Origin of the sequence: Nocardia flavorosea, from assembly GCF_015477805.1 — a bacterium.
Lineage (GTDB): Bacteria > Actinomycetota > Actinomycetes > Mycobacteriales > Mycobacteriaceae > Nocardia > Nocardia flavorosea_A.
Window position 1 is genome coordinate 1,666,470 of the sequence record NZ_JADLQL010000001.1, and the last position, 57,671, is coordinate 1,724,140.

Consider the following 57,671-nt stretch of genomic DNA (forward strand, 5'->3'; position numbering starts at 1 on the left):
TGACCGGTCGTGGGGTATCCGGCCCGTCGGCGAGGCCGAACCCCCGGGTCGCGCCGCAACCGAAGGCACCGGCGGTTTCTGGTGGCTCTACGTACCGCTGCGTTTCGACGATTTCGCGGTGGTGGTGATCCTGCAGGAGAACCCGGACGGCTACCGCACCCTCAACGATGCGGTGCGGGTGTTCCCGGACGGTTCGGTCGAACAACTGGGCTGGCCGCACCTCACCATCGACTACCGGTCCGGCACCCGCCACCCGGAGGCCGCGACCCTGGAACTGCGGACCTCCGACGGGAAGCCGCTGACCATCGATATCCGCACCGTCACCGGGATCCCCCTGCACATCGGATGCGGTTACGGCGGTGATCCGGACTGGCAGCACGGCCAGTGGAAGGGTCGCGACTGGTCGTGGGCGAACCGCTACGACCTGACCGACCCCGCGGTCGCCGGCCGGATCCCGTGGGGCGTCACCGACCACATCGCCCACGCTCGCTGTGGCGACGCCGAGGGCTGGGGTCTGTTCGAACACGCCAGCGTCGGCCGCCACGACCCCACCGGTTTCACGGACCTGCTGTCGGTCGCGCCCTGAGACAGGCCGCCGAGCGCAACGCATCCGAACCGGCATCGCCGGGTCCTCGGCCGGCTCGTCGGCGATTACTATGCGACGGGGAACCCTGATGCCCGACGCACATCTCGCAGCTCTGGCAATCCAGCACGGTGTGGCGGGCTGTTCCTTCGACACCGACTTCGCACGGTTTCCCGAGGTCGGGTGGATCAACCCGGTGCATCGGCTATCTCCTCCGCGCCGCGGGTGGCGGCCGCCGCGATCACCACACCCGAGACCACTCGCCGCGGCACGAGGAGCGGACCGGCGGCGGACAACATCGCCGCGGCTTCGGCGACACCCGGAATGCCGAATACCCGCACCACCCGCTCGGACGGGTTCGGCACCGGGACATTCGCGAGCTGCGCGGGAGTGAACCCGTGCAGCGGCACACCCAATATCTCGGCGGCCCGGCGCAGTCCCGGTTCGCCGGCGCGCCGGTCGAGGGTCGCCAGGCAGGTGATCCGCGCACCGGGCAATGCCGTGTCCAACGCCGCCAGGATGTGATCGGCGCAGCGGCCGGGGCGCAGTCCCAGCCCGACCGCGAGGCCGGGTGCCGACGCGACGGTATCCGGGAAGGTCACCGGCCGGTCGCGGTGGCACCCGCACACCGGTGAGTACGTGCGGCGGAAACAAACCGGTGCACGGCGACCGGGTTCCCTGCCGGATGGGTGTGCAGATAGGAGGCGTGCACCTGGTACACGAGGGCCCCTTCCCTGATCTGTTCTCTGCCCGCGCGCCAGGCCCAGGCGGACACCCGGCTACCGGTGGTGACGAGGCGAGTGCGATGGAATTCGTGGCCCAGTACCCGCTCGCCCGCCCGCCACAGCGGTGAATCGGCCAGGGCGACGGCCTCCCGGTACCCCAGGGTCAGACGCGGACCGAATTCGGCGACCGCATCGAGGACACCCGCCATCGGGTGGCCGTCCAACGATGCGGCGAGATAGAGCAGACCCGCGCATTCGGCATGTACGGGCAGCCCGGCCCGCGCCTGTTCGGCCACCGCGGCCCGTAACTCGGCATTGCCGGCGAGCGCTTCCGCGTGTTCCTCCGGAAACCCGCCCGGTAGCACCAGACCGGCGGCATCGGCGGGCAGCGGATCGTGCAGCGGATCGAACACCACGACCTCCCCTCCGGCGGCGGTGAGCAGTTCCCGATGCTCGGCGTAACCGAACGTGAACGCGGGACCACCCGCGACGGCGATCACCGGCTTCGGTTCTCCCGCAACCGAAACCGCACCGGCTCCGCCCGGCCGGTCATCCCTCTCCGGCACCCCGATCCCGCCGCCGCGCGCCGCAGCCGGCCCGGACGGACCGGGTACGGCGGCCGTTCCGGCCGGCACTCCGGCCACACCGGCGCCGGGCCCCCGCTCCGCGGCTGCCCCGGGTACGGCAGCCACGCCGAGGCCGGCTGTATCTCCTGTCGCGCCCGAACCCGGCGACCCGTCCTCGGTGGCTCCCTGAACAGGGTTCGCGATGGTGTCGGCCGCCTGCACCGGATCCCATACTGTGCCCGACCTCGGAACGACAGCGAGAGCCGCGACAGCGGACAGTTCGATATGGCGGGCGGCCAAGTCCGTCATCGCATCCACCGCCCGCAGCGCGGCGCGACCGTGTTCCACCGCGGGGATCAAGCCGAGATGCCGGGACGGCACCTCCAGTTCGGCCAGCCGGGGCAGTGCGCCGAGCACGGGTAATCCGACCCGATCGCAGGCGGCCCGCAGCACCTGCTCGTGCCGTTCGCTGCCGACCCGGTTCAGGATCACCCCGCCCAGCCGGACCCCGGAGTCGAAGGTCGCGAACCCGTGCAGCAGGGCTGCCAGGCTCTGACTGTGCCCGCGCGCGTCCACGACGAGAATCACCGGCAGGCCGAGCAGACCGGCGACCTGTGCGGTGGATCCTTCCGCGACGGGGTCGGCGGACCGGTCGTCGATCCGGCCGTCGAACAATCCCATAACCCCCTCGACCACCGCGAGATCGCAGTCGCGGGATCCGTGGCGGTACAGCGGCGCGATCCGGTCCCGGCCGACCAGCACCGGATCGAGGTTGCGACCGGGCCGGCCGGCGGCCAGACCGTGGTAGCCGGGGTCGATGTAGTCCGGCCCCACCTTGAACGGCGCGACCCGATGACCGGCTCGGCGTAACGCGCCGATAAGGCCGGTGGCGACCGTGGTCTTACCGCTGCCGGACGCAGGCGCGGCGAGGACGATCCCGGCGGCGCCGGTGCTCATCACGGTAGACCCGCGCGCGACAGTGACCACCGGTGGCCGGTATGGCTCACCACTCGATTCCTCGCTGGCCCTTACGTCCGGCGTCCATCGGATGGCGCACCTTCGTCATCTCGGTGACCAGATCCGCGGTTTCGATCAGTGCCGCGGGGGCATCTCGGCCGGTCACGACCACATGCTGGTTGCCGGGCCGCTGCCGCAAGGTTTCGACGACCTCGTCCACGTCGACCCATCCCCATTTCAGCGGATAGGTGAATTCGTCCAGCACATAGAAGCGATGTTCCTCGGCCTGCAGCCTGCGCGCGATCTCACGCCAGCCGGCCAGTGCGGCAGCGGCGTGATCGGTTTCGGATCCCGCCTTACGACTCCACGACCAGCCCTCGCCCATCTTGTGCCACTGCACCGGTGCACCCGCGCCGGTTTCCTCGTGCAGCCGGCCCAGTTCGCGGAAGACGGCCTCCTCCCCGACCTTCCATTTGGCGCTCTTCACGAACTGGAAGACCGCCAGATCGAAACCCTGGTTCCAGGCCCGCAACGCCATCCCGAACGCCGCGGTGGATTTACCCTTGCCCGGCCCGGTGTGGACGGCGAGCACCGGCTGATTACGCCGCTGGCGTGTCGTCAGCCCGTCGTCGGGCACATTCTCCGGTACCCCTTTGGGCATACCCTCTCCTCGGTCTCATCGTATTTCGCAGCAGATAGGCGGGATCGGTCACGCGGCCCGGGCAGCGGACCCGGACGCACCGGCGCGGACGGTATCGGCTACCGCCGAACCGGTCAGCTCGGTCAGCCGGACAACGGTGCCGCGCAGCGCCGACGCGAGTTCGGCCGCCAGGCCGAGCCGCACCATGCCGCGTTCGCAATCGATGACGATCGAGGCGATACCGTCGCGGGCCAGCCGGGCCGCGCTCGCCCGGGCCCGCGGCACCGGGTCGGTTCCGCCGGTGGCCCGGCCGTCGGTGAGCAGCACCAGCATCGGCCGGCGGCGCGGATCGCGGACCCGCTCCCGGCGCACCACCTCGTGCGCTTTCCGCAGGCCCGCGGCAAGCGGTGTCTTTCCACCGGTACGCAGACCGGCGAGGCGGCGCACCGCGATATCGGTCGACGAGGTGGGCGGCAAGACCAGTTCGGCTTCGCTGCCGCGCACCGCGATCACCGCGACCTTGTCGCGCCGCTGGTAGGCGTCGCGCAGCAGGGTGACGACCGCTCCGGTCACCGCCGAGAGCCGGTCCCGGGCAGCCATGGAACCGGAGGTGTCCACCACGAACACCACCAGATTGCCTTCGCGCCCTTCCCGGTAGGCGCCGCGCAGATCGGGCGCGGCCAGCCGCAGTGGTCCGGTCCGGCGACCGCGGGCCCACTGCTGCGGCGCCGCTGCCTGCAGTGTGCCGAGCAGATGCAGGCCGCCGGTGAGATCGGACGTCGCGTTGACGACGCGGCCCTGGCGGGTCCGGGCGCGGGAGCGACGCCCGGGGGCGCCCTCGCCCAGCCCGGGAACTTCCCAGCGTGGTGGGCGCACCGGCGCCGCGACCGGGGTCGAGGACTGCCCGGTACCCGCCGGACCACTCGATTTCCCCGAGCCTTCGCCGGTTTCGGTAGTCGGCTGCCCACCGCCGGGGCCGTCGGGATCGTCCTCGGGCTCCTTCGCACCGCCGCCGGGACCGTCCGGGTCGTCGTCGGGCCGGTCCGCTCCGCCGCGGCTGTCGTCACGCAACTCGGTATCCGGTTCACCGCCGTGCGGGTCCTCCGCAGCGGGCCGATCGGCCTGGTCCGCGGCCTCCTGCATCGCTTCGTCGAGTTGCTCGCGCGTGATGCCCGGTTCGTCGAACGGATCCCGGCGGCGCCGATGCGGTAGCGCCAGTTCGGCCGCGATCCGCACATCCTCCGCGGTCACGGCGGCACGACCGCACCAGGCGGCGTACGCGGTGGCGGTGCGCGCGACCACCAGATCCGCCCGCATCCCGTCCACGTCGAAAGAGGCACAGACGGCCGCGATCCGGCGCAGCTCCACATCGTCGAGCGCAGTGCCGGGCAACCGACCGCGGGCGGTGCGGATCCGGTCGGCGATCTCGGCGTCCGCGGGGGCGTAGGCGGCCGCGAAACCCGCCGGGTCGGCCTCGTAGTCCAGGCGCCGCCGCACCACGGCCATCCGGACGTCGACGTCCCGGGAAGCGGTCACATCCACAGTGAGGCCGAAACGATCGAGCAGCTGCGGACGCAGCTCGCCCTCTTCCGGGTTCATAGTGCCGACCAGCACGAACCGGGCCGGATGGGAATGGGAGATTCCGTCGCGTTCGATATGCACCCGGCCCATCGCCGCCGCGTCCAGCAGCACATCGACCAAATGGTCGTGCAGCAGGTTGACCTCGTCCACGTACAGCACGCCGTGATGGGCCGCGGCCAGCAGACCCGGCCGGAACGCCTGTTCACCGTCGCGCAGCACCCGTTCCAGGTCGAGCGATCCGACCACCCGGTCCTCGGTGGCGCCCACCGGCAGCTCCACCAGCCGCGCCGGCCGCCCACCCGATTCGTCCACGACCGGCGGCAGCAGCCGCGCCAGCGCGCGCACCACCGTCGATTTGGCGGTCCCCTTCTCGCCGCGCACCAGCACACCGCCGATTCCCGGGTGCACCGCGCACAGGATCAGCGCGAGCTGCAACCGCTCCTGACCGATCACCGCCGAGAACGGGAAACCGGCCTCACTCTGCCCACCGGCAGCTGTGAAGGGGTGGGATGCGGGCCGGGCGATTTCGGTAGAGGACACGGCCCCACTCTAAATCGTGCCGAACAACGCTCCCGGCCTCCCCTACTCGGGCTCTCCGAGCCCGACCGCCGGCACCATCCCGATCCGGACGCCCACCGGGCACCGCGGACGTGCCCTGGCCTCGAAGGCGGTGGGCACGGCATCGTCCGGGATCACCCGCGGCGCATCGGTACGTGCGCTACACCGTCCTCGATGAACTCCGCACCCGCGACCTCGAAGCCGTGTTTCGTGTACAGGTCGATCAGGTAGGTCTGCGCGTTCAACCGGACCGTATGCGAGCCGGTCTCGGCGAGCGCGGCCTGCAGCAGCCGGGTGGTGTACCCGTGCCCGCGCGCCTCGACGGCCGTGCACAGACGTCCGATCCGGAACGATTTCACTCCGTCGTCGTGCTCCTCGAGCAGCCGCAGGGTCGCGATGACCTCGCCCTCGTCGTCCAGCCACAGGTGCCGCGTCTCCGGCAGCAGATCCTGGCCGTCCAGTTCCGGATAGGCACATTTCTGCTCGACGACGAACACTTCGACACGCAGCTTCAGCAGCTCGTACAGGGTGGCGGTATCGAGATCCTGGGCCCAAGACCGTCGGAGTGCAACCGTAGACATCATCGCGCCTTGCTATCACACCTCGCCGCGAGATGCACGCGAATGCCCACGGCCGGACGGATACCGGGCTACGGAAGACCGCGAACGCCCACGGGATCGAGTCCCGTGGGCGTGGCGAACATTCGTACGGACCGGTCGGGCTCCCGCAGGCACAGCCGCGTCAGGCTCCCGCGGGCACAGCCGCGTCAGGCTCCCGCGGGCACAGCCGCGTGGGCGCCGCTTCCGGTGAGCTGCAACGCTTTTCCGGTCCAGTCCCAGACCTCGCCGAACAGCGCCTGATTCTCCGAGAGCTTGACACCGAGCGAGGGGACCATTTCCTTCAACTTCGGCGTCCAGGACGCGTACTCCGCCGGGAAACACCGTTCGAGCACGTCCAGCATCGCGGTCACACAGGTGGAGGCACCCGGCGAGGCGCCCAGCAGACCCGCGATGGACCCGTCCTGCGCGGCGATCACAGCGGTCCCGAGTTCGAGTACACCACCGGCGCCCTTACGCCGGATCATCTGAACCCGCTGCCCGGCGGTGATGAGTTCCCAATCGCGGCCTTCGGCGCGCGGAATGAATTCCTCCATCGTGTACACGCGGCCGGCCTGCGATTTCATCAGTTCGGTGACCAGGTACTTCACCAGGCCGAGCTCGGTGACACCGACACCCAGCATGGGAACGAGGTTGCCCGGTTTGATCGATTTGAACAGGTCGGCGTTGCTACCGTCCTTGAGGAATTTCGGGGTCCAGCCGGCGTAGGGACCGAACAGCAGCCCGGGCTTGCCGTTGATGACGCGGGTGTCCAGGTGCGGAACCGACATCGGCGGTGCGCCGACGGCGGCCTTGCCGTACACCTTGGCTTCGTGTTGGCCGACCAGTTCGGGGTTCGTACAGCGCAGGAACTGACCCGATACGGGGAACCCGGCGAACCCGCCGATCTCCTTGATTCCCGATTTCTGCAGCAGCGGCAACGCACCGCCACCGGCACCGACGAATACGAACTTGGAGACCACGGTGCGGCGGCGACCGGTGCGGGTGTTGCGCACCGTCACCTTCCAGCTGCCGTCGCGCTGTTTGCTCAGGTTGCGGACCTCGTTACCGAAGGCGATCTCGCCGCCGGTGGCGCCGATATGGGCCAGTAGTTCCTTGGTCAGCGAACCGAAGTCGATATCGGTGCCGCCGTCGGTCCAGTTGAGGGCGATCGGATCGGAGAAATCGCGGCCGCGGGCCATCAACGGCAGCCGGCGGGCGAACTCGTCGGGGCTGTCGATGTACTCCATCCCGGCGAACAGTGGATGCCGGGCCAGGGCCTCGTAGCGCTTGCGTAAGTATTCGACGTCGGCGGCGCCGTGGACGAAGCTCACGTGCGGGATGGGGTTGATGAACCGGGAGGGATCGCTGAGGATCCCGTTCTCGACGGCGTAGGCCCAGAACTGCCGCGATACCTGGAACCGCTCGTTGATGTCGACGGCCTTGCCGATATCGACCGAGCCGTCCGGTTTCTGCGGACTGTAGTTGAGTTCGCACAGCGCGGAGTGCCCGGTGCCGGCGTTGTTCCAGGGGTCGCTGCTCTCGGCCGCGGCGGCATCGAGGCGTTCGAACACCGTGATCGACCAGTCCGGCTGCAGCTGGCGCAGCAGCGCGCCGAGGGTGGCGCTCATGATGCCGGCACCGATGAGGACTACATCGGTCTTTTCAGTCTGGGCAGCGTTCGGCACGGGTGTTCGACTTCCTTGTCCTGGTGCGCGGGGCACACATTCCGATGGGATGTGGTCCGCTGGGGCACGGGCGCATATGCAGTTGTTCACGGACGGCGACGAGTCTCTTCGGGCGCGGCCGAATGTAGGTTACCCGCCGTTCACTACTGCTAATTGTGCACCTCGACACGCGCGGAATCCGCAGCCAGGGCGGCGATTGTGACCTAGATTCCTCTGCCCCGACGCTCCGAGCGGCACCGTCACCGAGAGCCAGTGGCGCAATTAACACGGTTGCACGCAGCTGTCCGCGAACCCGCACGGCCAGGAACGAACGCGGAGGTACGCCGGCCGGTGGCCGAGGCCGTCGCCGGATCCGACACTGCCGTCTCGACGCGCACGGCCGGAGCGAAACCGCGGTCGGACCACCGCGGCGAACCGGACAGCACCGGCACCGACGCACCCAGCCGTGCGGGGCGAGCACGGCGACCCGCCGGAAGCCGCCGGTATTCGAATGCCGAGGCCCGTGCGGCGCTGCGAGCGAACGCGACACTCAGACGCATTCCGCCCGGCGAGGCACCGCGTCCAGGCAAGGCGCGACCGTGGACGGCACCGGCATACCGGCACCCACGCCGGAGGTCGCTGGGGTCCGGAGCGCGCCGCTGCGGACGGAATACGGCCGTATCGACGCGGGACGAGCAGAGGGGCGGCGGTGATGCGCCTAGATTGGACACGTGACGAACGAATACCCGGCCGGCAGCAGCGTGCTGGGAGCGGCCGAGATCTGGCAGCCGGATGTACTCGGTGACGGGTACGAATACCGCACCCTGAACCTCGGGAGCGACCCCGATGGCGAAGGCGAGATCGTCGCCACCCTGGTACGCCATCTGCCCGATTCCGGGGCCACCGGCCGAGTCGATCCCGGCACCTCGCGCAGCGCCGGCCCCGGCACAGCCGGTTCCGGCGCCACCGGCACGGCCGCGGCCGTCCTGTACCTGCACGGGTTCACCGACTACTTCTTCCAACGGCATGTTGCAGCGCATCTGGCCGCCCGCGGTCACCGGTTCTACGCACTGGACCTGCGCAAATGCGGCCGTTCGCTGCGTCCGGGCCAGACCCCGCACTTCATCGGCGATCTGGCGCTCTACGACCGGGAGCTGAACGAAGCGCTACGTCTGATCGCCGACGAAACGCAGGGCAACGTTCTGGTCATGGGTCATTCGACCGGTGGCCTGGTGGCCGCGCTGTGGCTGGATCGGCTGCAGCGCGCGGGCGGCACGGCGGCGGCCGGGATCAGCGGGCTGGTCCTGAACAGTCCCTGGTTCGATCTGCAGGGGCCGGCGTATGTGCGCACGGTCGGCACGCAACTGATCAACACGGTGGGCCGGTTCCGGGCCAAGTCGGCGCTGCCGCTGAGCAAATCCAGTGCCTACGGCGACAGTCTGCACCACAGTGTGGCCGGTGAATGGGACTACGACCTGGACTGGAAGCCCCGGCAGGGCTTCCCGGTGCGGGCCGGCTGGCTGCGCGCTGTCCGCATGGGGCAGGCGCGGTTGCACCGGGGTCTGGATATCGGTGTGCCGGCCCTGCTGTTGCGGTCGAAGCTCACGCGGTTCGCTCGCGAGTACGGGCCCGCCGTCGATGTGGCCGACGCCGTCCTGGATGTCGCCCAGATCCAGCGCTGGGCCGGTTGCCTGGGCGATCGCACCACCATCGTCCCGATCGACGGGGCGCGCCACGATGTCTTCCTCTCCGCCGAGGAACCGCGGACGGAGGCTTTCCGAGAACTGGACAGCTGGCTGGACTGGCTCGCGGTCTACCGCCCGGGCGCGCCCGTTTAGCGGCCGTACGCCCCGGCAACGAACCCCGTGCGGGCCCGTCCCGGCAGCTCGGCGAACCGGTTCACCACATGCTGGTGCGCAGCACGATCTCGGTGGCGAATTCCTGATCCGCTTCGGCGGCCACATTGTCGACGTCGAGGTCCACCACCCGGAACTCGCCGTAGACATGCCGTCCGGAGTTGTCGGCAACCGACCGCGGCAGCCCTTTGGTCACCAGGACGGTGGTCGGCAGTTCGACGGCCGGGCACCCGGCCTCCAGTACCGCGCCGGCCCCGTCCGGCACTGCGGGATGCCCGCGATCGGCCACTATCAGGCTGACGAACCGCCCGAACCCTTTTGCGCAGACCTGCCACGCCACACTGGCGCCCGCTCCGCGGCCGGCGACATTCGCCCAGGGCACCCCGAGATCGTCCAGCACTGCGTAGACACCGGTGAGGTCCAGACCGGTGGCGGTTTCGAACACGATGGTGCGCAGGTCGGAACTGTGCAGCCGCGCGCATACCCGGTCGTAGACCTCCGGTGGATCGCCGGAATCGGGGAACAGCAGCACGCTGTGCTGGGTCACCGGACCGTCCACCCGCACCGTCCATTCCCGGTCACCGACCGCGATGCGCCGAGATTCCATGACGCTTGACGCTACACCGCCGCACCGCGCCGTTGGAGTACTCCCCGCAAACAGCGCGAGGATCGTGACGCGTGATCTCGCGGCGATCTCGGGCCCGCGCCCCGGCCGGGATCAGCCGATTCGGGAAAGCGCGCCCACCGTGGATTCGACGACCGGCAGGCCGGACGGCACCCCTTCGGCCAGGAGCCGCTCGAGCCGGGATACCTCGAGGTTCTCGGCGACGAGGTCGGCGAGGAGGTCGAGCTGGGCGGCGCGCACCGCGGCGACCCGTGTCCCGGGTGCGACGGTGAAACCCGTTCGTCCGGCCGCCCGGGCGACCTGGGCCAGCCAGACCCGGCGGAATTCGTCCGATTCGAGGAGACCGTGCAGATGCGTACCCCAGACGGCACCGCGCACGGCGCCCTCGGCCGCCGGCTCGGCGGCGGCCGCACCGGCGAGTTCACCGTCAGCGGCGCCGGTGCGGTCGTCGGGGGCGGACCGGCGGGTGACGCGCAGCCACGGACTCTCGGCGGTGCGCCGGACACGGCCGTGATGGATCTCATAACCGGTCGCGACGATCCCCGCCGTATCCGCCGGTTCTGTTCCCGGCAGCGGCGAGGCGCCCACGGCGGCGGTGCGGCACAGCACCTTCTCGGGTGCGAACTCCACCTCCATATCCAGGAGCCCGAGCCCGGCCACCGCACCGGCCCCGGATTCCACCGGATCGACGATGCGGTGCCCGAGCATCTGGTAACCGCCGCAGATTCCCAGTACCGGCCGGCCGGCGGCCGCCCGCCGGCGTAGTTCGTCGCCGATACCGGTACGGCGCAGCCAATCGAGATCTTCGACGGTGGCTTTGCTCCCGGGCACGACCACCAGGTCGGCGGCCACGAGCTGGGATACCTCGGTCACCCAGCGGACCGCGACGCCCGGTTCGCAGGCCAGCGCTTCCACATCGGTCGAGTTGGAGATCCGGGGCAGCCGGATCGCGGCCACACTGAGCCATTCGCTGCCGACAGCCGGTCCGGGGCGGCCGATCCGATCCCCGGATACGGTGCCCAGCGAATCCTCGGCGTCGAGCCAGAGATCGTCCCGGTACGGCAGCACGCCGAGCGTGGGCCGGCCGGTCAGCACCGCCAGTTGGTCCAGACCGGGCCGCAGCAGGTCCACGTCGCCGCGGAACTTGTTGATCACGAATCCGGCGATCAGCCGCTGATCCTCGGGTTCGAGAACGGCCAGGGTGCCGAACAGATGCGCCAGCACCCCGCCGCGGTCGATATCGCCGATCACCAGCACCGGCAGTTCGGCCGCCCGCGCCAGCCCCATATTCGCCAGATCGGTGGCCCGTAGATTGATCTCCGCCGGCGATCCCGCCCCTTCACAGATCACCACGTCGAACTCCGCCCGCAAAGCGGCGAGTTCGGCAGCCACCACCGCACGCAGCCGGGTGCGGTGGGTGATGTAGTCGGCGGCGCTGACGGTATCGGTGACCCGGCCGCGAACCACCAGCTGCGACCGCCGGTCGCTGCCGGGTTTCAGCAGGATCGGGTTGAACCGCACACTCGGTTCGAGTCCGCAGGCCTGCGCCTGTAGCGCCTGGGCCCGGCCGATCTCCCCACCGTCCAGGGTGACGACGGAATTGTTCGACATGTTCTGCGCCTTGAACGGCGCCACCCGTACCCCCCGGCGCCGCAGCAGCCGGCAGATCCCGGCGACCAGCACGCTCTTACCGGCGTCGGAGGTGGTCCCGGCGATCAGCAGCGCCCCGCCGGGGGCGCTCACGGCAGCGTCAGGATTTCGGTTCCGGTGTCGGTGACCACCAGTGTGTGCTCGAACTGCGCGGTCCACTTACGGTCCTTGGTGACGACGGTCCAGCCGTCGTCCCAGATGTCGTAGTCGATACCGCCCAGGTTGATCATCGGTTCGATGGTGAAGGTCATTCCGGGTTCGATCACGGAGTCGACGGCGGGCTGGTCGTAGTGCAGGATCACCAGGCCACTGTGAAAAGTGGGCCCGACCCCGTGCCCGGTGAAATCGCGGACCACGCCGTAGCCGAAGCGGTTGGCGTAGGACTCGATTACCCGGCCGATCACATTGAGCGCCCGGCCCGGACGCACCGCCTTGATCGCCCGCATGGTGGCCTCTTCGGTGCGCTCCACCAGGAGTTTCACCTCCTCGTCCACGTCCCCGGCGAGGAAGGTCGCATTGGTATCACCGTGCACTCCGTGGATATAGGCGGTGACATCGATGTTGACGATATCGCCGTCCTCGATCACGGTGCTGTCGGGGATTCCGTGGCAGATCACCTCGTTGAGCGAGGTGCAGCACGATTTGGGGAATCCCTTGTACCCGAGGGTGGACGGGTATGCACCGTGATCGCACATGTACTCGTGTGCGATCCGGTCCAGCTCATCGGTGGTGACCCCCGGCGCGACCGCCTTACCGGCCTCGGCCAGGGCCCGGGCCGCGATCTTGCCGGCGATACGCATCTTCTCGATGGTCTCGGGGGTCTGCACCCACGGTTCGGAGCCTTCGCGGGCGGTTTCCTTCCACACGTACTCCGGGCGTTCTATGGTGCGGGGAACCTCGCGTATCGGGGTGGGGGTTCCGGGGAGCAGCGGCTGACGGGTACGCACGGGCATGGTTCAAGAGTAATAGGCGCTGGCCGGCGGGTCGCCGGGAACGTTCCCGGCCATGGCCCGCCACCGCCGGAGCGCCCGCTCAGCGGCGCCGGCCGTCCGTACGGACCTCGAAGGCGACCCGGTCACCGCGGTAGAGCGCTGCCACCCGTTCGATCGGCCGGCCCTGGGTGTCGATACCGCGCCGTACCACCCGGAACAGCGGCACCGCCGGCCGGCACCGGAGCAGCGCGGCCTCCCGGGGGGCGGCGAGAACGGTTTCGATCCGCTCGGTGGTGCCCGCGTACTCGACACCCGAATCGCCGATGGTCGTCGCGAGCGAACTCAGCGGGTCGAATGCGGCACGCAACCAGCCGAAGCGGTCCAGCGACAGGTCGATACGTTCCAGTGCGATGGGGTCGCCGTCGGCGAAGAGCAGCCGTTCGAGGGTCATGATGGGCGTCTGTGGCGCCAGGTCGAGATCACGCGCGACCTCGGCATCTGCGACGCCGTCCTCCCAGGACAGCAACCGGCGCACCACTCCGGCGGCTTCTTCGCCGGCGGATTCGGGCGCCAGCGGCCGGACGACCTTCGGCCGGGCCAGCACCGTGCCGCGACCTTGGCGGCGGATACGGCCTTCGACGGCGAGATCGCGCAACGCGTGCCGGACGGTTTCGCGGGCGACGCCGAACCGGCCGGCGAGTTCGCGTTCGGCGGGCACCCGATCGCCGGGGCGTAGCTCATCGAGCATCGTGTCGATTTCGGCACGTACCCGATAGACCTTCGACAGTGCCACACCGCCCGGCGTCCGCACCTCGGTACGGAGGTCTTCTCGCGCCGATACGGTTGCGACGCCATCCGTGTGAATCATGGCAGAACCTACCTCCAATTGACCTGCACCGCCCGATTAACCGAGCGTTCGCCACGGCTCATCGTCGGGTCTAGGCCATTCGACATTTCGCGGCGGTTTCCCGGACCCGCCGCAAGGGATTTCGCGTTCATCGGACTGAACAGCCGATCGGTCCGCGGCGCCCTGTCACTGCACCGGCAGCCGACGTCGGCCACCGACCACCTCGGCGACCAAATCCGTGTAACCGTCCACCAGTTCGGCCAGGTGATACCAGTGCCGATGGGTACGATCACTGCGCACACCGTCGGCTTCGATGGCCTGATTCGCCGCGACCCAGCTGTGCGCCATTCGGTCGATCACCGCCCCCAGGCTTTCGGTGTGCAGCGAGGCCCCGCGGCGATGCTGCGGCATCTCGCGGACAATCCAATCATTGATGTCGTTCACGAGTTCGCTTCGGCGACCGTCTATTTCGGCGATCTCGGCCAGATCCCGGACATACACCCGGCGCTTGTGCAGTTCGACGAGCGCATGCGCGAAACGTAGCAGCACCCGATCCTGGGCCCGCCGTCCTTGAAAGGCGCACAGCAACTGTGGCGCTGTCGGCAGGGTCCCCAGTGTGGGCGCGCTCATCTGCACCCCTCGGACTCACCCGGCACCATCACACTCTGTACCAACATGATCGACTCTCGATTCGGTAATCCCGGACATCGGATCGTTGTTCACAACAAGGCTAGCTGGATCATGCTCTTACAGATGCAAGAACACAAGACTTCGGTACGCAATGTTGCGAACAGCGTTGTGCGCAAGCCTAACGATCCTCTTCACGGAAGCTCACCGGGGACCCACCGAAAACGCTTACCCGCCAAGCCAGTTCCCGTCGGCGGCCCGAAACCCCGCCGCGCCGAACGATACCCGCCGCCCCCGCGTTACCAGGCGGGACAACGCGTTACGCGACCACATCGCAACCGTGCCGATACATATCCGCGCCGGCCTCCCGGCACCATTCGCACTCCTGTGGTGGCCACACGCAGGCACCCGGCCGCCGCGACCACCGGCGAGGGACCCACGAACCCCCAGCGCTCCGATACCGTTTCACGCATACACAGTCCGGCGTTACGGGGTCACGCGCGCACACCTTCGCACCGACATGTGAAAGATTGCCATATATTTGCCATCTTTACCGGAAGTTGTCCGTTCTCGAAGGATTCCGGCATCAGGCGCCAACTGGGCGCACTATCGTCACCAATCGGCCCGCCGCCGAACCGAGCCGGTTCCGGCCGGTGCGGACCATAGTCCGGGGCCGCCGGCAACGAGGCCGGCCCGAACGGAACGCCACCGAGCCCGGACCGGACCGCGTATCGTCGACGGCCGCAGCGCTACGCGGTAACCGCCACCGACGGCAGCCGACCCGTCCACAGGCCGGCTCCGCACCGGACGACGCGACAACACGTGCGACACCGGCCGCCCGGGGTCCGACGGCCCGCCCGCCGCTCGGTACTGCCGATCACACCGGTACTCGCCGCTCGTTATGGTGGGCACCACAGGGCGTGCGGCCGCCGCGAACGGGGGGCACCGCCCATCGCAGATAGCGCTGGTCGAAAGGGATGACATGGCAGGCAAACGCACCGTCCTCACGGCGGGGTTGCGCCGGCTCTCGGTGCTGTTGCTGGAGATGCGCGAAGATGCCGGGCTGAGCAAAGAGGAGGTCAGCGCCCGCACCGGGATCAACGTGACCACCCTGTACCGGATCGAAACCGCCCAGGCCCGTCCGCAACGCCGCACGCTGATGACGATGCTGGACCTCTACGGTATCGACGCGGCGCGCCGCCAGGAAGCCCTGGAACTGCTCTCCGACGCGCAGAAACCGGGAATGTCGCGGCCCTACGAGGCCAGCCTGTCCGAGGTCTACGCCGCGTACATCAATTTCGAATCGGTGGCGCTGTCGGCCCGGCACTATCAGACCTCCTTCATCCCCGGCCTGCTACAGACCGAGCAGTACGCGATGGCCGTGATCGACACCTGTATGCCGAAACTGGAAGCCTCCGACCTGGAGCGCCGGGCCCGGGCCCGGATGGACCGCGCGGCGGTGCTCGCCAAGGACGAGCCCCTCGAACTGTGGGTTGTGCTGGACGAGGCCGCCATCCGCCGCATCGTCGGCGGTCCGGAGGTCATGAGCGGTCAGCTGCAGCGGCTGGGCGAGGCGACCAAACGCAAGAACGTGATCCTGCAGATCCTGCCGTTCGACGCGGGCGCACACCCCGGCATGGCCGGATCGTTCACCATTCTCGATTTCCCGGACCCGACCGATCCCGAATTGGTCTATGTCGAAGGCATTTCCGGCGACGCGCTGATCGAGGGCCATTCCGAGATCCGCCGCTTCGGTGTCATGTTCGACCAGCTGCGCGCGATGGCACTGAGCCCGCGGGATTCCGCGGCGCTGATCGCCGAGGCCGCCGAATCCATGATCTGACCGCATATTTCGCGCGTATCGGCGCGGTACGGGCATTGCGGGCCCGGCGAACGGGTATACAAGGCGCACCTGTCCGATCACCGGTGCACACCGGTTACCGCGGGAGCGAGGCGACCTTGGCAGACGTCACCGCCCGGACCGATCCGGAACAGCAGCCCGAGCTGAAGCGCGTCATCGGCCCGTGGCTGCTGTTGCTGTTCATCGTGGGCGATATTCTCGGCACCGGCATCTACGCCCTGACCGGCCGGGTGGCGGGCGAGGTCGGCGGCGCGGTGTGGGTGCCGTTCCTGGTCGCCTTCGGCGTCGCCATGATCACCGGGTTGAGCTATCTGGAACTGGTCACCAAGTACCCGCAGGCCGCAGGCGCCGCGCTGTATACACACAAGGCGTTCGGTATCCACTTCCTGACCTTCATGGTCACGTTCACCGTGATGAGTTCCGGTATCACCTCGGCCGCCACCGCGGCCACGGCGTTCGCGGCGAATTTCGCCGAGGCCTTCGAATTCGGCAGCGCGAACGGTCTGGTCCTCACTCTCATCGCGCTCGCCTTCATGGCCGTGGTCGCGGCGATCAACCTGCGCGGAGTCGGCGAGAGCGTGAAGGCGAACGTGCTGCTCACCTGTGTGGAACTCTCGGGTCTGCTGATCGTGATCTGTATCGGGCTGTGGGCGCTGGGTTTCGGCAACGGTGACTTCGGCCGGATCGTCGAATTCGACACCGGCGACCGATCCGCGTTCGGTGGCGTGATCGCCGCGACGACCCTGGCCTTCTACGCCATGGTCGGGTTCGAGGATTCGGTGAACATGGCCGAGGAGACGAAAGAACCCAGCCGGATCTTCCCGAAAATCCTGCTCACCGGCCTGCTGATCACCGGCGCCATCTACGTTCTGGTCTCGATCACCGCGGTTGCCCTGGTACCGCCGGACAAGCTGTCCGAAGGCGATACGCCCCTGCTGCAGGTAGTGGAGATCGGCGCTCCCGGATTCCCCACGCAGATCTTCGCCTTCATCACCATGTTCGCCGTCGCGAACTCGGCACTGATCAACATGCTGATGGCGAGCCGCCTGCTCTACGGTATGGCCAGGCACAAGGTTGTGCCCCGCGCGCTGGGCCGCGTCCATCCGACCCGGCGCACACCACATATCGCGATCGTCTTCACCACCGTGGTCGCACTCGGGCTCCTGCTGTTCGTCGGCGAAGTACCCGAACTGGGCGGTACCACCGCACTGCTGCTGCTCGTCGTCTTCACCATCGTCAACATCGCGGTCCTGGTACTGCGCCGTGACCGGGTCGAGCACGAGCACTTCCGCACTCCGACACCGCTACCGGTACTGGGCGCGGTGTGCTGTGCCTACCTGGTCACACCGTTCACCGATCGCAATCCCCAGCAATATCTGATCGCCGGGGTCCTGCTGGCGGTGGGTGTGGTGCTGTGGGCACTGACGGCAGCGTGGAACAAACCGCACAACGTGAAACCCGTGGGGCCCGAGGTCGATATCCGGTAACCTCGCCCGACGGACAGAACGGCCGCGACCGGAAATCGCTGAAGTGACGAGCGCGCGCGCGATCGGTAACGTATTCGCCGATGACAAGCATGGACGCCAGATTCGGCGATGCGGCTGGGTCGGTGCCCCTACCCAGCCCGTGGGATCTCAACACCTACCTGGCCGAAGTGGCCGCGTACCGCAAGCGGCCGATCTCATTGCAGCCGGCGCATCGCTCGGCACTGACCGAACTCGGGTGCAACGGCAACGGACTGTGGATCGCGCGGAAACACGACGACATCATCGTCTACGACGCATCGGCGTCCGGCCGCAATGCCGACCATATCGTGCTGCACGCCATCGGCCATATGCTGCTCGGCCACGGCGGCCCGGGCTCCGAGGACGCCGATATCACCCGGATCTCGATCGGCGCCCTCAACCCGGCGCTGCTGGACGCGCTGGCGACCATCGCCCCGGGCTCGATCACCCAGATCCTGGGGCGCGACGATTTCGGCGACGACCGGGAACGGGAGGCAGGTGTCTTCGCCGAGATGACCATGGTCTACGCGGCGTTGCCGAGGCGGCGCACCCGTTCGTTCTGGCCGTTCGGCCGCCGCAAGAACAAGTAACGTCCCACCGGAGCCGGGCGGCGCGCGGAGGAATCGATCGGATGTATCCGATCGATCGGCAAGGGTCTATTCTTGTGGGCCGTGGCCGAACCGCATACACCCGCCGCCCCGCATCCCGCTATCGCGCCGCTGGCCGGCCTCCTCGGGACCTGGCGCGGCTCCGGGCAGGGTGACTATCCGACCATCGAGCCGTTCGGCTATCTGGAGGAAATCACCTTCGGTCATCTCGGCCGCCCCTTCCTCACCTACCGGCAACGCACCCGCCACGCCGACGACAACCGTCCCCTGCATGTGGAGACCGGCTACCTGCGCTGCCCCGGTCCCGACCGGGTGGAACTGATCCTGTCCCATCCCACCGGCATCACCGAGATCTGCGAGGGCAAACTCACCCTCGCCGACGCGGAGATCCGCCTGGAACTCGAGTCCACCGCGATCGGCCTGAGCAGCACCGCCAAATCGGTGACCGCACTCAGCCGGACCATTCATATGCACGGTGGTGTTATCGACTACACGTTGCAGATGGGCGCTGTCGGCCTGCCCCTACAGGATCATCTCGCCGCGAGTTTGCAGAAGATCTGAACTGGGCATAACGAACACGTCACGGATTTCCGGGCGCGGGTCACGATTTGCCTATCGCCGATTTTCCGCAGCTTTCCATCTTGTCTCGATGCGGGATTCCGGCTTAGGTTGACCTGAGCAGCAAATTTTCAGAAAACTCTTACGCAGGGCCCGGCCGCAGGTGCCGCCCGGGCTCGCCCGCTGTCGAACCTCTGAATCGGAGGGAGCCGGATATGAAGCGTTCCACCGTTGCTCTCATCACCGCCGGACTTATTCTCGGCGGCACCGGGGTGGTCGAAATCCTCGGCACCGATACCGCCGCGTCGGCCCCGGTCTCGGATCGCGCCGTTTCGGTCGTCGCGCCCGCACAGGTAAGCGATCCGGTGGACACCGATACCGGTCACCGATACGCAACAACGACCGACGCCGGCGCCGACACCACCGGGCCCTGATCCGGTCACGGTCCCACATGATCAGTAGCCGTCGGGGAGAGCGGCCAGCATATCGCGGGTCACCGCGACGGCGTTATCGGAACTACCACCCTTGACCAGCAACGTTGCGAACGCGAGATCACCACGGTAGCCGACGAACCAGGAATGTGAGCCGCCGGCCACCTCCGCTTCACCGGTTTTGCCGAACACCGCCCCCTGGTCCGCGATCCGGTTGGCGGTTCCGCTCGAGACCACCTCCCGCATCATCGCCCGCAGACCGCGCACGGCCACCGGGTCCGGTGCCGGCCGCGGCCCGTCGACGACGGTATCGCGACCGGCGATCAGATACGGGGTCGGCGCACTGCCGTGAGCGATCGTCGCGGCCAGCAGCGCCATACCGAAAGGACTGACCACCACCCGGCCCTGCCCGATTCCGTCCTCGGTCCGCTGCGTCCGATCCTCGGAAACGGGTACGGAACCGGAAAAGGTCGGCAAACCCGGAATCACGTAATCCGGGCCGATTCCGAAGGCCGCCGCCGTATCCGAAAGTGCGGCAGGTGGCAATTCGCTGGCCAATTTCGCGAACGATGTATTGCAGGAACGCGCATAGGCGGTCGACAACGGGACTTCTCCGACCGTGAAACCGTTGTAGTTCGGAATCAGGCGCTCACCGATGGTGATCGCGCTCGGACACGCCACCACGGTGTCCGGGGTGACCAGACCGCCCGAGATCGCGGCAGCGGCGGTCACCGTTTTGAACACCGAACCCGGCGGATACTGGCCGATGGTGGCCACCGGGCCGTCGCGGTCGGCGGCTGCGTTCTGCGCGACAGCGAGGATGCCACCGGTGGACGGTTCGATCACCACCATCATGGTCTGTTCCCGGCGCCCGTCGACCGCCCGCTGGGCGGCATTCTGTACCCGGCGGTCCACGCTCAACGTGAACGACGGCACCGGCTGCGCCGCCACTTCGTGCAACACACCGGTTTCCGCGCCACCCTCGTTCCGGGCGACCACGCGCCAGCCCGCCCGGCCGTGCACATCGTCGATCACAGCCTGCCGAACCTGTGTCATGAGGTCGGGAGCGAAATTCCGATCGGCCGGGGTCAGATCCCATTCCTGGGTGACCCGAACCCCCGGCAGGCCGATGAGCTGTGGGCCGGCCCGGACGAACTCGGTCTCGTTCAGCACGATCACCGTGTAGAGACCGTCTGCGGCGCGGGCGGAATCCAGGATGCGCTGCGGTGTCAGCCGGTCGTCGATACCGATCAGCGCCCGCGAGACCGCCCCGGCCACCTCGCGTGGCTCCGTGCTCGCCGTGGCGTCGAAGGTCACCCGGGAGACTGTGCCCGGTATCAGCACATCGCTGCCCGACTGCTCGTTCACCCGGGCGCCCGGCGCGGGGCGCACCGATAACGCCATGGTCTGGGTGTCGCCGAGCCGGGGATGTACCGCGGAGCCGCTCCACCGGACGATCCAGCCGCCACCACTGCGCACCAGCGGCAGCTGTCCCGTATAGGACCAGCTGCGCCCACCGGTCAGCCGCCATTCGTAGGTGTAGTCGACAGTGGCGGTATCACCGGAGATCCGGGCCGCGCCCGAGTCGGCGCGTAGTTCCTCGGCACCCAGCTCTTCCCATGCGGATACGAGCGCGGGCCGGGCTTTCTCGGGACGGGTCGTGCGCGCGGCGGCTTCGTCGAGGTCGCGGGCGGCGAATGCCTCGAGGAAACCGTCCGCCGCGGTGATCGGCCCCGAGGAACCCCCGAGGCAGGCGGTCGTGGCGAAAGCGAGCACCACGACCGCGAATACGAGTACCGGACGGATCGTCATCGAGCCCGATCGTAGCGACCCGGGGCGGGTGTTCACTTGCGGCGCACCGGATCCTGCCGGCCTCGGATACGGCGGAAAACGTTCGCCGCACCGGCAGCTCCAGCGACCACCCATTGCCGCCGCCACCGCGCCCGAGTTCCGAGGCGGCGCGCGGCAGCCGGGCTTCCACGCGCTGCCGCAGAGCTCGCGGCTGTTCGAGCAGTTTCTCGAGGCGGACGGATATCGGATGTCTCGATCGAATCCCCGCGCCCGACGCCGCGCCCCTGCTCGCACTGCCCCGTTCCGGCTCGGCCGGACACCCTCCGAACCAACTCGGTGCACGCAGAACGGCCCGGCTCGGTCGAACACTCTCGACCCGGCTCAGTCCAGCAGTACCGTGGCGAAGGTCGCGATCTGCCGGAACCCGACCGCACGATAGGCCCGGCGAGCGATCTCGTTGTAGTCGTTGACGTACAAGCTCGCCGTCCGCCCGGTGGCGACCACCGCGTTGGCCACCGCCGCCGTCCCCGCGGTGCCCAGCCCCTGCCCACGGTGCTCCGGATGGACCCATACGCCCTGGATCTGGCCGGTGCGCCGGGACATCGCCCCCACTTCGGCCTTGTAGGCGACCTCGCCGTCGACGAACCTGGCCCAGGCCCGGCCGGCTTCGATCAAGCCGGCGACTCGCCGCCGGTAGCCGCGGCCACCGTCGCCGGCCCGCGGATCCACCCCGACCTCTTCGATGAACATGGCGATAGCGGCCGCCAGATAGCGGTCCAGTTCGTGGGGGCGCACCTGACGGACTTCCGGGTCGGCGCCCGCGAGCGCGGAACCGCTGAGTGCAAGCAGCGGTTGGTCCGCGCGCAGTTCGCGTTCCGGGCCCCAATGGCCGGCGAGCATCTCCCACAGGGGCAGGGCGAGTTCCCGGCGACCGACGACCGAAGAACACATCCGCGGCCAACGCAGGGCACGGTCGGCGAAAGCCCGGAGGGCATCGCGGTCACCGCGTAACGGGATGAGGTTGACGCCGGAGAAACACAGGGATTCGGCCGGTCCGCCGTGGCTCCACAATTCGCCCTGACCGTACCGGCTGTCCAGACCGTATTCCTGTAGCCGGGCGGCGACCATACAGGCCGCCACCGGGTCCTCGTCGAGCACCCTGAGCACCTGGCCCAGGTCCCGCTTGGCGAGCTGGCGCGCGGGAACGTATTTCGCGCGCCGGGTCGGCTCCAGCAGACTCCGCACCTAGTACAGCCTGCCATGAAGTGCGGCCACGCGATATGGATATCCGGAAAGCGCCCGCCGCGGCGCCACCGCGAAGGCAGCGCGGTCCGGCTCGCGACAGCCGCGAGCCGACACCACGGCGCGTTCAGCCCACGCTGACGACCGGTTCACCGGTCCCGGCATCCGCACCCATATCCTCGGCGATCCGCATGGCTTCCTCGATGAGTGTTTCCACGATCTGCGCCTCGGGCACTGTTTTGATGACCTCGCCCTTGACGAAGATCTGCCCTTTGCCGTTGCCGGAGGCAACACCCAGATCGGCTTCCCGGGCCTCACCCGGTCCGTTGACGACACAACCCATCACCGCAACCCGCAGCGGTACCTCCAGGCCGTCGAGACCGGCGGTGACCTCGTTCGCGAGGGTGTACACATCGACCTGCGCCCGCCCACACGACGGACAGGACACGATCTCCAGTTTGCGGGGACGCAGGTTCAGCGACTGCAGGATCTGCCCGCCGACCTTGACCTCCTCGGCCGGCGGCGCGGACAGCGAAACCCGGATGGTGTCGCCGATCCCCTCGCTCAGCAGCGCACCGAACGCGACGGCGGATTTCACGGTGCCCTGGAAGGCCGGCCCCGCCTCGGTGACGCCGAGATGCAGCGGATAGTCGCTCTGGGCGGCCAGCTGCCGGTAGGCCTCGACCATCACCACGGGATCGTTGTGCTTGACCGAGATCTTGATATCGCCGAACCCGTACTCCTCGAACAGGCCCGCCTCCCACAGCGCCGATTCCACCAGCGCCTCCGGGGTGGCCTTGCCGTACTTGGCCATCATCCGCTTGTCGAGAGATCCGGCGTTCACACCGATCCGGATCGGGATACCCGCGTCCCCGGCCGCCTTCGCGACCTCCTTGACGCGCCCGTCGAATTCCTTGATGTTGCCCGGGTTCACCCGCACCGCCGCGCACCCCGCATCGATCGCGGCGAAGATATAGCGCGGCTGGAAATGGATATCGGCGATCACCGGGATCTGGGATTTCTTCGCGATGATCGGCAGCGCGTCGGCATCTTCCTGCCGCGGGCATGCCACCCGCACGATATCGCAGCCCGACGCCGTGAGTTCGGCGATCTGCTGCAGGGTTGCGTTCACATCGTGCGTTCTGGTCGTCGTCATCGACTGCACGGAGATCGGGTGGTCACTGCCCACACCGACACCACCCACCATCAGCTGACGGGTTTTGCGCCGCGGCGCTAGCACCGCTGCCGGTGCGGTCGGCATCCCCAATCCGACTGTGCTGGTCACTTTCGGCTGCCTACTTTCGTCCTGGTCCGGCCGGTCGGTGCCGAGTCTAGTCCGGCCGCGGTGGGGCGCAGCCGAGACATGGACTACATCGGCAACCGGCACCGAGACGTCACCTGCAGGTAACCCCGGCGACGCCCGGCACGCTCGGCGCTATAGGCGAACCCGCAGTTCAGCGCGGTTTGCGGCGGTAGATCACGTCGTAGATCAGGATTCCGGCGAGCGCGGCCGCGAACCCGATCAGGTACAGGTTCTCGACCTGACCCGAATGATTGCCGATCAGCATGCCGAGCAGCGCGATGATCACGACCACCGCGGCCACCCGGAAGGTTGTGCGTGATTCACCGCTCCAACCAAATGCCGCCGACGGAACCTCAGCAGGGTCCACCGTGGTGACGTGCTGGTCAGTGACAAGTTCGACGTCCGTGGCGGGCACGATCGCTCCTCCTCGAGAGAACGGATACTGCCAGTTATCGTGGCATACGACCGCCCGTCGTAGCCAACCGGGCGGGGCCGGTGACAATGGTCACGTGCCGGCGATCCGCGGAATCTGCCGGTTGCGGGTATCGGCCGCGTGACGTTCCGATACCCGCAACGGCTGGACCTACCTACGCCATCGCCAGCTGCTGACACTTGTCGATCACGTCTTCGGAGACACCGAGACCGAGCAAGCACGCGGCCCCCTGGGCCGGAGAGATCAGCGTCCCGCTATAGCACTTCTGCAATGCCCATTTGGCGATCGCGCCGCGGTTTCCCTCCGCTTCCAGGCAGCTCGTGAACGGATCGCCGGCGATCGGCCGGGCGCCACTGTCCGGGCGCAGCACACCGTCCTGCCATACCGCAACGGCGCGTGTGCCGTCGTACTGACGAGTGACCAGTTTCTCGGCATAGTCGACGATCTGGGCCCTGTCGTCGACCACGAACTGCACAACCCCGCCGGAGTGTTCGACCGGCACCTCCACCAGCCGCAGATCGCCCCTACTCGAGTCTTGTACCGCGATCTGCTCCATGGCAAGGCTACTCACGTCCGTCTTCAGCGGCAGTGATTGCGTGGTGATCGCCTCCGTTACGGCACTCTTCGACGCCGCGGCTATATCGACCGGCATCGTTGCGGCGGCGGCAGCACCGATACCAGCCGAGCTCAGACACCCCCACACCACGACGGCCCAGGACACGGACGACAGCATTCTACGAAATTTCACAGAGACCCCTTCGTTACCTAACGACGGCAACGACGCCTCCGACAACAGTATGTGATCGAACGTCACGAGACCTCGGAGAACAACCTCCCCCCACCGGCACAATCGCGACCGGACAATAGGGATCAGGCCAACTCCCCAGGCCCTGCGCCGCTACCGAGATCAACTCTAGATACCCGGACGGGAATTGACAAGCATCAGTCCGCGATCGCGGTTGCGCCGCAACAGAACACAGTCGCCGACACCTGCGGAGGGATCGCCGTCCGCGAATGGCCTCAGATCAGAACAGCTTGATCGGATTCACGATGTCGGCAGCCAGTGTCAGCAGCATGTAGGCGCCACCGAGGACCACTGCCACATAAGTGATGGGCAACAGCTTGAGGTAGTCCACCGGGCCATGCGGCGGCAGCCCACGGAAGCCACGGATGGTATTACGCAGCTTCTCGTAGATCACGACGGCAATATGCCCGCCGTCGAGAGGCAGCAGCGGAAGCAGATTGAAAACACCCAGGAAGAAGTTCAAGCTGGCCAGCAGGAGGATGAACCACCCCCACATCCCGGCGGCGAAGCTCTCCCCCCCGAGCCGACTGGCCCCGTAAACACTCACGGGAGTGTCCGCGTCCCGTTCACCACCGCTGACAGCCTCCCAGAGCGCTCCCACCTTCTGCGGTAGCTGCACGAGCGATTGGGCTGTACGCACAGCCAGATCGGCGGTGAACACCGCCGAAGCAGGAATCGCGGCAATCGGCCCGTAGGTGACAGGCCCCTGGCTTTCGAGCGTCACCCCGACCGCGGAGATCTCCCGGACTGTGCCGTCCTCACGGTAACGTTCGACCCGTTCGGGCACGACCTCGACAATCAGTTCGCTGCCGTCACGATCGACCGTGTAAGTGAGAACCCCAGCCTTCTCCTGAGTCGCGGTCTGGAATTCCGACCATGTGCCGACCGGCACACCGTCCACCGCCGTCACCGTGTCGCCGGGTTGCAGACCGGCTCGTTGCGCGGGACCGGTACCCGAGCATTCGCCGTAGCCGAGATCCGCGTTCTGCGTGGGTACACAACCCAGCGCGCCGATGGTCGGGCTCGGTTCGGTCAATCTCGGCAGGCCCGCAGTCATCGCCAGCGCCGTAATCAGCAGAAAGGCAAGCAGAAAGTTCATGAAGATACCGGCGAACATCACGATCAGCCGCTTCCAGGTGGCCTGCCGGTACATGGCCCGGTCCACCTCTTCGGGCTCCAACTCGTCCAACGCTGTCATTCCGGCGATATCGCAGAAACCTCCCAGTGGGAGCGCTTTGACACCGTACTCGGTTTCACCGCGCCGAAACGAGAAGATCTTGGGACCGAAGCCCACGAAATACCGGCGCACCTTCATTCCCGTGGCCTGAGCTGCCCACATATGCCCGCACTCGTGCAACGCGACCGAAGCGGTGATGCCGAGGGCGAACAGGACGAACCCCAGAACGAAAAGCATGTGGTCTACAGCCCTCCTGCGATGTGCAGATCATGACGCCGGCCCGCAAGGAAGACCGGCACGGCCGCGAGCACGGGGTCCACTGTAGCGGCAGACTTCGAGCTTCTCGACCGGCCCGGCCCACCGTCACCCACGAACAACGGATTCCGCACGGTCCCGCGCCCAAATGTCGGCCGCCAGTACTTCGGCGACCCCCGCGGGCTCGGCACGCCACTGATCGGCTGCCTCGACCACTCGTTCGACCGTACACACGATCTCCGGAAAACGAATACGCCCGTCGAGGAATGCCGCTACCGCGGTCTCGTTCGCGGCATTGAACACCGCGGTCACCGATCCGCCCTGCCGACCGGCGTGCCGAGCCAGCTCCACCGCTGGGAAAACGGTGTTGTCCACCGGTTCGAACGTCCAGGTGCTCGCGGTGCCGAAGTCACACGCTGCCGCAGCATGTGGGACTCGATCCGGCCAGCCCAGCGCCAGCGCGATCGGCAATCTCATATCGGGCGGGCTCGCCTGTGCGAGGGTCGACCCATCGGTGAAAGTCACCATCGAATGCACGATCGACTGTGGATGAACGGTCACCTCGATCTGGTCGTACGGGATACCGAACAGCAGATGTGCCTCGATGAGTTCGAGCCCCTTGTTGACCAGCGACGCGGAGTTGAGAGTATTCATCGGCCCCATCGACCATGTGGGGTGCGACTTCGCCTGGGCCGGTTCCACCGCAGCCAGCATGTCCGTGGACCACCCACGAAAGGGGCCGCCGGAGGCCGTGAGTACGAGCTTGGCGACCTCGGTCTCTCGGCCGCCGCGCAGACATTGCGCCAGTGCCGAGTGCTCCGAATCGACCGGCACGATCTGCCCCGGTTCCGCTGCGCGCGTGACAAGCGAGCCGCCGGCCACCAGGGACTCCTTGTTGGCGAGAGCGAGCGTGGCCCCCGATTCGAGCGCGGCAAGGGTGGGTTCCAATCCGAGCGAACCCACCAGTGCGTTGAGCACGACATCGGCTTCGGTACTACGGACCAACTCGGTTACCGCGTGCGCGCCACCGAGAGAAACGCCGAGCGCGCTCGCCGCCGCCGGATCCGCCACCGCAACGTTGTCGGTACCGGTCGCAGCCATCTGTTCGGCCAGCAGTTCGGTGCGTCCACCCCCGGCCGCCAAACCAACGATACGAAACCGGTCCGGGTTGGCGGCGATCACTTCGAGCGCCTGGGTACCGATAGAACCTGTGCTGCCGAGGAGGAGGACTCTGCGGGTATCTGACACGCACCCATTCTCTCCGACTGCGCGTGTCCCGGCGTCGACGGGCAGTCGTATGTCCGATATCGGGCATACGACTCGATGCTGAGCAGCGAGCAGACCTGACGAACAGCTCGAGGACACGATTCGCGGACACGGCTACCGAACACAGGCGCGCCGGCGCTGCGGTGTGGGAACTACCGATCACGCGCAGGCGATTCGCAACCCGTCAATCAGCCGCATCGGCTTTGTCCTCGAAAACATCGGCGACATACTCGGCAATCGCGAGCGATGAAGTCGCCGCCGGTGACGGCGCGTTGCGGACAGCCGTGATCCGGCCGAGACGGTCGATCCGGAAATCGTCGACCAGGGTGCCGTCGGCATCGAGCGCCTGTGCGCGGACACCCGCTGCCCCACGCACCACATCCGCGGCCCCGATCGCGGGAATGTAGCGCTGCGCCTTACGCATATAGGCACCGGCCGATACCGAGCCGTACATTTCGTCGAACCCGGTGCGCCAATGCTGCCGCGCCATCCGGCGGAAACCCGGCCAAGCCAAGGTCATCGCCATATCCCGGGGAACGAACCGGGTGCGCCGATATCCTTCCCGGGCGAAGGCCAGGACCGCATTCGGTCCGACCTCGACGGTGCCCGATACGCGCCGCGTGAAATGCACCCCTAGGAAGGGATACCGCGGATCCGGAACCGGATAGACCAGCCCGCGCACCAGATCACTCTTCGCCGGCACCACATTCATGTACTCACCGCGGAATGGGACGATTCGCGGGCCGGGGTCGCCACCGGCCAGGCGGGCCACCGTATCCGCCTGCAACCCGGCGCAGAGCACGGCCCGGTCCGCGTGCAGGACCTGCTCCCCCACACCGATTTCGATACCGGAAGCCGTCCGGGTCATCCGGTTCACCGCGCACGAGGTCCTGATCTCGCCGCCGGCCGCCACCACATCTGCCGCGAAAGCTTCGGCCACCCGGCGGAAATCGGTGATCGCGGTATGCGGCGAATACAACGCCGCGACCCCCTCCGCGAACGGTTCGATATCGCGAATACCGGCGGAATCGACTCGGCGCAGTCCGGGCACCACATTCTCGACCGCCCGTGCTTCCAAGGCGTCCAGGCGAGCCGTTTCCTCGTCGTCCACCGCGATGACGAGCTTGCCGCATTCCTTATACGGCAAACTCCGCTCGGCACAGTACTCGCGCAGCATCTCCCGGCCCCGGGCGCACAGTACTGCCTTCAAACTCCCCGGTCGGTAATAGATCCCAGCGTGCACGACTCCCGAGTTGTGACCGGTCTGATGCACTGCCACCCGGTCTTCCTTCTCCAGCACCACCACTCGGTCCCCCGGCCGCCGGCGACCGATCTCCCTGGCCACCGCGAGGCCTACGATTCCCGCACCGACCACGACGACCACTCGGTCGGCCATACCTGTCGCTCCTGTTTCTCGTGTACTCGGCAGCTCGATGAACTCGGGGCCGTTCCAGCGCTTCGGACTGGACCGTCGCCGCTACCACTTCGTCCGCGAACAGGCCGCTGCCGGGCGCAGTTCTACGTGCCGGTTCCGGCCGCTCATACCGGGCATCCTTCCATTGCGGGGTCCGGGCCGGTCACCGGATCGGTGCTGACTATCGGCCACGCAATGCTGCGTCGAGGCGGTTCTGGGACTCCTCAGCCTTCGGCGGCGAGCTGACCGCACGCGGCGGCAATTTCCTGGCCGCGGGTATCGCGGACCGTGCACGGGACACCCTGCGCCTCGACCCGGCGCACGAACTCGCGTTCAACCGGTTTCGGACTGGCGTCCCATTTGCTGCCCGGTGTCGGGTTGAGCGGGATGACGTTCACGTGCACGCGCGACCCGAGCGCCTTGTGCAACTTGGCGCCGAGCATATCCCCCCGCCACGGCTGATCGTTGATATCGCGGATCAGCGCGTATTCCACCGAGATGCGGCGACCCGTCTTATCGGCGTAGTAGCGGGCGGCATCGAGGACCTCCGCCACCGGCCACCGGTTGTTCACCGGGACGAGGGTGTCGCGCAGTTCGTCGTCGGGAGTGTGCAGGGAGACGGCGAGCGTCACCGACAGGCCCTCGTCGGCGAGTTTGCGGATCGCCGGGGCCAGGCCCACGGTGGAGACAACCACGTTGCGCTGTGAGATTCCGAGGCCGTCCGGCGCGGGCGAGGTGATGCGGCGGACGGCGTTCACCACCCGCTTGTAGTTCGCCAGCGGCTCCCCCATACCCATGAACACGATATTGGACAGCCGCCCGGCCCCACCCGGTACCGCGCCGTCGCGCAGGTCGGCGGCGGCGGCACGGACCTGGTCGACGATTTCGGCGGTGGACAGGTTGCGGGTCAGCCCGCCCTGCCCGGTAGCGCAGAACGGGCAGGCCATACCGCAACCGGCCTGGCTGGAAATACACAGGGTGGCGCGGTCCGGGTAGCGCATGAGCACGCTCTCCAGCAACGTGCCGTCACCGGCCCGCCACAGCGTTTTCCGGGTCTCCCCCGCATCGCAGGCGATATGCCGGACCGGGGTCAGCAGCGGCGGGAAGAGCGCCCCGGCGATCGTGTCCCGCACGGCGGCGGGCAGATCGGTCATCGCGGTGGGGTCGGCTTGGAGCCGGCCGTAGTACTGACGTGCGATCTGGTCGGCCCGGAACTTCGGCAGACCCAGTTCCGTCATGGCGGCGCGACGCCCGTCGGCGTCGAGATCGGCGAGGTGGCGGGGTGGCATCCCGCGGCGGGGTGCGTCGAAAACCAAGGGCAAGGGGGCGGTCATAGTCCTACCAGTGTGGCATCTCGCTCGATGTGACCAGCGACAAGCCGTCTAACCGGGCAGCTGAGCAGGTGGGCAGCCGGGCGGCGCGATCGACCGGCGGACCGGAAATCCGTGCGTCGACGATAGCTGTCGGCAATCATCGACATATGGCGACCTCTGATGACCGAACTCCCGAAGCCGGCGCCGTGCCCGGTGCGCCGCCTCTGGGAGGCCCGCCGAGCGAACCCGTCCCCGGGAAGCCCGCACCCGCTCCCACCGGCCGGAAGACGACCCGGCCACGCAAGGACACGGGCAGTTCCCGAGTGGGGAATGCCTGGATAGCGTTGATCATCGCAGCAATCCTCGGCATCATCCTGCTCATCTTCATCATCCAGAATTCGGAGAGCGCGGACGTCGAAATGCTCTTCTGGAACTTCTCGCTGCCGCTGGGCGTCACGATCCTGCTCTCGGTGATCGCGGGCGCCCTGGTGATGGCCCTGGTGGGCGGTGTCCGCATCATGCAGCTGCGGCGCGCGGTACACAAGAAGTGACCGGCCGGCGCGGCCTCAGAGCAGGGTGCTGAGCACCAGCCAGGACACGAAGGCCGACGGCAACATGGAATCGAGCCGGTCCATGATGCCGCCGTGCCCGGGCAGCATGGTGCCCATATCCTTGATGCCCAGTTCGCGCTTGATCTGCGATTCGATCAGATCGCCCAGAGTCGCGACGACCACCAGGCCCACGCCGAGCACCACGCCGATCATCGAGTTGGCTTCCAGCAGCAATGTCACGGTGAGCAGGCCGCCGATGATCGCGAACACCAGCGACCCGCAGAATCCCTCCCAGGATTTCTTGGGACTGATCGAGGGCACCATCGGATGGCGGCCGAACAGTACTCCCGCCACGTAGCCGCCCACATCGGAGCACACCACAAGGATCATGAAGGTCAGCACCCGCAGGTTGCCGTCCGGCTCCTCCAGGAGCAGCAGGACGGCGAACGAGGCCAGCAGCGGGATCCACGCCAGTGTGAACACCGTGATTGCGGTATCGCGCAGGAAATTGCGCGGTGCCGTGTTCAGGCCGTGATCGAACAGCCGCCACACCATACAGATCAAAACTGTCGCCGCGAAGGCACCGGCCACCCCACTCGCGCCGAACGGCCAGCCCAGCCAGAACACCGCTTGACCGCCGACGATCAACGGCGTGCGCGGCACCAGTACATCCGCTTCACGGAGTCGTTTGGCCACCTCCCAGGTAGCGATACCGACCGCGGCACCCGCGACGCCGATGAACACCTTGGGCACGAACAGCAGCACCGCGATGCATGAGATCCCCAGAGTCAGGCCGACGGCAAGTGCGGCGGGAAGGTTGCGGCCGGCCCGGGAACGCCGCGGCGACGGGTCCGCCGGGGTTTTGCTCGCGCCCGTCGCACCGGGAGGTGTCTCGGCCGGCACAGCACCCGAGGACGCACCGGACGGCACAACCCCCGAAGGCGTGGCCGGCGTCCCTGAACTACCCGCCGCAACCGGTGCCGCGCCACCGGCAGGCGCACCCGAAGGCACAGCACCCGCCGGCATATCGGGGGGTACGGCACCGGACGGCCCACCGGCCGCCGGGGCGTCTGCGGACGCACCTGCGGGCGCCGATGTCGATTCGGATATGCCCTCGGCCGGCGGCTGCGGTCGGGCCGCACCGGTCGCGGCGGCTTTCTCGGCCACGATTGTCCCGTCGCTCAACTCGTCGTCGTTCCGTTCGTTCCCACCCGAAGCGGGCGTCGCCGCTCCGCTGTTCTCATTGTGCGTCAATCCCGGGGCCACCGGCCCGCCGGATCATCGTTGCGATGCCGATACGGCATCGTTTCCGCACGGCACCCACCGCTCGTGCCGAGCACGGACGATACGCGACCCAGAGCGCCGGGTCAGATCTCGAGCAGTTCGGCTTCCTTGTGTTTCACCAGCTCGTCGATCTGCCCGACATACCTGGCCGTGGTCTTGTCCAGTTCTTTCTCGGCCCGGCCGACTTCGTCCTCACCGGCTTCGCCGTCCTTCTGGATCCGGCCCAGTTCGTCCATGGCCTTACGCCGCACGTTGCGGATTGCGACCTTGGCGTCCTCGCCCTTCTGCTTCGCCTGTTTGACCAGTTCTCGGCGCCGCTCCTCGGTGAGCTGCGGGATCGAGATCCGCAGGATATCGCCGTTGTTGGTCGGGTTCACGCCCAGATCGGAATTGCGGATCGCGGTTTCGATCGGCCCCAGCTGTGCTTGCTCGTAGGGCTTCACCACCACCATCCGCGGTTCCGGGACGGTGATACTCGACATCTGGGTGATCGGGGTCGGCGCTCCGTAGTAGTCGACCACGACCCGGGCGAACATCCCCGGGTTCGCGCGCCCGGTCCGGATGGTGCCTAGGTCGTCCTTCGCCACCGAGACAGCCTTTTCCATCTTCTCCTCGGCGTCGAAGAGCGCTTCTTCAATCACGACCGTTCCTCCACTGCGTCGTCATCGTCATGACCCGCGGGCCCGCGGTATCAGGATCGAACCAATGTGCCGATCTTCTCACCGGCCACCGCCCGGGCGATATTGCCCTTGGTCAACAAATTGAACACCAGCATCGGCATCTGGTTGTCCATGCACAAACTGAACGCCGTCGAATCGGCGACCTTCAGATCGCGTTCGATGGCTTCCTTGTGCGTGATCTCGTGAAACATACTGGCGTCCGGATCCACCCGCGGATCGGCGTCGAACACTCCGTCGACGGCCTTGGCCATCAGCACGACCTCGGCACCGATCTCCAGCGCCCGCTGGGCGGCGGTGGTGTCGGTCGAGAAGTAGGGCATCCCCATTCCGGCACCGAAGATCACCACGCGCCCTTTCTCCAGATGCCGCTTGGCCCGCAGCGGCAGGTAGGGTTCGGCAACCTGGCCCATGGTGATGGCGGTCTGCACCCTGGTGTCCACGCCCTGCTTCTGCAGGAAATCCTGTAGCGCGAGACTGTTCATCACCGTGCCGAGCATGCCCATGTAGTCCGACCGGGCGCGTTCGAGACCGCGCTCCTCGAGTTCGGCGCCGCGGAAGAAGTTCCCGCCGCCGATCACCACCGCGACCTGTACCCCCGTGGAAACGACCTCGGCGATCTGCTCCGCAACGGTCTGCACCATATCGGGATCCAGCCCGACTGTGCCCCCGCCGAACATCTCACCACCCAGTTTCAGCAGTACCCGGCGATATCCTGATCGGTCGGTCCCGGGTTGCGTCATCGGCTGGCGTCTCCTTCGGCGATCGGCGGTGCTCGGTGGATAGTGTTCATGGGTGCGGGGCCGCCGGGGAACCGGTGCCGCCCGCTTCCGACTGGCCCGGCGCGGCGCGCGGCTATATGGCATAGGCCAACACAGGGCGGCCTCTATCCTGCCCTACGCCGCCCGGCAGCCGCACGACGGGGCGGCCGAGGCCGGAAAGTGCCCGCTCAGCAGCAAACCCCCGCCGCAGCGTATGCGACGGGGGTCTGTACAAAACGGATCAGGCCTGGCCGACCTCGAACCGGGCGAACCGGGTGACGGTGACACCGGCCTCGTCCAGCAGAGCCTTCACGGTCTTCTTGTTGTCGGTGACCGACGGCTGCTCGAGCAGCACGACGTCCTTGAAGAAACCGTTCACGCGACCCTCGGTGATCTTGGGCAGCGCGGCCTCGGGCTTACCTTCTTCGCGGGCGGTCTGCTCCGCGATCCGGCGCTCGTTCTCGACGAGATCGGCGGGGACCTCGTCGCGGGTGACGTACTTGGCCTTGAGCGCGGCGACCTGCATGGCGGCGCCACGGGCGGCCTCCGCGGCGGCGTCACCGGAACCGGTGTACTCGACGAGCACACCGACGGCCGGCGGCAGATCCGACGCCCGCTTGTGCAGGTAGGTGGCGACCGGGCCGTCCAGGGAGACGACGCGACGCAGTTCCAGCTTCTCGCCGATCTTGGCGGCCAGCGCCTGCAGCGTGTCGTCGACCGTCGAGCCGTCGAGGGCCACGGCCTTCAGGGCATCCACATCGGCCGGTTTCGCGGCCGCGGCGGCGGCGATGATCTTATCGGCCAGCTCCTGGAACTCCGCGTTCTTGGCCACGAAGTCGGTTTCGGAGTTGATCTCGACCATCACGCCGTCCTTGGCGATGACCAGGCCCTCGGCGGTGGTGCGCTCGGCCCGTTTGCCGACATCCTTGGCGCCCTTGATGCGCAGCAGTTCCACGGCCTTGTCGAAATCACCGTCGGTTTCGACCAGCGCGTTCTTGCAGTCCATCATTCCGGAGCCGGTGAGCTCCCGCAGCCGCTTCACGTCAGCGGCGGTGTAGTTCGCCATCGGGGGCGAGCCTCCTTCGAGAAAGTCAGGTACCGGGCAGCAGTGGCCACGACTCGTACAGCCGTGGCCACCACTGTGGAAAATCGGGTTCGGCGGCGCTCACCTTGGCAGTGGCCGGTGAGCACCGGCCGAACACCGGGTAACGACTCAGGCCTCGGCCGGAGTCTCCGCGGGCGCCTCGGCCGGGGTCTCGGCGCCGGGCGCGGCCTGCGCCAGCAGCTCCTGCTCCCACTCCGGCAGCGGCTCCGCACCGGCCTCGGGCTTGTCGTCGCCGCCGGAACGGCCGGCCCGGGCCTGCACGCCCTCGGCCACCGCGGAGGCGACGACCTTGGTGAGCAGCGCGGCGGAGCGGATCGCGTCGTCGTTACCCGGGATCGGGTAGTCGACGAGGTCGGGATCGCAGTTGGTATCCAGGATCGCGATGACCGGGATATTCAGCTTGCGGGCCTCACCGACGGCGATGTGCTCCTTGTTGGTGTCGACGACCCAGATGGCCGAGGGCACCTTCTGCATATCGCGGATACCGCCGAGGGTGCGGTCCAGCTTGTTCATCTCACGCGTGAGCATGAGGATTTCCTTCTTGGTGCGCCCCTCGAAACCACCGGTCTGCTCCATGGCCTCGAGTTCCTTGAGGCGCTGCAGACGCTTGTGCACGGTGGAGAAGTTGGTGAGCATGCCGCCCAGCCAGCGCTGGTTCACATACGGCATCCCGACCCGGGTGGCCTCGGCCGCGATGGACTCCTGGGCCTGCTTCTTGGTGCCGACGAACAGGACGGTGCCGCCGTGGGCGACGGTCTCCTTGACGAATTCGTAGGCCTTGTCGATGTAGGTCAGCGTCTGCTGCAGATCGATGATGTAGATGCCGTTGCGGTCGGTGAAGATGAACCGCTTCATCTTCGGGTTCCAGCGACGGGTCTGGTGCCCGAAATGCGCGCCGCTGTCGAGCAGCTGCTTCATGGTTACGACAGCCATTGCTCTCGTATCTCTCTTTCGTTGCCGGTTGTCGCAGCAAGCCGGCGGCCCGCTGCCCTGGCACCACAGAACGCTCGGACCCGATCGGGATCGGGACCAGCCGAGACGTTCCCTGTTCCGGAATTGCGCCGCCGGCCGTCGGCCCCAGGGCCACGCGGTGGGCAGCGCCGTGATGAACAAGCACGGTGGTGCGCGAAGTCGGCCGGTGTCACACAGAAACCTGCGAACACAGACCGCTCGGCCAGTTTACGGCGTGCGCTGCGGGAATCGGAAATCGGCCGGTCGGGCGAGTGCCTTCGGGATGACGTAGCCGACCCTTCTGAAATGCAATTTGTTCACAGATGATGGGTTATCCACAGATGCCGGAATTGCTGGTTCCGGCGGGAATCCTGCGCGGGCACGCTGAGCTTATGAGCCGCCACGACACCTACGCCCACACCCGCATCACACCCAGCGGACTCCCGCTCGCACCGCACAGCTGGCCCTATATCGCAGTACGTGATGGGCCGGTCGCGCCACGCGTCGCACGTACCGGCCGATCGTCGCCTCAATGGCCGCGAAGGTCGCCGGAACCGCCATCGGCAGCAGCCCGTGCGCGCGGAGTTCCGCGAGGCAACGCCGGCAGGCTCGGTCGCGGAGTGGGCACCTGGCACGGACACGGCCCGCTGTCCGAGCGCCGCCCGTGGTGCGCCGAGCACCACCGGACACCGGCGGCCGACCGGCTCGTCGCCGCACCGACGCCCACCGTCGCCGATCCGACCGGCGACGGGCCCCAGCCACGGACCTGCGCGGCCGGATCCAGCACCCCGGCACGCTCAGCAATTCCCCGATTTCTTCCGTACCGCACTCGGGCGCACCAGCGCGGGGGCTCTGCGATGACATCTGCTCGTGCTCGGAGCCGCGCCACGGTGTCGGTCCGGAATCGTCTGGTCCGGAATGCGGCCCCGGCGGGCACTCGAGCCGGCGGGCATCTCACGGCGCAGGTGCTCGGGCCCGTCGCCGCGGAAACGGTGACCGCAGGACCGGGCGATATCGAACGGCGTGCCCGGCGATACGAACGCCGAATGGCCCATCGTCCCTTTCGCCCGACCGAACGCGATAACGTCCCCGTTCTCTTCGATGCCGCCGGATCACAGCGGACGGCCCCTGGCCGCCGGTCTCCTACAGTGCGGCCCGATGACACACCGCTGCCTGTCGGCACACCGTCCCGTATCGCACCCGATCGACGGTTCCGGCGCGCGCCGATCCGCAACCCGATCCGGCGTGACGTCCCGGAAGACCACACCGGCGCCCGGAACGGGCCGATCCGGGCGCGCAGCGTAGCGGCGCCGAGGAACGAAGCCGGCGGCGGGTCGCGACGATACCCGGTGGTGCAGCGGCACAGCATCATGGCCACCGCCGTGAGACAACGTCCCGACGGCGGTGAACCGCGGATCGGTCAGGTGGTACGGCGGACGCAAGGACGTCTCGGGCGGCGCGATCGCCACCATCGGGGCCACGCCGTCGGGTGCCGGGACGGCGGTGGCGAGCGGGCGGGGCGGGCTGCGGCCAGGTCTATGACTGTGGGCGGCAGGCAACTTGTCACCTACTCGGTTTCCACTCGGGCTCGGCACCGTCGCCCCGCAGTGGAGCGCCGACGGTGGGATGTACTGCTCGGCGCCGCTTTCACCACGGTGCTCGTTGCGTTCCCGCTGGGCCCGGGCGCCACCGCCGCCGCCTATTCCGGCGAATCCGTGGTGCTCGCACAGCCCTACGCCGGCGATACCGTGACCGGCCCCGGCCCGGCGGGGGCACCGGGCCCGAACTCCCGTAACCGGGCTTCTGCGGTCGATGGTGCGCCGCCACGACCTGCTCAGATCATGGAACCGGCCGTCGCCGACGCGGACCATTTCGGTGTGGGCGTGCCGGGCCCGCTTGCGGTCGCTCCTGGAAAGACGACGCCCCCGATACCTTTGACGACGGCACCTCCGCCGGCTCTCGCCCAGACGGGACATGGAGCCGATCCGGCGGCCTCCTCGGACGGCGGTTCCGCTATTTCGGCTGCGGTGGCCGCATGCCGCGGATCGTGCTCCGGGGCCGGGTCCGAACGCGAGTCGGCGCTCTGGTCCGGGTCTGCCGAGTTGGCCGCAGGTTCTGCGTCCGGGTCGGCCCGCACGGTCGTTCCGGCGCTGGGTGAACTGCTGCGCACGCTGATCCGGCTCGCACCGAAGACTGCTCCGCCCCCCTGCCCGGGTCCGAATGGCCGGAGGTAGGAGCACCGCCGGGCCGGGCGTATGGAGGGGGTACGCCCGGCCCGGAGCAGGGACATTCTCAGGACTCCTGGTTCTGTTCATCGTGCTGATGTCGTCGGGTACGGCCCCAGCGGCACCGGGCAAGCCGTTCACCTGGCCGCTGCGGCCACGGCCGGCCGTCGAACGAGCCTTCGACCCACCAGCGCAGGATTGGTTGCCGGGGCATCGAGGCGTCGATCTCGCCGGAACGACGGGACAACCGGTGTACGCGGCCGGCCCGGGAGTCGTGGTCTTCGCCGGCGAAGTTGCCGGTCGGCCGGTGGTATCGATACGCCACAAAGGAGACCTGCGAACCACCTACGAGCCGGTGCGGGCCGAGGTCACTGTCGGCAGACGGGTCACCCGCGATACGCCGATCGGTGTTCTCGAAGCGGGCCACGCAGGATGTGCCACCGCCTGTCTGCATTGGGGCGTACGCCGGGAGGGCAGCAGCCGGGCGAAACGAGAGTATCTGGATCCGCTCGGCCTGTTGCACCTGTCCCCGATCCGTCTGAAACCGGTGCACCTGTAGGCAGACACGGAAACGACACAGGAGTGTTACCGAATTCGCTAGCCCGCGGCCGGTGTGGCCAGTGCGAACCCGACGGTGACCGCCACGGCGACGACCACCGCCACGGTCGTCCACCGGATAGTCATCGAGCCGGAGCCGCCCGCGCCATGGTGCAACTGCAGGTTGCGCCGGTAGCCCGTTCCGGCCACGACGAGCAGGATCAGGCCGGCGATACCGGGGGCCAGCGCGGAGGCATCCCAGCCGGCCTGCAGCACCGCGCGGAGCATCAGGAGTGCGACGGCGACCGTACCCAGGCAGGTTCGCCGCCACGACAGCGCGGTCCGTTCCGCAGCCAATCGGATTTCGGTCGGATCAGGCATCGGCACCTCTCAGTGCAGCAGTACTGCTACGCAGGCGAGTACCGCCACGAACGCGGTCCCCACAGAAAGTACGGGGACCAGCACTGTGCCGGGCAGGGGCCGCCCCTCGTCCATGGCCGACCGGATGCGCCGCCAGTGCAGGAAGGCGCCGACCGCCACCACCAGCGACAGCAGCAGGCAGCTCACCGCCAGCACGGAACGGAAATCCGACGCCCATTGCTCCACCACGACGGTGTGCACGGCCACACCGCCGGCGAGCAACCCGAGTGCGGTGCGGATCCACGAGAGGAAGGTGCGCTCGTTGGCCAGCGTGAACCGGTAATCGATCGGCGCCACGGCCGGTTCCCGTGACTCATCGGAATCCGGCGCACCGGTCTCACCCGGCATCCGGCTCATCGAGCATTCGCCCTGTTAGCTGTCTGCACGCCCACCTCCCGATCCGGTCCTTCGGGTACTGCTGAACGGATCCGCTGGACAGCGTAAACGCCGCGCGGGACGTGAGTCCACGGATACGCGCCGTGCCGGTATATCCCGCCGGGAAGGCAACCTGGACGCGTGCCGGCAGATCTTCGCCTTGCTGCGGCCGCCCGTCCCGCACTGAGCAAATCGGTGGAATACGCCGAGATCTGGTCGGTGGTGATCTTGCTCATTGCTGACACGGCAGCGGCCGGCCACCCGGCGGTAGCGCAGCAGCGCCGGCCCGCATCGCGACGATTCGGCGGAGCCGCCTCGACCGGCCCGCGGAACGGGCTCGGGCGGCGGCGCTGTCTTCGGCGCGCGGATCGTCGGGAGATACGGCCTGTTCCGCGGATCGGGCCGTACGCCGTGGTCGCAACGATCGGCTGCCGGGCTCAGGCCCGAGGATGCGCCTGGTCGTGCGCTGTGCGGAGACGTTCGATCGATACGTGGGTGTAGAGCTGGGTGGTGGCCAGGCTGGCGTGGCCAAGGAGTTCCTGCACTACCCGCAGATCGGCGCCGCCTTCGAGCAGATGGGTGGCCGCCGTATGCCGGAGCCCGTGCGGACCCATATCCGCGGCGCCGGGGACCGCGGATATTGCGGCGTGCACAACGGTCCGAGCCTGGCGTTGGTCGAGGCGCCGGCCGCGCCGGCCCAGCAGCAGGGCGCGGCCCGAATCCGGGACGGCGAGCATCGGCCGGCCGTGGTTCAGCCAGTTGTGTACCGCCTGATCGGCGGGTAGGCCGAACGGCGCCGACCGCTCTTTGCGTCCTTTGCCGAGAACGCGCACGACCCGGCGCTCCCGGTCCACATCGTCGATATCCAAACCGCACAGCTCGCTCACCCGGATACCGGTGGCATAGAGCAGTTCGATGATCAACCTGTCTCGTACTGCCATCGGATCATGCTGGGCCGCACCGGATTCCACCGCCGACATGATCCGGGCGGTCTGCTCCTGCCCGAGCACCGCGGGCAAGCTGCGATGGGCTTTGGGGGCGGCCAGCCGCAGGCCGGGATCGCGTTCGAGCCGGCCGGTATGGGTGAGCCACGAGGTGAAGGCCCGGGCCGCAGAGGCACGCCGCGCCATACTCGTGCGCGCCGCACCCTGTTCCGCATGCACCGCCAGCCACGACCGCAGCGTGGTCAGATCGAGTTCGCGCAGCGAAGCGTCGGGAGACTGCACGATCAGATGCCCGAGCAGCGACCGAGTATCGCCGAGGTAAGCACGCACAGTATGCGGCGACCGGTTACGGCCGAGTTCCAGGTATCTCCCGTATTCGGTCAGCAGGGCTTCGAGGTCCTCGGGAAGTTCCGCCACCACCACACCGTCGCCCGCGGCTCCCGGCGGCGCAACCTCACGCGCCGGTACCGATCACCGCCGTTCACATCATCCCGGCCGTGAACGACCGGGATTCCTCCCCCGGCGCACTGTGCCCCCCGACCTTCGCCACATACAAACGGCGGTTCGGACACAGGCCGAATCCGTTGCGGGTGAGCCGGTTCGCCTGCCGGTTGTCTTTGCGGGACCGGTACCAGGGCTTGCCGAGATTCGGGTACGCCTAGGCCGGCCGGGCGGCGGATAGACGCCGAAGTCGTACCGAAGCTGCACCAGCACCACCCGACAGCGGATACCGACCGGGAACCGGCGTGACCAGGACGGCACGGTGTTGATGCACTACCCCGGCCCAAAGCACCGGGCTTGCTTCCTACGTTTCCGGTAACCGGAACCAGCCCGGCGCCGCGTCACCGGCCAGCCCGGCCATATCCAGGGCCACCAGCGCGGCGCGGATTTCGGCGATGGACAGCCCGGTAGCGGTGCACAATTCGTGAGGCCGGCGGCCGCCGGTGGCGGGCAGCGCGGCGTACACCGACGACTGGGCGGCGGTGAGCTGATGCGCAGCCGGCGGTTTCGGTTCGCCGGTCCTCGGCAGGTGCAGTGGTGCTGTATCGGCCAGCACCTCTTCCGCACTGCCGGCCAGCGCTGCTTCTCCCTCGCGGATCATCCGATGGCAGCCGGCCGACGCCGCGGAATCCACCGACCCGGGGACCGCCATTGCGGGACGGCCGATACGGCGAGCCCACTTCACCGTATTGCGCGCCCCGCTGCGTAACCCGGCTTCGACCACGAGCACACCATCGGACAGGGCCGCGATGAGCCGGTTCCGAGCCAGGAAGTGATGTTTGCGTGCGGTGGTGCCCGGCGGATACTCGCTCACCACGAGTCCTGTTTCGGCGATCCGGTCGAGCAGCCGATCGTGCTGGGCGGGATAGGGCCGGTCCACACCGCAGGCGAGGACAGCGATGGTGGCGCCACCGACAGCGAGTGCTGCACGGTGGGCCATACCGTCGATACCGAAGGCGGCACCGGAGACGATGGTCCAGCCGCGGGCCGCAATCTCCCCGGCCAGGGCTCCGGCGGCCCGGTCACCGTATCCGGTACTGCATCGGGCGCCGACCACGGCCAGCGACCGTTCGGTCAGCTCGGCCAGATCTCGGGTCCCGCGTACCCAGAACACGAGTGGTACCGCCCCGTCGGGATCACGTCCGGGCGGTAGTTGCGATAGGCCCAGCATGCGCCAGGCCGGCCATTCCGGATCGTCGGGGGTGACCAGCCGGCCGCCCAGCGCACCGATGGTTTCCAGATCCCGGCCGGCCCGATCCTGCGCGCGGCGCGCCGCTGTCGCGGTGTGCAGTACCTGCGGTAGTTCCCGTTCCCGGACGGCGCGGGCCGCCTCCACCACGCCGACCGATTCGATCAATGCGGTCAGCGCCGGGCACGGACCCAGCACCACCCGGGACAGGTAGGCCCACGCAAGCTGCCGGCTGCCGGAATCGCCGGGGGCCCCCTGCGCCGCCGGCGTTCCGGTCTCCCCGGCCGTCACTGCGTTCCTCGCTGCCGGAAGTTGAGCGCCTGCATGACATCGTGTGCGCTGGGCAGATCACCGCCGCGCAGATCACACACTGTCCAGGCGACCCGGAGCGCGCGGTCGGCGCCGCGCGCCGAAATCCGCCCCAGCCGCAGGGCCGCTTCCACCGGTGCCGTGGATTCGGCGGGTAGCGGAAACTGCCGCCGCAGGGCGTGGCCCGGTACTTCACCGTTGGTCCGCCAGCCGAACTCACGCCAACGGGCGGCCGCGGCCGAGCGAGCGGCCGTGACCCGGTTGCGGACCGTCGCACTGTCCTCGGATTCCGCGGCCACCAGCCCGGCGGTCGACATGGGATGCATCTGCATCCAGATATCGATCCGGTCCATCAACGGACCGGACAGCTTGCCGAGGTACCGGCGCCGGGCCAGCGGGGCGCAGATACAGTCCACATCACGGGCGGGGGCGCAGGGGCATGGATTCGCGGCGAGGATGAGCTGAAACCGGGCCGGAAACCGCGCGACCCCGTCGCGACGGGCGATCCGGACCTCCCCCTCCTCCAGCGGGGTGCGCATCGCCTCCAGCACCTTCGCACCGATTTCGGCGCATTCGTCGAGGAACAACACTCCCCGATGCGCGCGACTGACGGCGCCGGGCCGGGCCGTACCGGACCCGCCTCCGACCATGGCGCTCACCGAGGTCGAATGATGGGGTGCGACGAACGGTGGCGTGGTGATCAGTGGCTGCTCGTCGGAGAGGGTGCCCGCCACCGAATGGATGGCGGTGACCTCCAGCGCCTCGTTCTCCGATAACGGCGGCAGCACCCCTGGTAGCCGTTGCGCGAGCATGGTTTTCCCGATGCCGGGCGAACCGGTCAACAGCAGGTGGTGACCACCGGCCGCGGCGACTTCCAGCGCCCACCGGGCCTCGTGTTGCCCTGTGACATCGCGCAGATCGCCCACCGGTGCGGCCTGATGCGGTGCCGGACCCGGTGATTGCGGAAGCTCCCGTTCTCCGCGCAACCAATCCAGGACGGCGCGCAAGGTGGGTGCCCCGAGAACCCGGATCCCCGCGACCAGACCCGCCTCACACAACGCTTCCTCCGGCACGATCACGGTTTTGCGCCCCGATCGCCGGGCAGCGAGCACTGCGGGCAGAATCCCGCGGACCCGCCGCAACCGGCCGTCGAGCGCCAGTTCACCGAGCAAGACCGTGCCGGCGAGTTCGGCGGAGGGCACGATATCGGCCGCGTCCAGCACGGCGACGGCCAGCGCCAGATCGTAGACAGAACCGACTTTCGGAAGTGTCGCCGGGGAGAGCGCCAGGATCACGCGCCCATCGGGCCATTTCTCGCCCGTGTTGGCTACGGCGGCACGTACCCGGTCCCGCGATTCCTGCAGCGATGTATCCGGCAGACCCACCAGGTGGACCGACGGTAGGCCCTGCCCGATATCGGCCTCGATTTCCACGATCTGTCCGTCGATCCCGCGGACGGCGATCGAGCAGGCCCGGCCGAGCGGCATCAGAACACCGCCTCGAGATGCTCGATCACGGGTTCGGCCGTCCGCGACAGCAGGACCGAGATCACATCGAACCGGATGCGCTGCCACGGCCCGTCCTGTTCGGTGAGCCACAGCAGTGCCAGCCTGCGGATCCGCCGCTGTTTCTCGTAGGTGACGGCTTCGGCCGGTTTCCCGTATCCGAGACCGGACCGCGTCTTCACTTCGACGAATGCGGTGACGCCCGCATCGCGGACGATCAGATCCAGTTCGCCGTACCGGCAGCGCCAGTTACGGCAGATGATTTCCATTCCGGCGGCCTGCAGGTACTGCGCCGCCAGTTCCTCCCCTTGTGCGCCGAGCGCCGTGTTGTGTGCCACCCACCCAGCATCAGCGGGTATCCGTCACAGTGCAGACCGGTGACCTGGGAAAATACTGAACCTGTGGACAACCGCATTCTGTGGACAACTACCGGCCGGCGCATGCTGGAGGTCCCCTGCCCGCGTATCGGAGCGACCTCGAACGGGTGCGACGGCAACGCGCAGTCCGATCGGCGGCACCTCACATCGTGCGCGTTCGGTCGATCGTCATACCGGCCACGGCGGGTCATGCGCGGCGGGCGGGTGCTGCTCACCGCGGTCCAGTGCTCGCTCGTGGGCTTCTGCCTGCAGTCCTCGTCGAACCGGATCGTTATCGTTGCTTGCTCCGGCAACGGGCGCCCGTACCGGACGGAGATGCTGTCACCCGGCCGAGGCGGGTAGCGCCCGGCTGTACACCGCCAGGTACGTCCGCGCCCCACTGCCTCACCAGCGCCCACGGTCCGTGCCGGATCACCCCCGACCGGCTCATCGTCCGCGCCGCGACAGGCGGATCGGCGCTCCGGCCGGGCACCTGCTGCAGGTCCGCGACAGCGACCGTGTCCGGATTCCACGGCCTCCGCCCGGATCGCGCACAGAACCAGGCCGCGCAGCAGGCCCAGCAAGCCCGCCGGTAGTGCGCAGCAGACAGAGAGCCGGGCCGACCGATCACAGGAGCGCCGAGACCGCGCCGATGGGCCGCTTCCGGGGTCGTCCCGAGCGGCCCGGGCGTCGCCGCGGCACTGGCACCGGAGTGCCGGCCGGCCCAGGACCGGAATCGACGATTCCGGCCGCGGCCGGATCACTCCGGGAGTCGCAGGTCCGGCTTCTCCAGCTCTTCGATATTGACGTCTTTGAAAGTGATCACCCGGACATGTTTGACGAACCGCGCCGGCCGGTACATATCCCAGACCCAGGCGTCACTCATCCGGACTTCGAAGTACACCTCGCCGTCGGCGTTCTGCGGGCGCAGTTCCACGGAGTTGGCCAGATAGAAGCGGCGCTCGGTTTCCACCACGTACGAGAACTGACCGACGATGTCCTTGTACTCCCGGTACAGCGAGAGCTCCATCTCGGTTTCGTATTTCTCGAGGTCCTCGGCACTCATCGGGTGGAACGTCCTCCTTCTCGCCGCCATGCGTGTGTTGTCATCATCGCTCATGCCGCCCGGGCATGTCACCGTGGGCCGGTCGGCCGCCTGTCGATGCCGGGCGTATCCGACCGCGACAACAGGTGGCCGGGCGTTCCGGGGAGTTCGGTCAGGCGGCTCCTCCGGCCCCGGCGGTGACCTCCGCCAATATTTCGCCGGCGGGGGTCAGCGCGACCTCGCTGTCCCGCACATTGCGCCATGACCTGCGGTGTTCCGGGCACGGCCCGAGCCGCCGCAGTGCTTCGATATGCCGGGTGGTGTTGTAGCCCTTGTGCTCGGCGAAGCCGTATCCGGGCAGGCGCTGATCGAGCTCGACCATCATCCGGTCGCGGGTCACCTTGGCGAGCACACTGGCCGCGGCAATACATGCCGCGGTGCCGTCTCCGCCGATCACCGGTAGTGACGGCACCGGTAGCCCGGGTACCCGGAACCCATCGGTGAGCACATAGCCGGGAGTACGGCCGAGACCGGCGACCGCCCGGCGCATTCCCTGGATATTCGCCACATGGATCCCGATGGCGTCGATTTCGGCCGCCGGGATCACGACGACCGACCAGGCCGCGGCGAGCCGGGTGATCACCGGATAGAGGGCCTCACGGGTCGTCTCGCTGAGTTTCTTCGAATCGTCGAGCCCGGCCAGCGCATCCTGCGCGCGGGGCCCGAGGACGCAGGCAGCCACGACGAGGGGCCCCGCGCTGGGGCCGCGCCCCGCCTCGTCGACTCCGGCGACCGGTCCCAGCCCGCAGCGGTGCAGCGCCGACTCCAGGGTCCGCAACCCACCGGCCCGGCGCATCACCACCCGCGGTGGCCAATTCTGTTCTCGTACCGCTTTCATACGCGTATTCGCCGCCAACCCGATCCGCCCCGCTCAATTCTCCTGCGGATTCGTTCCATCGATGGGCCCGATCCGTCCCGGCGGCCAGATCTTGAAGACCGCTTTGCCGCGTACGTTGTCGATGGGCACGGTGCCCTGGAGTTCGTCGCCGATATGCGCCCGGGAATCCGCGGATTCGTTGCGGTTGTCGCCCATCACCCACAGGTTGCCCTCGGGGACGGTCACCGGCCCGAAAACGCGGCCGACCGGGTAGGACGCATTCGCCTGGCCGGGCATCCACGGGTAGTCGTCCTCGACGTAGGGCTCGTCGAGCGGCTGCCCGTCGACCATTACGCGGCCCTGGTCGTCGCAGCATTCCACGGTCTGTCCGCCGACCGCGATAACGCGTTTGACGAGGTCGTTCTCGTCCGGCGGTACGAGGCCGAAGAACGAGAAGAAATTCTGCACACCGCGGATGACCGTATTGTCCGAGCGGATCGAACGGTAGTGCCCGTTCCAGGAGGGCGGCCCGACGAAGACCACGACGTCACCCGGCTTCGGCTCGCTCCAGTAGTAGCTCAGCTTCTGCACGTAGATCCGGTCGCCGGTGCATCCGGCGCAGCCGTGCAGCGTAGGCTCCATGGATTGCGAAGGGATGACATAGGGACGGCCGACGAAGGTCACCATGAGAGCGGCGATAACCGCCGCGATCACCAGCAGGATAGGAAGTTCCTGCCAGAACGGCCGCTGCTTCTTCGCTTTGACGGCCCGCCGCGCCCGGCGCCTGCGGGGCTGCCCGTCCGCGGGATCCGACCCCGATCTCGACCAACTCTCGTCTGCCACGCGAACAGCGTAGCCCGGCACCGCAGCGGTTACGCGGTACCGGGCTACTTATGCCGTTCGCCGAGGTCACCGGCGCGCACCACGGCGCGCAAGTGTCGGCGATCAAGCGCAGGTCAGCGCTTTTCTTTGATCTTGGCGGCCTTACCGCGCAGCTCCCGCAGGTAGTACAGCTTGGCCCGGCGGACATCGCCGCGGGTCACCACATCGATGTGATCGATGGTGGGGCTGTGCACGGGGAAGGTGCGCTCCACGCCGACACCGAACGACACCTTGCGCACGGTGAAGGTCTCGCGGATACCGCCGCCCTGGCGCCGGATGACGACGCCCTTGAAGACCTGGATACGTTCCTTGGAGCCCTCGATGACCTTCACGTGCACATTGAGGGTGTCGCCCGGCCGGAAGTCGGGGACATCGCTGCGCAGCGAGCTCTCGTCGACGAAATCAAGGGTGTTCATGATCATCCTTCTGATGGTCGCGCGAACAGAGGAACCTGGCGGCGCGGACGCTCGACCGGTTCATGCTCCGAATGTGGGATGCGCCGGGCCGAAAGCGACCAGGGCAACCTGTGCATTGTGCCAGATCAGGGATCGCTTCCGGAAACGGGCCCCGGTGCGGTGGGTGGGTCGCCGGGGTCGTCGGTGGTTTCCGCCGCGCCGCCGTGCGCCCACCGGTTCAGGTCGTGCAGCAGTGGGTGCTGCCGGTGCGGCGCGGGTGGTGCGGGCACCACCCGCCGGGTCAGTTCTTCCTCTGCCGCCGAGCGGACGTGCTCGACATCCGGTTTACCGGCGATCAGATCCTGAACGAAGATCTTGGCCCGGATCACCGGGCGGCGGTACCGCCGTTCACGCACGATCGCCCGGTACATCAGCCGCCGCCGGTTGGTGCCGTAGCGCCAGCGCGCCCACGGGGCCCCGGGCCGGCTCAACCGCAGTGCCCCCACCACCAGCAGCGGCAGGAAGAACATGCCGAACAAGCCGGTCCAGATCTTCCCCTTGGCGATCACCACGGCGGCCAGAGCCAGGTTCCCCAGCGCGAACGCGATGACCAGTACTCGCACCCAGGCCCCCGGGTAGTCGCGCAGCCCGTTGATCTCGAGCAGCCACAGCGGATGGAAGCCGAGCAGGAGCAGACCGGTCACGGCGAGCGCGACGAATACCGCGTCCACCGAGGTGCGGCCCTGTTCCTCCCAGTAGACGTCGCGCAGGTAGTAGAGCAGCGCGAACTCGTCGAGGACCAGTGCCGCGCCGACCCCGAACGACGCGGCCAGCCCGGCCGCGACGGCCGGACCGCCGCCCGTGTCGGCGGTGGCGATCATCCCGATACCCGAGATCAGGACCAGCACGACCCCGAACACCATGTGGTGGATGTGCACCCCGCCGGATTTCAGATTGCCGGGCCACCAGCGCACCCGGGCCCGGATCAGCCGGACACTGACCCGGATCACCAGGAATCCGATGATGAAACCGACCAGGAAACACAGGAGCGGGAGCCGGCCCGCGGCAATGACGTCCTCGGACCACCACTGCCGCATACCGGCCCCCCTTCACTGACGAAAGGCGTTACTTTCCGAAACCCGCCCGCCGCAACGCGTCGGCCATGGCGCCGTTCACAGGTGCATTATCCCGCCGATTACCACGGCCCTGGCCCCGATTGCGGGCCGCATCGCCGCCGCGGCCCTGGCCACCGCCCTGACCGGCGCGACCGCCCGCATTACCTTGCCCCCCGCGGTTTTTCGCGCCGCGGCCCTGGCCACCGCGGTCCGCTCCGCCGGCGTGACCGGCGCCGTCGCGGCCACCGGAACCGCGGCCGCGGTCGCCACCGGGCCCCTGGCCGCGTTCGGGTTTGCCGACGCCGGGCTCGTCGTCGAGCCGCAACGACAGCCCGATCCGCTGACGCGGAATATCGACCTCGAGCACCTTCACCTTGACCACGTCACCGGATTTGACGACCTCGCGCGGGTCGCGGACGAAATTCTTCGACATCGCCGAAACGTGTACCAGCCCGTCCTGATGCACGCCTACATCGACGAAGGCGCCGAACGCGGCGACATTGGTGACCACGCCCTCGAGCACCATTCCGGGTTGCAGATCGGCGACCTTCTCGATTCCGGCGGCGAATTCGGCGGTTTTGAATTCGGGCCGCGGGTCACGACCCGGTTTCTCCAGTTCGCCGATGATATCGGTGACTGTCGGGACACCGAAGGTCTCGTCGGTGAATTCGGTGGGGCGCAGGCTGCGCAGGACGGCCTCGTTGCCGATGATCTCGGCGATTCCGCTGCCGGTGCATTCGAGGATCCGGTGCACCACCGGATAGGCCTCGGGATGCACCGCGGAGGTGTCGAGCGGGTTGTCGCCACCGCGGATCCGCAGGAAGCCGGCGCACTGCTCGAAAGCTTTGGGGCCCAATCGGGGAACATCGAGCAACGCGGCACGGCTCGGGAAACGGCCGTTGCGATCGCGGTGCGCGACGATACTCTCCGCGACCGACCCGGTAATTCCGGAAACGCGGGACAGCAGCGGAACCGACGCCGTGTTCACATCGACGCCGACCGCGTTCACGGCATCTTCGACCACCGCGCCCAGGGACCGGGCCAGCAGGGTTTCGGAGATATCGTGCTGGTACTGCCCCACTCCGATGGATTTCGGTTCGATCTTGACGAGTTCGGCCAGCGGATCCTGCAATCGGCGGGCGATGGATACCGCGCCGCGCAACGAGACATCGAGTTCGGGAAGCTCCTGCGAGGCATACGCGGAGGCCGAGTACACGGAGGCGCCGGCCTCGGACACCACGATCTTGGTCGGCTTCTTCTCCGGGATCCGCTCGATCAACTGCGCGGCGAGCGCATCGGTTTCCCGGGAGGCGGTGCCGTTACCGATGGCGATCAACTCGACCCCGAACCGCTCCACCAGCGCGGCGAGGACGGCCAGCGATTTCTCGGTCTGGTTCTGCGGTTTGTGCGGATAGACGACCTCGGTCGCCACGACCTTGCCGGTGCCGTCGACCACCGCGACCTTCACCCCGGTGCGGTAACCGGGGTCCAATCCCATAGTGGCGCGGGTACCGGCCGGTGCGGCCAGCAGCAGATCCCGCAGATTGGCGGCGAACACCTCCACCGCATCGCGTTCGGCGGCCTGCCGCAACCGCATCCGGGTATCGATACCGAGGCTGACCTGCAGTTTGGTCCGCCAGGCCCAGCGCACCGTATCCAGCAGCCAGGAATCCGCGGGACGGCCCTCGTCGGCGATCGAGAACCGCTGCGCGATCCGCGCCTCATACAGGCTGCGTTCGCCGGGCGCGAGTTCGGAATCCGCGGGTTCGGGATCGAGCTGTACCGAGAGCACCTCTTCCTTTTCGCCACGCAGCAGCGCCAGGATCCGATGCGAGGGCAGGGCGGTGAATTCCTCGGCGAAGTCGAAGTAGTCGGCGAATTTGGCCCCGGCCTCTTCCTTCCCGGCGCGCACGGTCGCGGTGACCCGGCCGCGGGTCCACATCATCTCCCGGAGTTCGCCGACGAGATCGGCGTCCTCGGCGAACCGTTCGACCAGGATGGCCCGCGCGCCGTCGAGCTGCTCGGCGGTGTAGCCGGCCGGATCGGTGGCCGGATCGCCGAGCAGGGCATCCGCCACGGGTTCGTGGCCGGCTTCGCGCGCGATCTGGGCTTTGGTGCGACGCTTGGGTTTATAGGGCAGGTAGATATCCTCGAGGCGGGCCTTGGTCTCGGCCAGCAGCAGCTGACGGTGCAGGGCTTCGTCGAGTTTGCCCTGGCTGCGGATGGATTCGATAACGGTGGCCCGGCGTTCGTCCAGTTCACGCAGATAGTGCAGGCGTTCTTCGAGAGTGCGCAGCTGGGCGTCGTCCAGGCCGCCGGTGATCTCTTTGCGATAGCGCGCGATGAACGGCACCGTGGACCCGCCGTCGAGTAGTTCGACGGCGGCGGCGACCTGGTTCTCGCGCACCGCCAGTTCGTCGGCGATGCGCCGGGTCACGGTGCCGGAAACGGCCGGGCCGGCACCGGCGGTTGCGGTCGAGTCGGTCTGGATCGTGTCGGGACCCGAGGTCTCTGGCGCTGTCGTCACGACCCGCACACTACCTGCGCCGGATGACAGGCGAACCCGGCCCGCCCTGCACCACCGGCCCCGGCGCCGATACCGCTAACCGGCCGCGGTGCGCCCCTGATCCCGGAGCAGGAAGCGCTGAATCTTACCGCTGGGCGTTTTGGGCAGATCCGTGACGAAATGCACCCGCCGCGGATAGGCGTGCGCGGCGAATTTCTTCTTGACCAGGCCCTGCAGCTCTTCGGTCAATGCATCGGTGCCCGTGACCCCGTCGCGCAGCACCACGAACGCTTCCAGCACCTCGCCACGGAGTTCGTCCGGCAGGCCGACGACCGCGGCCTCGGCGACATCGGAGTGCAGGACCAGCACACTTTCCACTTCGAACGGGCCGATCCGGTAGCCGGCCATGATGATCACATCGTCGTCGCGGGCGGAGAAGTGGAAGAAGCCCTCGCTGTCGCGGGAACCGGCGTCCCCGGTGAGGTACCAGCGGCCGTCGGGTGTGTAACGCTGCGCGGACCGTTCGGGGTCGCCCAGGTACCCGACGAACCACAGCAGGGCACTGTGCTGGGTATCGATGGCGATCCGGCCGAGTTGTCCGGGTGGGGCCTCGATATCGGCGTCGTCGGCGAGCACGGCGCAGGCCCAGCCGGGCAGGGACCGACCCATCGACCCGGCGGGCGCGCTCGCGTTCAGTTCGTCGTGCCAGGCGTTGCAGATCACCATGCCGTGTTCGGTCTGGCCGTAGTGATCGCGAACCGCGACGCCGAGCGCCTCGGCCGACCAGGCGACCACCTCCGGCGTCAGCGGTTCGCCAGCGGACGACGCGCGACGCAATCGGGCCGACTGTCCGTCGGACCCGGCCCGCAATGCCCGGTAGACCGTCGGCGCGGCCGCGAAGTTGGTGACACCGAACCGGTGCAGCACCTGCCAGGTGAGGTCCGGGGAGAAACCGGCGTGCAACAACAGACTCCGGGTGCCCGACACCAGGGGGCCGAGGATGGCGTAGTAGAGACCGTAGGCCCAGCCCGGATCGGCGGCGTTCCAGAAAACATCGTCGGGCCGCACGTCGAGCGCGAATTCCTGGTAGGCGTGGAAGGAGGCCAGTGCGCGAACCGGAATCGGTACGCCCTTCGGTGTCCCGGTGGTTCCGCTGGTGAACAACTGGACCAGCAGGCCGTCCCCGCCCACCGTCGCCGCGGCGGCGCCGGTGTCCGCGGCCGGGAGGTCGTCCAACCGCACGGCGCCCGGGATATCGGCCGGGCCCGCGACGACAGTGCGCCACGGCGGATCCGCGGGAATATCCGCGCCCGGTGCCAGTTTGCCCGCCTGATCCGGATCGGTGATCACGACGGCGGCTTCGGCGGCGCGCAACCGGAAAGCGATCGCCGGTGGCGCGAAGGCGGTGAACAGCGGAACATGGACCGCCCCGCGGCGCCAGATGGCCAGCAGCACCGCCACCAGATCCGCGGATTTCGCCATCAGCGTCGCGACCCGATCCCCCGGCCCGACCCCGAGACCGGCCAGCGCGGCCGCGTGCCGTTCGGAGCGTGCACGCAGTTCACCGTAGGTCAGATCGACCGACGAGAGATCGCTCTCGACAACTGTGAACGCGACGGCATCGGCCGGGTGCCGGTCGCAGAGCAGCTCGGCTGCGCACGCATCGGCACGGTCGTAGGTGTCCAGCAGTTCACGCACCCGCGTATTCGGGTCGGCACCCATCTCGCATCTCCTCGGTTCATCGATCCGGTGTTGCAATAGGATGTAGGTCACAGTTCGTCGGCACTACCCCCGAAAAGGGGTGAACCTCCATGACCTCTACTCCCGCGTTGCTCCGCCCCCGCGACAGCGATGCGCTGCGCGCCGAGATCCGCCGGCTGGCGGGCATCACCGGGGTTCCGGTGCTTTTCGGCGGCGAAGTGCAGGCCGATACTCTGCTGCTCAGCGAGTTCTGCGGCGTTCGCACCAATGGTTTGCGCGGCTTGACAGTGCGGCGCGCCTCCGGCCTCGGCGGGCGAGCCTTCGATTCGCGGCGGCCCGCGGCGGTGACCGACTACCGCAGCGCACTGTCGATCACCCACCATTACGACGGACCGGTGCTGGGCGAGGGGATTCGCTCGGTTCTGGCGGTCCCCGTGGTGGTGGACGACCGGTCACGCGCCGTGCTGTATGCGGCGACGCGCGGCCCGGGCCCGCTCGGCGGGCGTACGGCCGAAGCGCTGTTGCAGGCCGGTCGCCGGCTGGCGGCGGAGATCGCGATCCGCGACGAGGTGGATCGGCGGTTGCGATTGCTCGACGCGGTGGCGCCGTCACCTGCTACCGGCGGCGCGCTCGCCGAGGAGGTCCGCGCCGCGCACGCGCAGCTCCACACTCTTGCGGACGGATCCGCCGATGCACAACTGGGCGAGGCGCTGCGAACGGTCGGCGACAAATTGGCCAGGGCGCTGTCGGGCGCACCCGTCCCGGGGGCGCCCCGGCTGTCCCGCCGGGAGATCGATGTGCTGGTGCACGTCGGGCTGGGATGCCCGAATCGCGTTGTGGCGCAACGACTTTCGTTGGGGCCGGAAACGGTCAAGAGCTATCTGCGCAGCGCGATGCACAAACTCGACGCCCGGACCCGGCACGAGGCCGTGTTCGCCGCTCGCCGCTTCGGCCTCATCCCGTGATTCCGGACAAACCTGCACGGACTCCGATCGCATCTCGGATCGCGGATCCCCGGCTTCGGCTCTGCCGCTGATCCGGCAGCGTGCAGCGACTCCCGCCTCGGCGACTGTTTCCGCACCACTCGCGAATGTGCTGCCACTGCCGCCCTATCGGAGCGAATACCGGCCGTGTCGAGCTGTGACCGAGCCCGCTTCCGTTTCGCCACGGTGACGCCTGGGCCGACCCGGTCCCGGTCAGTCGGCACCGGACAGCAGATCCGGGCGGCGTTCGCGCGTACGGATCAATGACTGCTCCCGGCGCCAAGCCGCGACCTTGGCGTGGTCACCGGACAGCAGGATCGGCGGGACCTCGAGTCCCCGCCACGACACCGGACGGGTGTAACTGGGGCCTTCCAACAGACCGTCGGAGAATGAATCCTGTTCGTGTGACTGTTGATTACCGAGAACACCGGGAATCAACCGCACCACCGCCTCGGTCATCACGAGGACCGCCGCCTCGCCGCCGATCAGTACGTAATCGCCGATACTGACTTCTTCGACCCGGACCCGGCGGGCGGCATCGTCGAATACCCGCTGATCGATTCCCTCATACCGGCCACAGGCGAAAACCACATGCCGTTCACCGGACCAGCGGGCGGCGGTTTCCTGGGTGAAGGGCACCCCGGCCGGGGTCGGAACCACGAGCAGGGCATCGTCCGGGCACACCTCGTCGAGCGCGTCACCCCAGATCGTGGGTTTCATCACCATGCCGGGGCCGCCGCCGTACGGCGAATCGTCGACGGATTTGTGCACATCGTGCGTCCAGCGACGCAGATCGTGCACATCAACTGAGAGCAGGCCCTTTTCTATTGCCTTGCCCAGTAGCGCGGTACGCAGCGGCTCCAGGTATTCGGGGAAGATGGTGATCACGTCGAGCTTCACGCCGACCGCCTCATTCCGGATCCAGCAGGCCCTCGGGCGGGTCGATCACGATCAGCCCGTCGGCGATCGACACCGTCGGCACGATGGCAGTGACGAACGGGATCAGGATCTCCCGGCTGCCACCGGCGGCGCGGACCGACAGCAGTTCACCGGCCGCGGAATGCAGCACCTCGGTGACCGAGCCGACGGCGGTACCGTCGGTGAGCTCCACGCGCAGACCCTCGAGTTCGTGATCGTAGAACTCGTCCGGATCCGCCGCCGATCCCAGATCCTCGCTGTCCACCAGGAACAAAGTACCGCGCAAGGCGTCCGCGGCCGCACGATCGGTGATCCCCGTCAGCTGCACGAGGAGCCGGCCCGAATGTTCCCGGGCCGATTCCACGGTGAAATTCCGCACCTCTTTCGACCGGGCGGCCCGGCCCCGCAGGGCCGAGCCGGGCGCGAAACGCGCCTCCGGTTCGTCGGTGCGTACCTCGACGACCAGTTCGCCGCGCACCCCGTGCGATCTGGCGACCCGGCCGACTACGAGTTCCATCTACTGATCGGTGTCGACCACGTCGACCCGGATACCGCGGCCACCGATACCGGCGACGAGAGTGCGCAACGCGGTAGCGGTGCGGCCGCCCCGGCCGATGACCTTGCCCAGGTCGTCGGGGTGGACGTGTACCTCGACGGTGCGCCCGCGGCGGCCGGTGATCAGCTCGACGCGCACGTCATCGGGATTGGCGACGATACCGCGGACGAGATGTTCCACGGCATCGGCGACGACGACGCTCATTACTCGGAAGCCTCGGCGGATTCGGTGGCCTCAGCCGATTCGGCCTCGCCGTCCTTGTCCTTCTTGGCCTTCTTCTTCGGGGTCACGGCCTCGGTGACCGGCTCGTTGTCGGCGGCGGCCAGCGCGGCGTTGAACAGGTCCAGCTTGGACGGCTTGGGCTCGGCGACCTTGAGGGTGCCCTCGGTGCCCGGCAGGCCCTTGAACTTCTGCCAGTCGCCGGTGATCTCCAGCAGCCGCTGCACGGGCTCGGTCGGCTGCGCGCCGACACCCAGCCAGTACTGCGCGCGCTCGGAATCGATCTCGATCAGCGAGGGCTCTTCCTTGGGGTGGTACTTGCCGATGGACTCGATGGCCCGGCCGTCACGGCGGGTGCGGGCGTCCGCGACGACGACGCGGTACTGCGGGTTGCGGATCTTGCCCATACGGGTGAGCTTGATGCGAACAGCCATCTGCTGATCTACCTTTCATAGTGGTCACGGCGCAATTCAGCGACTCACGCGGTTCGCGAGCCCGGTTTTGCGGATGAAGTGTGTGACCGCCGCGCGGTACGTAACCGGAGACGGGCTGACACTGTCCGGAAGGACGATCGACCATTCTGCCAGACGCAGGTCCGAGCCCGAAATCGTGCCGGCGCCGCGTCCGTGCGGCCACCGGGGACGAACCCGGTGAACGCAAGTAGGGGCCGAAAAGTTCAGGCGAACTCGCTACCCGAGCCCAGCGGACGACTCGGCGCGATATCCGGAGCGGCATCTCGCCGGCACGACGTACGCACTACGGGCCGCAACGGTTCAACCGATCGCTGCAGACCCGGTTACGCCGACGCAAATTCGCAACGGACGCCGTCGCGTCGACCGATTCCGGCCGGCCTACTTTTCCGGGAACTTGAACTTGGAGAGATCGAAGTTCTCCAACCCGGGCGGCAGCTGATCGAGCCCCGGGGGCATATTCGACAGGTCCGGCATACCGCCCCCCGCGGGCATACCGGGCATCCCCGGGAAACCGCCGCGCATCTTCGGCTGGGTCGGGCCGCGACCGCCCTTCTTGCCCTTCTTCCCCTTCTTGTTCTTGGTACGCCGGTTACCGCCGGGCATCCCCATCTGCCGGCCCATCGCGGTCATCATCTTGCGCGCCTCGAAGAACCGGTCGACCAACTGGTTGACATCGGAGACCTGCACCCCGGACCCGTTGGCGATCCGCAGCCGGCGGGAGGCGTTGATGATCTTCGGATTATCCCGTTCCGCAGGCGTCATACCGCGGATGATGGCCTGGACCCGGTCGAGTTGTTTATCGTCGACCTGGGCCAGGACGTCCTTCATCTGGCCCGCACCCGGCAGCATCCCCAGCAGGTTGCCGATGGGGCCGAGCTTGCGGATCGCCAGCATCTGATCGAGGAAATCCTCGAGGGTGAGTTCACCGCTGCCGATCTTGCGCGCGGCCTCCTCGGCCTGCTGCGCGTCGTAGACCTGCTCGGCCTGCTCGATGAGGGTGAGCACATCGCCCATCCCGAGAATGCGACTGGCCATCCGATCGGGGTGGAAGACGTCGAAATCCTCCAGCTTCTCACCGGTGGAGGCGAACATGATCGGCTCGCCGGTGACGTTGCGCACGCTCAGCGCGGCGCCACCGCGGGCATCACCGTCGAGTTTGGTGAGCACCACACCGGTGAAACCGACGCCGTCGCGGAACGCCTCGGCGGTGGAGACGGCGTCCTGACCGATCATGGCGTCGAGGACGAACAGGGTCTCGTCCGGTTTCACCGCATCGCGGATGCCGGCGGCCTGCGCCATCAACTCGGCATCGATACCGAGCCGGCCGGCGGTATCGACGATCACCACGTCGTATTGTTTGGCCCGCGCCTCGGCGACACCGGACTCGGCGACCGCGATCGGATCGGCCGCGGTGATCCCGAGCGCGTTCTCCCCGCCCCCGATGGAGGTACCGGGATGGGGTGCGAACACCGGCACGCCGGCACGTTCGCCCACCACCTGCAACTGGGTGACGGCCCCGGGACGCTGCAGGTCGCACGCTACGAGCAGCGGCTGATGCCCCTGATCGCGGAGCCATTTGGCCAGCTTTCCGGCGAGCGTGGTCTTACCGGCACCCTGCAGACCCGCGAGCATGATCACCGTCGGCGGCGTCTTGGCCAGAGTCAGGCGCCGGGTCTCGCCGCCCAGGATGGCGACGAGCTCCTCGTTGACGATCTTGACGACCTGCTGGGCCGGGTTCAGCGCCGCGGAGACCTCGGCGCCCTTCGCGCGTTCCTTGATCCGGGCAATGAATCCGCGGACCACCGGCAGCGCGACATCGGCCTCCAGCAGGGCGAGGCGGATCTCCCGGCAGGTGGCGTCGATATCGGCCGGCGACAGGCGGCCCTTACCGCGCAGGTCCTTCAGGGCACCGGTCAACCGGTCGGATAAAGATTCGAAC

53 protein-coding genes (2 of these 53 cut by a window edge) are annotated in these 57,671 nt (G+C 68.0%); 10 read left to right on the top strand and 43 right to left on the bottom strand.

The window, feature by feature from the left end; all coding sequences use genetic code 11:
* Window positions 1–586: the 3' portion of a hypothetical protein gene (locus IU448_RS07490; RefSeq protein WP_195054683.1), read on the top strand. 545 nt of this gene lie to the left of the window's left edge; only the last 586 of its 1,131 coding nucleotides appear in the window; its start codon lies beyond the left edge, outside the window; the stop codon is at window positions 584–586.
* Between the two features lie 185 nt (window positions 587–771).
* Here IU448_RS07490 and IU448_RS07495 read toward each other — a convergent pair whose 3' ends face one another.
* The 6 genes from IU448_RS07495 to mqo form a co-directional block, all read right to left on the bottom strand.
* On the bottom strand, window positions 772–1,185 hold the full coding sequence (locus IU448_RS07495) for a cobalamin biosynthesis protein (RefSeq protein WP_195054684.1): 414 nt from the start codon (window positions 1,183–1,185) through the stop codon (window positions 772–774).
* Window positions 1,182–2,831: a cobyrinate a,c-diamide synthase gene (locus tag IU448_RS07500; protein ID WP_195054685.1), complete on the bottom strand. Its 1,650-nt coding sequence runs from the start codon at window positions 2,829–2,831 to the stop codon at window positions 1,182–1,184. The genes IU448_RS07495 and IU448_RS07500 overlap by 4 nt, the downstream gene beginning before the upstream one ends.
* 46 nt (window positions 2,832–2,877) lie before the next feature.
* Window positions 2,878–3,492, bottom strand: coding sequence for a cob(I)yrinic acid a,c-diamide adenosyltransferase (cobO, locus tag IU448_RS07505; protein ID WP_195054686.1), 615 nt, complete (start codon window positions 3,490–3,492; stop codon window positions 2,878–2,880).
* Between the two features lie 48 nt (window positions 3,493–3,540).
* Window positions 3,541–5,577, bottom strand: a complete 2,037-nt coding sequence (locus tag IU448_RS07510) for a VWA domain-containing protein (RefSeq protein WP_195055101.1) — start codon at window positions 5,575–5,577, stop codon at window positions 3,541–3,543.
* Between the two features lie 167 nt (window positions 5,578–5,744).
* Complete coding sequence (locus IU448_RS07515) at window positions 5,745–6,194, bottom strand: GNAT family N-acetyltransferase (RefSeq protein ID WP_195054687.1); 450 nt, start codon at window positions 6,192–6,194, stop codon at window positions 5,745–5,747.
* 182 nt (window positions 6,195–6,376) lie between these two features.
* On the bottom strand, window positions 6,377–7,837 hold the full coding sequence (gene mqo / locus IU448_RS07520) for a malate dehydrogenase (quinone) (RefSeq protein WP_228812059.1): 1,461 nt from the start codon (window positions 7,835–7,837) through the stop codon (window positions 6,377–6,379).
* A gap of 767 nt (window positions 7,838–8,604) precedes the next feature.
* Between mqo and IU448_RS07525 the strand changes: the two genes are divergently transcribed.
* Window positions 8,605–9,711 (top strand): alpha/beta hydrolase, encoded by a 1,107-nt coding sequence (locus tag IU448_RS07525; protein WP_280459024.1) that lies wholly within the window; start codon window positions 8,605–8,607, stop codon window positions 9,709–9,711.
* Between the two features lie 61 nt (window positions 9,712–9,772).
* Here the strand turns inward: IU448_RS07525 and IU448_RS07530 are convergent, their stop codons facing one another.
* The 5 genes from IU448_RS07530 to IU448_RS07550 form a co-directional block, all read right to left on the bottom strand.
* On the bottom strand, window positions 9,773–10,336 hold the full coding sequence (locus IU448_RS07530) for an alpha/beta hydrolase (protein WP_195054689.1): 564 nt from the start codon (window positions 10,334–10,336) through the stop codon (window positions 9,773–9,775).
* A gap of 111 nt (window positions 10,337–10,447) precedes the next feature.
* Entirely contained in the window at window positions 10,448–12,097 is a 1,650-nt protein-coding gene (locus IU448_RS07535; protein ID WP_195054690.1) for a cobyric acid synthase, read from the bottom strand.
* The gene (gene map / locus IU448_RS07540) at window positions 12,094–12,957 is read right to left on the bottom strand and encodes a type I methionyl aminopeptidase (protein WP_195054691.1); all 864 of its coding nucleotides are present in this window, start codon (window positions 12,955–12,957) and stop codon (window positions 12,094–12,096) included. The genes IU448_RS07535 and map overlap by 4 nt, the downstream gene beginning before the upstream one ends.
* 79 nt (window positions 12,958–13,036) lie before the next feature.
* A complete protein-coding gene (locus tag IU448_RS07545) occupies window positions 13,037–13,804 on the bottom strand; it encodes a GntR family transcriptional regulator (protein ID WP_195054692.1) in 768 nt (255 codons plus the stop codon).
* A gap of 165 nt (window positions 13,805–13,969) precedes the next feature.
* Entirely contained in the window at window positions 13,970–14,329 is a 360-nt protein-coding gene (locus IU448_RS07550; protein ID WP_195055103.1) for a DUF4254 domain-containing protein, read from the bottom strand.
* 1,063 nt (window positions 14,330–15,392) lie between these two features.
* Here IU448_RS07550 and IU448_RS07555 point away from each other — a divergent pair.
* From IU448_RS07555 to IU448_RS07575, 5 genes are all read left to right on the top strand, one after another.
* Window positions 15,393–16,253 carry a helix-turn-helix domain-containing protein gene (locus tag IU448_RS07555; protein WP_195054693.1) on the top strand — a complete coding sequence of 287 codons (861 nt, stop codon included), beginning with the start codon at window positions 15,393–15,395 and terminating at the stop codon, window positions 16,251–16,253.
* A gap of 116 nt (window positions 16,254–16,369) precedes the next feature.
* A complete protein-coding gene (locus IU448_RS07560) occupies window positions 16,370–17,758 on the top strand; it encodes an APC family permease (protein WP_195054694.1) in 1,389 nt (462 codons plus the stop codon).
* Window positions 17,759–17,838: 80 nt separating this feature from the next.
* Window positions 17,839–18,366: a hypothetical protein gene (locus IU448_RS07565; RefSeq protein ID WP_228812060.1), complete on the top strand. Its 528-nt coding sequence runs from the start codon at window positions 17,839–17,841 to the stop codon at window positions 18,364–18,366.
* 81 nt (window positions 18,367–18,447) lie between these two features.
* A complete protein-coding gene (locus tag IU448_RS07570) occupies window positions 18,448–18,945 on the top strand; it encodes a peroxynitrite isomerase (RefSeq protein ID WP_195054695.1) in 498 nt (165 codons plus the stop codon).
* A 212-nt stretch (window positions 18,946–19,157) separates the two neighbouring features.
* Window positions 19,158–19,376 carry a hypothetical protein gene (locus IU448_RS07575; RefSeq protein ID WP_195054696.1) on the top strand — a complete coding sequence of 73 codons (219 nt, stop codon included), beginning with the start codon at window positions 19,158–19,160 and terminating at the stop codon, window positions 19,374–19,376.
* Between the two features lie 21 nt (window positions 19,377–19,397).
* On the opposite strand, the gene IU448_RS07580 is transcribed toward IU448_RS07575, so the two are convergent.
* From IU448_RS07580 to rlmN, 9 genes are all read right to left on the bottom strand, one after another.
* Window positions 19,398–21,185 (bottom strand): penicillin-binding transpeptidase domain-containing protein, encoded by a 1,788-nt coding sequence (locus tag IU448_RS07580; protein WP_195054697.1) that lies wholly within the window; start codon window positions 21,183–21,185, stop codon window positions 19,398–19,400.
* 360 nt (window positions 21,186–21,545) lie between these two features.
* Window positions 21,546–22,409, bottom strand: a complete 864-nt coding sequence (locus IU448_RS07585; protein WP_195054698.1) for a GNAT family N-acetyltransferase — start codon at window positions 22,407–22,409, stop codon at window positions 21,546–21,548.
* 124 nt (window positions 22,410–22,533) lie between these two features.
* Window positions 22,534–23,691, bottom strand: a complete 1,158-nt coding sequence (gene ispG / locus IU448_RS07590) for a flavodoxin-dependent (E)-4-hydroxy-3-methylbut-2-enyl-diphosphate synthase (RefSeq protein ID WP_195054699.1) — start codon at window positions 23,689–23,691, stop codon at window positions 22,534–22,536.
* A gap of 169 nt (window positions 23,692–23,860) precedes the next feature.
* Window positions 23,861–24,124: a DUF2631 domain-containing protein gene (locus IU448_RS07595; RefSeq protein ID WP_195054700.1), complete on the bottom strand. Its 264-nt coding sequence runs from the start codon at window positions 24,122–24,124 to the stop codon at window positions 23,861–23,863.
* Between the two features lie 172 nt (window positions 24,125–24,296).
* Window positions 24,297–24,956 (bottom strand): hypothetical protein, encoded by a 660-nt coding sequence (locus IU448_RS07600; RefSeq protein WP_195054701.1) that lies wholly within the window; start codon window positions 24,954–24,956, stop codon window positions 24,297–24,299.
* A gap of 211 nt (window positions 24,957–25,167) precedes the next feature.
* Complete coding sequence (locus IU448_RS07605; RefSeq protein WP_195054702.1) at window positions 25,168–26,361, bottom strand: M50 family metallopeptidase; 1,194 nt, start codon at window positions 26,359–26,361, stop codon at window positions 25,168–25,170.
* A gap of 126 nt (window positions 26,362–26,487) precedes the next feature.
* Window positions 26,488–27,627, bottom strand: coding sequence for a 1-deoxy-D-xylulose-5-phosphate reductoisomerase (gene dxr, locus IU448_RS07610; protein ID WP_195054703.1), 1,140 nt, complete (start codon window positions 27,625–27,627; stop codon window positions 26,488–26,490).
* 202 nt (window positions 27,628–27,829) lie between these two features.
* Window positions 27,830–29,041, bottom strand: a complete 1,212-nt coding sequence (gene lhgO, locus IU448_RS07615; RefSeq protein WP_195054704.1) for an L-2-hydroxyglutarate oxidase — start codon at window positions 29,039–29,041, stop codon at window positions 27,830–27,832.
* A gap of 242 nt (window positions 29,042–29,283) precedes the next feature.
* The gene (gene rlmN / locus IU448_RS07620; protein ID WP_195054705.1) at window positions 29,284–30,393 is read right to left on the bottom strand and encodes a 23S rRNA (adenine(2503)-C(2))-methyltransferase RlmN; all 1,110 of its coding nucleotides are present in this window, start codon (window positions 30,391–30,393) and stop codon (window positions 29,284–29,286) included.
* 146 nt (window positions 30,394–30,539) lie between these two features.
* Here rlmN and IU448_RS07625 point away from each other — a divergent pair, with 146 nt between their 5' ends.
* Complete coding sequence (locus IU448_RS07625) at window positions 30,540–30,923, top strand: LapA family protein (RefSeq protein ID WP_195054706.1); 384 nt, start codon at window positions 30,540–30,542, stop codon at window positions 30,921–30,923.
* Between the two features lie 15 nt (window positions 30,924–30,938).
* On the opposite strand, the gene IU448_RS07630 is transcribed toward IU448_RS07625, so the two are convergent.
* The 5 genes from IU448_RS07630 to rpsB form a co-directional block, all read right to left on the bottom strand.
* Complete coding sequence (locus tag IU448_RS07630; RefSeq protein WP_195055105.1) at window positions 30,939–31,949, bottom strand: phosphatidate cytidylyltransferase; 1,011 nt, start codon at window positions 31,947–31,949, stop codon at window positions 30,939–30,941.
* Between the two features lie 341 nt (window positions 31,950–32,290).
* Complete coding sequence (frr, locus tag IU448_RS07635; protein ID WP_195054707.1) at window positions 32,291–32,848, bottom strand: ribosome recycling factor; 558 nt, start codon at window positions 32,846–32,848, stop codon at window positions 32,291–32,293.
* A 50-nt stretch (window positions 32,849–32,898) separates the two neighbouring features.
* On the bottom strand, window positions 32,899–33,627 hold the full coding sequence (pyrH, locus tag IU448_RS07640) for a UMP kinase (RefSeq protein ID WP_195054708.1): 729 nt from the start codon (window positions 33,625–33,627) through the stop codon (window positions 32,899–32,901).
* 259 nt (window positions 33,628–33,886) lie between these two features.
* The gene (gene tsf / locus IU448_RS07645; protein WP_195054709.1) at window positions 33,887–34,711 is read right to left on the bottom strand and encodes a translation elongation factor Ts; all 825 of its coding nucleotides are present in this window, start codon (window positions 34,709–34,711) and stop codon (window positions 33,887–33,889) included.
* Between the two features lie 147 nt (window positions 34,712–34,858).
* The gene (rpsB, locus tag IU448_RS07650; protein ID WP_195054710.1) at window positions 34,859–35,683 is read right to left on the bottom strand and encodes a 30S ribosomal protein S2; all 825 of its coding nucleotides are present in this window, start codon (window positions 35,681–35,683) and stop codon (window positions 34,859–34,861) included.
* 2,340 nt (window positions 35,684–38,023) lie between these two features.
* Between rpsB and IU448_RS07655 the strand changes: the two genes are divergently transcribed.
* Window positions 38,024–38,485, top strand: coding sequence for a M23 family metallopeptidase (locus tag IU448_RS07655; protein WP_228812062.1), 462 nt, complete (start codon window positions 38,024–38,026; stop codon window positions 38,483–38,485).
* A 38-nt stretch (window positions 38,486–38,523) separates the two neighbouring features.
* Here the strand turns inward: IU448_RS07655 and IU448_RS07660 are convergent, their stop codons facing one another.
* From IU448_RS07660 to IU448_RS07720, 13 genes are all read right to left on the bottom strand, one after another.
* Window positions 38,524–38,844 (bottom strand): DUF202 domain-containing protein, encoded by a 321-nt coding sequence (locus tag IU448_RS07660; RefSeq protein WP_195054712.1) that lies wholly within the window; start codon window positions 38,842–38,844, stop codon window positions 38,524–38,526.
* Between the two features lie 9 nt (window positions 38,845–38,853).
* Window positions 38,854–39,231 (bottom strand): YidH family protein, encoded by a 378-nt coding sequence (locus IU448_RS07665; RefSeq protein WP_195054713.1) that lies wholly within the window; start codon window positions 39,229–39,231, stop codon window positions 38,854–38,856.
* Between the two features lie 464 nt (window positions 39,232–39,695).
* Window positions 39,696–40,619: a tyrosine-type recombinase/integrase gene (locus IU448_RS07670; protein ID WP_195054714.1), complete on the bottom strand. Its 924-nt coding sequence runs from the start codon at window positions 40,617–40,619 to the stop codon at window positions 39,696–39,698.
* A 388-nt stretch (window positions 40,620–41,007) separates the two neighbouring features.
* Window positions 41,008–42,183, bottom strand: a complete 1,176-nt coding sequence (gene dprA, locus IU448_RS07675; RefSeq protein WP_195054715.1) for a DNA-processing protein DprA — start codon at window positions 42,181–42,183, stop codon at window positions 41,008–41,010.
* The gene (locus IU448_RS07680) at window positions 42,180–43,688 is read right to left on the bottom strand and encodes a YifB family Mg chelatase-like AAA ATPase (protein WP_195054716.1); all 1,509 of its coding nucleotides are present in this window, start codon (window positions 43,686–43,688) and stop codon (window positions 42,180–42,182) included. The genes dprA and IU448_RS07680 overlap by 4 nt, the downstream gene beginning before the upstream one ends.
* The gene (locus IU448_RS07685; RefSeq protein WP_195054717.1) at window positions 43,688–44,044 is read right to left on the bottom strand and encodes a YraN family protein; all 357 of its coding nucleotides are present in this window, start codon (window positions 44,042–44,044) and stop codon (window positions 43,688–43,690) included. The genes IU448_RS07680 and IU448_RS07685 overlap by 1 nt, the downstream gene beginning before the upstream one ends.
* A gap of 778 nt (window positions 44,045–44,822) precedes the next feature.
* Window positions 44,823–45,128 (bottom strand): DUF2469 domain-containing protein, encoded by a 306-nt coding sequence (locus IU448_RS07690; RefSeq protein ID WP_011210678.1) that lies wholly within the window; start codon window positions 45,126–45,128, stop codon window positions 44,823–44,825.
* Window positions 45,129–45,279: 151 nt separating this feature from the next.
* On the bottom strand, window positions 45,280–46,005 hold the full coding sequence (locus tag IU448_RS07695; RefSeq protein ID WP_195054718.1) for a ribonuclease HII: 726 nt from the start codon (window positions 46,003–46,005) through the stop codon (window positions 45,280–45,282).
* 33 nt (window positions 46,006–46,038) lie between these two features.
* Window positions 46,039–46,827: a signal peptidase I gene (gene lepB, locus IU448_RS07700; protein WP_195054719.1), complete on the bottom strand. Its 789-nt coding sequence runs from the start codon at window positions 46,825–46,827 to the stop codon at window positions 46,039–46,041.
* A 113-nt stretch (window positions 46,828–46,940) separates the two neighbouring features.
* Complete coding sequence (gene rplS, locus IU448_RS07705; RefSeq protein ID WP_030521783.1) at window positions 46,941–47,282, bottom strand: 50S ribosomal protein L19; 342 nt, start codon at window positions 47,280–47,282, stop codon at window positions 46,941–46,943.
* Window positions 47,283–47,407: 125 nt separating this feature from the next.
* The gene (locus tag IU448_RS07710) at window positions 47,408–48,358 is read right to left on the bottom strand and encodes a hypothetical protein (protein ID WP_228812063.1); all 951 of its coding nucleotides are present in this window, start codon (window positions 48,356–48,358) and stop codon (window positions 47,408–47,410) included.
* Between the two features lie 28 nt (window positions 48,359–48,386).
* Window positions 48,387–50,867 (bottom strand): Tex family protein, encoded by a 2,481-nt coding sequence (locus tag IU448_RS07715; protein ID WP_195055106.1) that lies wholly within the window; start codon window positions 50,865–50,867, stop codon window positions 48,387–48,389.
* 111 nt (window positions 50,868–50,978) lie between these two features.
* Window positions 50,979–52,604, bottom strand: a complete 1,626-nt coding sequence (locus IU448_RS07720) for an AMP-binding protein (RefSeq protein WP_195054720.1) — start codon at window positions 52,602–52,604, stop codon at window positions 50,979–50,981.
* 89 nt (window positions 52,605–52,693) lie between these two features.
* Here IU448_RS07720 and IU448_RS07725 point away from each other — a divergent pair, with 89 nt between their 5' ends.
* A complete protein-coding gene (locus tag IU448_RS07725) occupies window positions 52,694–53,548 on the top strand; it encodes a helix-turn-helix transcriptional regulator (RefSeq protein ID WP_195054721.1) in 855 nt (284 codons plus the stop codon).
* Between the two features lie 231 nt (window positions 53,549–53,779).
* On the opposite strand, the gene trmD is transcribed toward IU448_RS07725, so the two are convergent.
* The 5 genes from trmD to ffh form a co-directional block, all read right to left on the bottom strand.
* Window positions 53,780–54,466, bottom strand: a complete 687-nt coding sequence (trmD, locus tag IU448_RS07730; protein ID WP_195054722.1) for a tRNA (guanosine(37)-N1)-methyltransferase TrmD — start codon at window positions 54,464–54,466, stop codon at window positions 53,780–53,782.
* Between the two features lie 10 nt (window positions 54,467–54,476).
* Window positions 54,477–55,001, bottom strand: a complete 525-nt coding sequence (gene rimM, locus IU448_RS07735; protein ID WP_195054723.1) for a ribosome maturation factor RimM — start codon at window positions 54,999–55,001, stop codon at window positions 54,477–54,479.
* Entirely contained in the window at window positions 55,002–55,244 is a 243-nt protein-coding gene (locus IU448_RS07740; protein WP_030521790.1) for an RNA-binding protein, read from the bottom strand. It abuts the gene before it with no gap.
* Window positions 55,244–55,693, bottom strand: coding sequence for a 30S ribosomal protein S16 (gene rpsP, locus IU448_RS07745; protein ID WP_195054724.1), 450 nt, complete (start codon window positions 55,691–55,693; stop codon window positions 55,244–55,246). The genes IU448_RS07740 and rpsP overlap by 1 nt, the downstream gene beginning before the upstream one ends.
* 417 nt (window positions 55,694–56,110) lie before the next feature.
* On the bottom strand, window positions 56,111–57,671 hold the 3' portion of the coding sequence (ffh, locus tag IU448_RS07750; RefSeq protein ID WP_195054725.1) for a signal recognition particle protein. It continues 2 nt past the right edge of the window; only the last 1,561 of its 1,563 coding nucleotides appear in the window; the start codon is cut by the window's right edge — 1 of its three bases falls inside, at window position 57,671; it ends in the stop codon at window positions 56,111–56,113.

Bases quoted from the DNA above. Each gene is read 5' to 3' on its own strand.
- IU448_RS07530 (WP_195054689.1), bottom strand. From the start codon at position 10,336: ATGGAATCTCGGCGCATCGCGGTCGGTGACCGGGAATGGACGGTGCGG.
- rpsB (WP_195054710.1), bottom strand. From the start codon at position 35,683: ATGGCTGTCGTAACCATGAAGCAGCTGCTCGACAGCGGCGCGCATTTC.
- IU448_RS07575 (WP_195054696.1), top strand. From the start codon at position 19,158: ATGAAGCGTTCCACCGTTGCTCTCATCACCGCCGGACTTATTCTCGGC.
- IU448_RS07515 (WP_195054687.1), bottom strand. From the start codon at position 6,194: ATGATGTCTACGGTTGCACTCCGACGGTCTTGGGCCCAGGATCTCGAT.
- map (WP_195054691.1), bottom strand. From the start codon at position 12,957: ATGCCCGTGCGTACCCGTCAGCCGCTGCTCCCCGGAACCCCCACCCCG.
- rplS (WP_030521783.1), bottom strand. From the start codon at position 47,282: ATGAACACCCTTGATTTCGTCGACGAGAGCTCGCTGCGCAGCGATGTC.
- rimM (WP_195054723.1), bottom strand. From the start codon at position 55,001: ATGGAACTCGTAGTCGGCCGGGTCGCCAGATCGCACGGGGTGCGCGGC.
- IU448_RS07555 (WP_195054693.1), top strand. From the start codon at position 15,393: ATGGCAGGCAAACGCACCGTCCTCACGGCGGGGTTGCGCCGGCTCTCG.
- IU448_RS07660 (WP_195054712.1), bottom strand. From the start codon at position 38,844: ATGCCTGATCCGACCGAAATCCGATTGGCTGCGGAACGGACCGCGCTG.
- cobO (WP_195054686.1), bottom strand. From the start codon at position 3,492: ATGCCCAAAGGGGTACCGGAGAATGTGCCCGACGACGGGCTGACGACA.
- rlmN (WP_195054705.1), bottom strand. From the start codon at position 30,393: ATGACCGCCCCCTTGCCCTTGGTTTTCGACGCACCCCGCCGCGGGATG.
- IU448_RS07605 (WP_195054702.1), bottom strand. From the start codon at position 26,361: ATGCTTTTCGTTCTGGGGTTCGTCCTGTTCGCCCTCGGCATCACCGCT.
- IU448_RS07630 (WP_195055105.1), bottom strand. From the start codon at position 31,949: ATGCCGGCGGGTGCTGTGCCTTCGGGTGCGCCTGCCGGTGGCGCGGCA.
- IU448_RS07720 (WP_195054720.1), bottom strand. From the start codon at position 52,604: ATGGGTGCCGACCCGAATACGCGGGTGCGTGAACTGCTGGACACCTAC.
- IU448_RS07665 (WP_195054713.1), bottom strand. From the start codon at position 39,231: ATGCCGGGTGAGACCGGTGCGCCGGATTCCGATGAGTCACGGGAACCG.
- IU448_RS07690 (WP_011210678.1), bottom strand. From the start codon at position 45,128: ATGAGTGCCGAGGACCTCGAGAAATACGAAACCGAGATGGAGCTCTCG.
- IU448_RS07545 (WP_195054692.1), bottom strand. From the start codon at position 13,804: ATGATTCACACGGATGGCGTCGCAACCGTATCGGCGCGAGAAGACCTC.
- IU448_RS07680 (WP_195054716.1), bottom strand. From the start codon at position 43,688: ATGCCGCTCGGCCGGGCCTGCTCGATCGCCGTCCGCGGGATCGACGGA.
- IU448_RS07725 (WP_195054721.1), top strand. From the start codon at position 52,694: ATGACCTCTACTCCCGCGTTGCTCCGCCCCCGCGACAGCGATGCGCTG.
- IU448_RS07740 (WP_030521790.1), bottom strand. From the start codon at position 55,244: ATGAGCGTCGTCGTCGCCGATGCCGTGGAACATCTCGTCCGCGGTATC.
- tsf (WP_195054709.1), bottom strand. From the start codon at position 34,711: ATGGCGAACTACACCGCCGCTGACGTGAAGCGGCTGCGGGAGCTCACC.
- IU448_RS07710 (WP_228812063.1), bottom strand. From the start codon at position 48,358: ATGCGGCAGTGGTGGTCCGAGGACGTCATTGCCGCGGGCCGGCTCCCG.
- IU448_RS07655 (WP_228812062.1), top strand. From the start codon at position 38,024: ATGTCGTCGGGTACGGCCCCAGCGGCACCGGGCAAGCCGTTCACCTGG.
- IU448_RS07625 (WP_195054706.1), top strand. From the start codon at position 30,540: ATGGCGACCTCTGATGACCGAACTCCCGAAGCCGGCGCCGTGCCCGGT.
- IU448_RS07580 (WP_195054697.1), bottom strand. From the start codon at position 21,185: ATGACGATCCGTCCGGTACTCGTATTCGCGGTCGTGGTGCTCGCTTTC.
- rpsP (WP_195054724.1), bottom strand. From the start codon at position 55,693: ATGGCTGTTCGCATCAAGCTCACCCGTATGGGCAAGATCCGCAACCCG.
- IU448_RS07565 (WP_228812060.1), top strand. From the start codon at position 17,839: ATGACAAGCATGGACGCCAGATTCGGCGATGCGGCTGGGTCGGTGCCC.
- IU448_RS07695 (WP_195054718.1), bottom strand. From the start codon at position 46,005: ATGAAAGCGGTACGAGAACAGAATTGGCCACCGCGGGTGGTGATGCGC.
- mqo (WP_228812059.1), bottom strand. From the start codon at position 7,837: ATGAGCGCCACCCTCGGCGCGCTGCTGCGCCAGCTGCAGCCGGACTGG.
- lhgO (WP_195054704.1), bottom strand. From the start codon at position 29,041: ATGGCCGACCGAGTGGTCGTCGTGGTCGGTGCGGGAATCGTAGGCCTC.
- pyrH (WP_195054708.1), bottom strand. From the start codon at position 33,627: ATGACGCAACCCGGGACCGACCGATCAGGATATCGCCGGGTACTGCTG.
- IU448_RS07500 (WP_195054685.1), bottom strand. From the start codon at position 2,831: ATGAGCACCGGCGCCGCCGGGATCGTCCTCGCCGCGCCTGCGTCCGGC.